Annotated in this window: 59 protein-coding genes and 1 pseudogene (1 of these 60 only partly in view); 40 read left to right on the top strand and 20 right to left on the bottom strand. The window is 54.7% G+C overall.

What is annotated here, in order from left to right:
• The 16 genes from ACY9XZ_RS20535 to ACY9XZ_RS20460 form a co-directional block, all read left to right on the top strand.
• On the top strand, window positions 1–243 hold the final stretch of the coding sequence (locus tag ACY9XZ_RS20535) for a DUF6735 family protein (RefSeq protein ID WP_463458836.1). It extends 420 nt beyond the left edge of the window; only the last 243 of its 663 coding nucleotides appear in the window; its start codon lies off the left edge, out of view; it ends in the stop codon at window positions 241–243.
• A 75-nt stretch (window positions 244–318) separates the two neighbouring features.
• Window positions 319–741, top strand: coding sequence for a hypothetical protein (locus ACY9XZ_RS20530; protein WP_463458835.1), 423 nt, complete (start codon window positions 319–321; stop codon window positions 739–741).
• Between the two features lie 107 nt (window positions 742–848).
• The gene (locus tag ACY9XZ_RS20525; RefSeq protein WP_463458834.1) at window positions 849–1,340 is read left to right on the top strand and encodes a hypothetical protein; all 492 of its coding nucleotides are present in this window, start codon (window positions 849–851) and stop codon (window positions 1,338–1,340) included.
• Between the two features lie 3 nt (window positions 1,341–1,343).
• Window positions 1,344–1,709 carry a DUF7568 family protein gene (locus tag ACY9XZ_RS20520; RefSeq protein ID WP_463458833.1) on the top strand — a complete coding sequence of 122 codons (366 nt, stop codon included), beginning with the start codon at window positions 1,344–1,346 and terminating at the stop codon, window positions 1,707–1,709.
• A gap of 77 nt (window positions 1,710–1,786) precedes the next feature.
• Window positions 1,787–2,182, top strand: coding sequence for a DUF7567 family protein (locus tag ACY9XZ_RS20515; protein WP_463458832.1), 396 nt, complete (start codon window positions 1,787–1,789; stop codon window positions 2,180–2,182).
• Window positions 2,183–2,261: 79 nt separating this feature from the next.
• Window positions 2,262–2,663: a DUF6166 domain-containing protein gene (locus ACY9XZ_RS20510; RefSeq protein ID WP_463458831.1), complete on the top strand. Its 402-nt coding sequence runs from the start codon at window positions 2,262–2,264 to the stop codon at window positions 2,661–2,663.
• Window positions 2,664–2,683: 20 nt separating this feature from the next.
• Window positions 2,684–2,959 (top strand): DUF7389 domain-containing protein, encoded by a 276-nt coding sequence (locus tag ACY9XZ_RS20505; RefSeq protein ID WP_463458830.1) that lies wholly within the window; start codon window positions 2,684–2,686, stop codon window positions 2,957–2,959.
• A gap of 49 nt (window positions 2,960–3,008) precedes the next feature.
• Window positions 3,009–3,230, top strand: coding sequence for a hypothetical protein (locus ACY9XZ_RS20500; RefSeq protein WP_285266084.1), 222 nt, complete (start codon window positions 3,009–3,011; stop codon window positions 3,228–3,230).
• A 53-nt stretch (window positions 3,231–3,283) separates the two neighbouring features.
• On the top strand, window positions 3,284–3,583 hold the full coding sequence (locus ACY9XZ_RS20495; protein ID WP_463458829.1) for a hypothetical protein: 300 nt from the start codon (window positions 3,284–3,286) through the stop codon (window positions 3,581–3,583).
• Between the two features lie 156 nt (window positions 3,584–3,739).
• Window positions 3,740–4,426, top strand: a complete 687-nt coding sequence (locus ACY9XZ_RS20490; RefSeq protein ID WP_463458828.1) for a DUF6166 domain-containing protein — start codon at window positions 3,740–3,742, stop codon at window positions 4,424–4,426.
• Entirely contained in the window at window positions 4,426–4,581 is a 156-nt protein-coding gene (locus tag ACY9XZ_RS20485; protein ID WP_246989490.1) for a hypothetical protein, read from the top strand. The genes ACY9XZ_RS20490 and ACY9XZ_RS20485 overlap by 1 nt, the downstream gene beginning before the upstream one ends.
• Complete coding sequence (locus ACY9XZ_RS20480) at window positions 4,578–5,108, top strand: hypothetical protein (protein WP_463458827.1); 531 nt, start codon at window positions 4,578–4,580, stop codon at window positions 5,106–5,108. Before ACY9XZ_RS20485 ends, ACY9XZ_RS20480 begins: the two co-directional genes overlap by 4 nt.
• An 81-nt stretch (window positions 5,109–5,189) precedes the next feature.
• On the top strand, window positions 5,190–5,579 hold the full coding sequence (locus ACY9XZ_RS20475; RefSeq protein ID WP_463458826.1) for a hypothetical protein: 390 nt from the start codon (window positions 5,190–5,192) through the stop codon (window positions 5,577–5,579).
• Between the two features lie 174 nt (window positions 5,580–5,753).
• A complete protein-coding gene (locus ACY9XZ_RS20470; protein WP_463458825.1) occupies window positions 5,754–6,755 on the top strand; it encodes a DUF6610 family protein in 1,002 nt (333 codons plus the stop codon).
• A 75-nt stretch (window positions 6,756–6,830) separates the two neighbouring features.
• The gene (locus ACY9XZ_RS20465; RefSeq protein ID WP_463458824.1) at window positions 6,831–7,178 is read left to right on the top strand and encodes a hypothetical protein; all 348 of its coding nucleotides are present in this window, start codon (window positions 6,831–6,833) and stop codon (window positions 7,176–7,178) included.
• 411 nt (window positions 7,179–7,589) lie between these two features.
• Window positions 7,590–8,519: an ArdC-like ssDNA-binding domain-containing protein gene (locus tag ACY9XZ_RS20460; RefSeq protein ID WP_463458823.1), complete on the top strand. Its 930-nt coding sequence runs from the start codon at window positions 7,590–7,592 to the stop codon at window positions 8,517–8,519.
• A 126-nt stretch (window positions 8,520–8,645) separates the two neighbouring features.
• Here the strand turns inward: ACY9XZ_RS20460 and ACY9XZ_RS20455 are convergent, their stop codons facing one another.
• Together ACY9XZ_RS20455 and ACY9XZ_RS20450 are read right to left on the bottom strand one after the other, a co-directional pair.
• Window positions 8,646–9,341, bottom strand: coding sequence for a nucleotidyltransferase domain-containing protein (locus ACY9XZ_RS20455; protein ID WP_092893729.1), 696 nt, complete (start codon window positions 9,339–9,341; stop codon window positions 8,646–8,648).
• On the bottom strand, window positions 9,338–10,009 hold the full coding sequence (locus tag ACY9XZ_RS20450; RefSeq protein WP_463458822.1) for a helix-turn-helix domain-containing protein: 672 nt from the start codon (window positions 10,007–10,009) through the stop codon (window positions 9,338–9,340). The genes ACY9XZ_RS20455 and ACY9XZ_RS20450 overlap by 4 nt, the downstream gene beginning before the upstream one ends.
• 228 nt (window positions 10,010–10,237) lie before the next feature.
• On the opposite strand from ACY9XZ_RS20450, the gene ACY9XZ_RS20445 reads away from it, so the two are divergent.
• The 3 genes from ACY9XZ_RS20445 to ACY9XZ_RS20435 all read left to right on the top strand — a co-directional run bounded on the left by ACY9XZ_RS20445 (window position 10,238) and on the right by ACY9XZ_RS20435 (window position 11,820).
• Window positions 10,238–11,059, top strand: a complete 822-nt coding sequence (locus ACY9XZ_RS20445; RefSeq protein ID WP_463458821.1) for a hypothetical protein — start codon at window positions 10,238–10,240, stop codon at window positions 11,057–11,059.
• 74 nt (window positions 11,060–11,133) lie between these two features.
• On the top strand, window positions 11,134–11,385 hold the full coding sequence (locus tag ACY9XZ_RS20440) for an AbrB/MazE/SpoVT family DNA-binding domain-containing protein (RefSeq protein WP_121513350.1): 252 nt from the start codon (window positions 11,134–11,136) through the stop codon (window positions 11,383–11,385).
• Entirely contained in the window at window positions 11,386–11,820 is a 435-nt protein-coding gene (locus tag ACY9XZ_RS20435; protein ID WP_463458820.1) for a PIN domain-containing protein, read from the top strand.
• Window positions 11,821–11,857: 37 nt separating this feature from the next.
• Here ACY9XZ_RS20435 and ACY9XZ_RS20430 read toward each other — a convergent pair whose 3' ends face one another.
• Window positions 11,858–12,781: a helix-turn-helix transcriptional regulator gene (locus ACY9XZ_RS20430; RefSeq protein WP_463458819.1), complete on the bottom strand. Its 924-nt coding sequence runs from the start codon at window positions 12,779–12,781 to the stop codon at window positions 11,858–11,860.
• Between the two features lie 138 nt (window positions 12,782–12,919).
• On the opposite strand from ACY9XZ_RS20430, the gene ACY9XZ_RS20425 reads away from it, so the two are divergent.
• Window positions 12,920–13,246 carry a hypothetical protein gene (locus ACY9XZ_RS20425; protein ID WP_463458818.1) on the top strand — a complete coding sequence of 109 codons (327 nt, stop codon included), beginning with the start codon at window positions 12,920–12,922 and terminating at the stop codon, window positions 13,244–13,246.
• 477 nt (window positions 13,247–13,723) lie between these two features.
• Here ACY9XZ_RS20425 and ACY9XZ_RS20420 read toward each other — a convergent pair whose 3' ends face one another.
• A complete protein-coding gene (locus ACY9XZ_RS20420) occupies window positions 13,724–15,223 on the bottom strand; it encodes a Cdc6/Cdc18 family protein (protein ID WP_463458817.1) in 1,500 nt (499 codons plus the stop codon).
• 884 nt (window positions 15,224–16,107) lie between these two features.
• Window positions 16,108–16,305, bottom strand: a pseudogene (locus ACY9XZ_RS20415) (type B DNA-directed DNA polymerase); the annotation flags it as partial.
• 402 nt (window positions 16,306–16,707) lie between these two features.
• On the opposite strand from ACY9XZ_RS20415, the gene ACY9XZ_RS20410 reads away from it, so the two are divergent.
• From ACY9XZ_RS20410 to ACY9XZ_RS20385, 6 genes are all read left to right on the top strand, one after another.
• Entirely contained in the window at window positions 16,708–17,061 is a 354-nt protein-coding gene (locus ACY9XZ_RS20410) for a hypothetical protein (protein WP_092635745.1), read from the top strand.
• Window positions 17,051–17,734: a hypothetical protein gene (locus tag ACY9XZ_RS20405; RefSeq protein WP_463458816.1), complete on the top strand. Its 684-nt coding sequence runs from the start codon at window positions 17,051–17,053 to the stop codon at window positions 17,732–17,734. Before ACY9XZ_RS20410 ends, ACY9XZ_RS20405 begins: the two co-directional genes overlap by 11 nt.
• Complete coding sequence (locus ACY9XZ_RS20400) at window positions 17,731–18,522, top strand: hypothetical protein (RefSeq protein ID WP_463458815.1); 792 nt, start codon at window positions 17,731–17,733, stop codon at window positions 18,520–18,522. The genes ACY9XZ_RS20405 and ACY9XZ_RS20400 overlap by 4 nt, the downstream gene beginning before the upstream one ends.
• The gene (locus ACY9XZ_RS20395) at window positions 18,512–19,678 is read left to right on the top strand and encodes a hypothetical protein (protein WP_463458814.1); all 1,167 of its coding nucleotides are present in this window, start codon (window positions 18,512–18,514) and stop codon (window positions 19,676–19,678) included. Before ACY9XZ_RS20400 ends, ACY9XZ_RS20395 begins: the two co-directional genes overlap by 11 nt.
• A gap of 104 nt (window positions 19,679–19,782) precedes the next feature.
• Window positions 19,783–20,004, top strand: a complete 222-nt coding sequence (locus tag ACY9XZ_RS20390) for a hypothetical protein (protein WP_225935246.1) — start codon at window positions 19,783–19,785, stop codon at window positions 20,002–20,004.
• Window positions 20,005–20,083: 79 nt separating this feature from the next.
• The gene (locus ACY9XZ_RS20385; protein ID WP_463458813.1) at window positions 20,084–23,890 is read left to right on the top strand and encodes a helicase-related protein; all 3,807 of its coding nucleotides are present in this window, start codon (window positions 20,084–20,086) and stop codon (window positions 23,888–23,890) included.
• 8 nt (window positions 23,891–23,898) lie between these two features.
• Here ACY9XZ_RS20385 and ACY9XZ_RS20380 read toward each other — a convergent pair whose 3' ends face one another.
• On the bottom strand, window positions 23,899–26,205 hold the full coding sequence (locus ACY9XZ_RS20380) for an Eco57I restriction-modification methylase domain-containing protein (protein ID WP_463458812.1): 2,307 nt from the start codon (window positions 26,203–26,205) through the stop codon (window positions 23,899–23,901).
• A gap of 162 nt (window positions 26,206–26,367) precedes the next feature.
• Here ACY9XZ_RS20380 and ACY9XZ_RS20375 point away from each other — a divergent pair, with 162 nt between their 5' ends.
• Complete coding sequence (locus ACY9XZ_RS20375; protein WP_463458811.1) at window positions 26,368–29,991, top strand: Eco57I restriction-modification methylase domain-containing protein; 3,624 nt, start codon at window positions 26,368–26,370, stop codon at window positions 29,989–29,991.
• Between the two features lie 48 nt (window positions 29,992–30,039).
• Here ACY9XZ_RS20375 and ACY9XZ_RS20370 read toward each other — a convergent pair whose 3' ends face one another.
• On the bottom strand, window positions 30,040–30,711 hold the full coding sequence (locus ACY9XZ_RS20370) for a tyrosine-type recombinase/integrase (RefSeq protein ID WP_463458810.1): 672 nt from the start codon (window positions 30,709–30,711) through the stop codon (window positions 30,040–30,042).
• A 131-nt stretch (window positions 30,712–30,842) separates the two neighbouring features.
• On the opposite strand from ACY9XZ_RS20370, the gene ACY9XZ_RS20365 reads away from it, so the two are divergent.
• The 3 genes from ACY9XZ_RS20365 (at window position 30,843) to ACY9XZ_RS20355 (ending at window position 32,331) form a co-directional block, all read left to right on the top strand.
• Window positions 30,843–31,409: a hypothetical protein gene (locus ACY9XZ_RS20365; RefSeq protein WP_463458809.1), complete on the top strand. Its 567-nt coding sequence runs from the start codon at window positions 30,843–30,845 to the stop codon at window positions 31,407–31,409.
• A gap of 57 nt (window positions 31,410–31,466) precedes the next feature.
• Window positions 31,467–31,901: a TRAM domain-containing protein gene (locus ACY9XZ_RS20360; RefSeq protein WP_463458808.1), complete on the top strand. Its 435-nt coding sequence runs from the start codon at window positions 31,467–31,469 to the stop codon at window positions 31,899–31,901.
• A gap of 157 nt (window positions 31,902–32,058) precedes the next feature.
• Window positions 32,059–32,331 carry a hypothetical protein gene (locus tag ACY9XZ_RS20355; protein WP_463458807.1) on the top strand — a complete coding sequence of 91 codons (273 nt, stop codon included), beginning with the start codon at window positions 32,059–32,061 and terminating at the stop codon, window positions 32,329–32,331.
• A gap of 76 nt (window positions 32,332–32,407) precedes the next feature.
• Here the strand turns inward: ACY9XZ_RS20355 and ACY9XZ_RS20350 are convergent, their stop codons facing one another.
• The 3 genes from ACY9XZ_RS20350 to ACY9XZ_RS20340 are packed head-to-tail and all read right to left on the bottom strand — an operon-like array spanning window position 32,408 to window position 35,093.
• Window positions 32,408–33,103, bottom strand: a complete 696-nt coding sequence (locus ACY9XZ_RS20350; protein ID WP_463458806.1) for a hypothetical protein — start codon at window positions 33,101–33,103, stop codon at window positions 32,408–32,410.
• Window positions 33,100–33,774 carry a MarR family transcriptional regulator gene (locus tag ACY9XZ_RS20345; RefSeq protein WP_463458805.1) on the bottom strand — a complete coding sequence of 225 codons (675 nt, stop codon included), beginning with the start codon at window positions 33,772–33,774 and terminating at the stop codon, window positions 33,100–33,102. Before ACY9XZ_RS20345 ends, ACY9XZ_RS20350 begins: the two co-directional genes overlap by 4 nt.
• A gap of 56 nt (window positions 33,775–33,830) precedes the next feature.
• Window positions 33,831–35,093 carry a DUF790 family protein gene (locus ACY9XZ_RS20340; protein ID WP_463458804.1) on the bottom strand — a complete coding sequence of 421 codons (1,263 nt, stop codon included), beginning with the start codon at window positions 35,091–35,093 and terminating at the stop codon, window positions 33,831–33,833.
• A 206-nt stretch (window positions 35,094–35,299) separates the two neighbouring features.
• Here ACY9XZ_RS20340 and ACY9XZ_RS20335 point away from each other — a divergent pair, with 206 nt between their 5' ends.
• Window positions 35,300–35,902: a hypothetical protein gene (locus ACY9XZ_RS20335; RefSeq protein WP_463458803.1), complete on the top strand. Its 603-nt coding sequence runs from the start codon at window positions 35,300–35,302 to the stop codon at window positions 35,900–35,902.
• A gap of 23 nt (window positions 35,903–35,925) precedes the next feature.
• On the opposite strand, the gene ACY9XZ_RS20330 is transcribed toward ACY9XZ_RS20335, so the two are convergent.
• Genes ACY9XZ_RS20330 through ACY9XZ_RS20315 form a run of 4 tightly spaced genes read right to left on the bottom strand, consistent with a single transcriptional unit; the run spans window position 35,926 to window position 38,321 of the window.
• Window positions 35,926–36,396 (bottom strand): TIR domain-containing protein, encoded by a 471-nt coding sequence (locus ACY9XZ_RS20330; protein ID WP_092635532.1) that lies wholly within the window; start codon window positions 36,394–36,396, stop codon window positions 35,926–35,928.
• Window positions 36,397–36,440: 44 nt separating this feature from the next.
• The gene (locus ACY9XZ_RS20325; RefSeq protein ID WP_254861383.1) at window positions 36,441–36,878 is read right to left on the bottom strand and encodes a DUF4231 domain-containing protein; all 438 of its coding nucleotides are present in this window, start codon (window positions 36,876–36,878) and stop codon (window positions 36,441–36,443) included.
• Window positions 36,879–36,894: 16 nt separating this feature from the next.
• Complete coding sequence (locus tag ACY9XZ_RS20320) at window positions 36,895–37,470, bottom strand: hypothetical protein (protein ID WP_254861384.1); 576 nt, start codon at window positions 37,468–37,470, stop codon at window positions 36,895–36,897.
• Window positions 37,467–38,321: a hypothetical protein gene (locus ACY9XZ_RS20315; protein WP_463458802.1), complete on the bottom strand. Its 855-nt coding sequence runs from the start codon at window positions 38,319–38,321 to the stop codon at window positions 37,467–37,469. The genes ACY9XZ_RS20320 and ACY9XZ_RS20315 overlap by 4 nt, the downstream gene beginning before the upstream one ends.
• 153 nt (window positions 38,322–38,474) lie before the next feature.
• On the opposite strand from ACY9XZ_RS20315, the gene ACY9XZ_RS20310 reads away from it, so the two are divergent.
• Together ACY9XZ_RS20310 and ACY9XZ_RS20305 are read left to right on the top strand one after the other, a co-directional pair.
• On the top strand, window positions 38,475–39,491 hold the full coding sequence (locus tag ACY9XZ_RS20310; RefSeq protein WP_463458801.1) for a nucleotide kinase domain-containing protein: 1,017 nt from the start codon (window positions 38,475–38,477) through the stop codon (window positions 39,489–39,491).
• A 45-nt stretch (window positions 39,492–39,536) separates the two neighbouring features.
• Complete coding sequence (locus ACY9XZ_RS20305; RefSeq protein WP_463458800.1) at window positions 39,537–40,220, top strand: hypothetical protein; 684 nt, start codon at window positions 39,537–39,539, stop codon at window positions 40,218–40,220.
• Between the two features lie 196 nt (window positions 40,221–40,416).
• On the opposite strand, the gene ACY9XZ_RS20300 is transcribed toward ACY9XZ_RS20305, so the two are convergent.
• Window positions 40,417–41,085 carry a DUF7509 family protein gene (locus ACY9XZ_RS20300; RefSeq protein ID WP_463458799.1) on the bottom strand — a complete coding sequence of 223 codons (669 nt, stop codon included), beginning with the start codon at window positions 41,083–41,085 and terminating at the stop codon, window positions 40,417–40,419.
• Window positions 41,086–41,197: 112 nt separating this feature from the next.
• Here ACY9XZ_RS20300 and ACY9XZ_RS20295 point away from each other — a divergent pair, with 112 nt between their 5' ends.
• From ACY9XZ_RS20295 to ACY9XZ_RS20275, 5 genes are all read left to right on the top strand, one after another.
• Complete coding sequence (locus ACY9XZ_RS20295; protein ID WP_463458798.1) at window positions 41,198–41,590, top strand: winged helix-turn-helix domain-containing protein; 393 nt, start codon at window positions 41,198–41,200, stop codon at window positions 41,588–41,590.
• A 545-nt stretch (window positions 41,591–42,135) separates the two neighbouring features.
• Entirely contained in the window at window positions 42,136–42,498 is a 363-nt protein-coding gene (locus ACY9XZ_RS20290) for a hypothetical protein (RefSeq protein ID WP_463458797.1), read from the top strand.
• Window positions 42,499–42,501: 3 nt separating this feature from the next.
• A complete protein-coding gene (locus tag ACY9XZ_RS20285; protein WP_092635550.1) occupies window positions 42,502–42,786 on the top strand; it encodes a hypothetical protein in 285 nt (94 codons plus the stop codon).
• A gap of 346 nt (window positions 42,787–43,132) precedes the next feature.
• Window positions 43,133–44,005: a ParA family protein gene (locus ACY9XZ_RS20280; RefSeq protein ID WP_463458796.1), complete on the top strand. Its 873-nt coding sequence runs from the start codon at window positions 43,133–43,135 to the stop codon at window positions 44,003–44,005.
• Window positions 43,998–44,483: a hypothetical protein gene (locus tag ACY9XZ_RS20275; RefSeq protein ID WP_463458795.1), complete on the top strand. Its 486-nt coding sequence runs from the start codon at window positions 43,998–44,000 to the stop codon at window positions 44,481–44,483. Before ACY9XZ_RS20280 ends, ACY9XZ_RS20275 begins: the two co-directional genes overlap by 8 nt.
• 320 nt (window positions 44,484–44,803) lie before the next feature.
• Here ACY9XZ_RS20275 and ACY9XZ_RS20270 read toward each other — a convergent pair whose 3' ends face one another.
• Window positions 44,804–46,522, bottom strand: coding sequence for a transposase (locus tag ACY9XZ_RS20270; protein WP_463458794.1), 1,719 nt, complete (start codon window positions 46,520–46,522; stop codon window positions 44,804–44,806).
• Between the two features lie 216 nt (window positions 46,523–46,738).
• Here ACY9XZ_RS20270 and ACY9XZ_RS20265 point away from each other — a divergent pair, with 216 nt between their 5' ends.
• A complete protein-coding gene (locus ACY9XZ_RS20265) occupies window positions 46,739–47,239 on the top strand; it encodes a hypothetical protein (protein ID WP_463458793.1) in 501 nt (166 codons plus the stop codon).
• Window positions 47,240–47,256: 17 nt separating this feature from the next.
• Here the strand turns inward: ACY9XZ_RS20265 and ACY9XZ_RS20260 are convergent, their stop codons facing one another.
• The 3 genes from ACY9XZ_RS20260 to ACY9XZ_RS20250 form a co-directional block, all read right to left on the bottom strand.
• Window positions 47,257–47,904: a hypothetical protein gene (locus tag ACY9XZ_RS20260; RefSeq protein WP_463458792.1), complete on the bottom strand. Its 648-nt coding sequence runs from the start codon at window positions 47,902–47,904 to the stop codon at window positions 47,257–47,259.
• 158 nt (window positions 47,905–48,062) lie between these two features.
• Window positions 48,063–49,337, bottom strand: coding sequence for a hypothetical protein (locus ACY9XZ_RS20255; RefSeq protein ID WP_463458791.1), 1,275 nt, complete (start codon window positions 49,335–49,337; stop codon window positions 48,063–48,065).
• A 452-nt stretch (window positions 49,338–49,789) separates the two neighbouring features.
• Window positions 49,790–49,963, bottom strand: a complete 174-nt coding sequence (locus ACY9XZ_RS20250) for a hypothetical protein (protein WP_463458790.1) — start codon at window positions 49,961–49,963, stop codon at window positions 49,790–49,792.
• Between the two features lie 192 nt (window positions 49,964–50,155).
• Here ACY9XZ_RS20250 and ACY9XZ_RS20245 point away from each other — a divergent pair, with 192 nt between their 5' ends.
• A complete protein-coding gene (locus ACY9XZ_RS20245) occupies window positions 50,156–53,590 on the top strand; it encodes an Eco57I restriction-modification methylase domain-containing protein (RefSeq protein WP_463458789.1) in 3,435 nt (1,144 codons plus the stop codon).
• 286 nt (window positions 53,591–53,876) lie between these two features.
• Here the strand turns inward: ACY9XZ_RS20245 and ACY9XZ_RS20240 are convergent, their stop codons facing one another.
• Window positions 53,877–54,881 (bottom strand): Cdc6/Cdc18 family protein, encoded by a 1,005-nt coding sequence (locus tag ACY9XZ_RS20240; RefSeq protein WP_463458788.1) that lies wholly within the window; start codon window positions 54,879–54,881, stop codon window positions 53,877–53,879.
• Between the last annotated feature and the right edge of the window lie 241 nt (window positions 54,882–55,122).

Genomic DNA, 55,122 nt, shown 5'->3' with positions numbered 1-55,122 from the left:
AACGGCGCGCTCGCGACCGTTCGGTGGCACGATGGCGAGCCGGTCGGCGACGGCCATCTGAAGGGGCAGTTCCGGGCACTGAAAGACGTCGTTGGCGATATGGTCAACAAGGGTGTGTTCACCCAGTCGACGGCTCGCCAGTACCTCAAGCAGAAGCTCGGCGAGTGGGTCGGGAAACGCCAGGAACTGCGTATCCCGGGCGGTGAAGCACCGTCTCCGGACGCGACACTCAGCCGCTCGTAGGCCGATTTGCGTCGAAGCAGATGGTGGTTTTTCTGGGGCAAAAAGGACTGAGCCCCACCGTAGGCTCGTGATTGGATGCCCGAGAAACCATACGACGACCTATTCCACGATTGCGAGTTAGATCCCGACGCAGTCCTCGGGACACGCACCTTCCACGATGTCCTGTTCACCAACGATACCGAGACGCCGGTAAACGTGCTAACCGGCGAGACGCCCGCACATTCGCAGGCGACCGTCGAGGAAGCGAAGGCGTTCGCTGCGAGTATCGACACGGACACACCACAAATCGCGCTCCCGGCCTCTGTCGAGACGCAGGTCGAGACCCAGAGCAAGCCCTACACCTCAGCTGCGTTCTTCCACTTCAAGGCAACTGGGTCGCTCGAGCGCCACCACGCCTACCACGCCGCGTACGACTCGGATGCGTTCACCGTCGACTTCGAGGCCGACTACGCGTCGGGCGATCTAACCATCACAGTCGGCCGAGCGAACGGGTCCTAAGAATCGACCGCTAGATCAGGGTTTTTCGAGCGCCGGCGATGGGTGCCGGCGCAGTAGGAGCGAGCGAGCAATCATTCCCGGTGCGTCGGCGTTTCGAGGTGTTCGAGATGCACATGGTAATTTACGCTCTGGTAGAAGAGTCGACCCACGACGACGCTCTGGCCACCGGAAAGACGGTGTTCGACCGCCTGGTCGGCGCGGATCCACATGCCGGCGCCGTCTTCGACTACCACGTGACGTTCGACGAGGAGGACACGTCCGTTGCGGGGAAGGCGCGATGGGGAGAGTTGCCGACTGCAGCCCCCATCGACTCCGATGACGGCCAAGACCTGCTTGAGCGTGGCTGGGAGGCGACGAAAGAGGAGTTCGAGCGGAATCTCGAACGGGTGAGGGAAGCACTTGACGAACTCTCCGACGAGGAGATTATGCGCGACGAAGATCTCGCTCGGCACGCCTTCCACCAGGTCGGCGCCTACGACGGGCCAACGATCTTCCTGTACAACGAATATGCGAACGGTATCCGTCACCGTGAGCAGCTGGATCGAGTGCTGGAGGAGAGCGAGGAGCTCTGGATCGTGCCCGCTGACGTCCACTTCTAACAGATGTCCCGGATCACAAATTGGAAGCGCGAGAGTCGGTCGCCCACACTCGCATACCGGAATACCGAGACCGGAGCTCGGGCTGTCTTACACCGAGCACCGGACTCGTACCGCTACAAGTGGCGTGGCGCAATCCTCGTCGACGGCTACCCGGTGTGGTCGCGGGGGTACGAGACGAAGGACGCGAAATCGTTCCGTGACGAGCTCCGTGACCGGCCAGCGCCCGAACTGAGTTGTCCCGAGTGTCCGAACAGCGACGTGGCGATCGGTGGGAAAACGGCTGACGGCGCGAAGATTCAGCGCTGGTTTGAGTGTCGGAGCTGTGGGTACGAAGCATCCTCGAGAATCGTGTACGGCGCCGAGCGCTGATTGATGGGAACGTTTCTGCGGTGACGTTTATTTTGGGCCGGAATGGGTGGCCCGTCTCAATCGGGCCAGATCCACAGATGAGTCTGGAAGTCATCGACCGCCACAGCGAAGCACTGTTCGAGTTCCTCTGGTGTCCCGTCTGCGGGCACGAGGTATTCAGTCACATTCCGTTCGAAGGTGTGTTCTGCAAGAACTGCAACACGCAGGTCGAACTCCAAGAATCCCGAGAGACACGCGGCTACGAGGAGGCCGTGCTCGCCTGCTTCGATACCCACTCAACGTGGAACCTCCACGTCGACGAGAAGCTCCGTCGCGACCTACCCGATGGGTCGGCACGGGTGAAGATCCTCGGCGCACCAGGTGCCTACAAGGTCGACTGGTGGAGTCCAGCACCCGGTGATGACTGGCAGCCGGTCGAACGAGGCGAGTTCGACGATTTCGACGAACCAGCCGAGATCTCCCATTTCGCGTAGGGGAAAGCAGTCCCTGTGGCTGTTTTTCGCCCCCTGAGGGGTGCGGGGGTGCTCGAACGAGTAGCTCCCGAACAGACCGATGAGTAGACCTAGCGACACACACTCGATTGAACAGACACGTCCCGCAAGCGACTGCGACATCGCCTACGTCGGGTATCGGCAGAGCGGGCAGGCTATCGTTGAGAAACGTCCCGGCCAAGAACGGCTCACACCAGAGCGGAGTCTCGCGCTGGTGAATCACAGTCCCTCGGGATTCGAATGGGGATATGGTGGTAGTGGTCCGGCGCAACTCGCGCTCGCACTCCTCCTCGACTACACGGGAGACGAGGCGTTCGCCCTCGACCACTACCAGGCATTCAAAACCGAGGTCGTGAGCCAGCTGGACTGCGCTGGGTCTGGTGAACGCTGGCGACTCACGGGACCCGAGATCGACGCAGTCCTTCACGAAACACCCGGCGAGCCGGTCGCACCGTCCATCTGAACTAATCACCGAGAGTAACCATGTCAGAACACACCCCACCATCTCGTGCAGATGACGAATCGGCTGAATCGAATGAACAGACGACACGAACGGAGTACGTCGAACGCAGTGACGTCGGCGTCTCCCTCACCGTGAAACTCAAACGTGGAACCGGTACCAGGGATCAGGACGAGGTAATCGCGAAAGCGAAAGGCAAGATCCTCGAAGACGCTCGCGAGGACATGGAAACCCTCAGAGAATACATCCACGATCTCGCAGAGGACGCCCGCCAGATCCAACCCGAAGAAGACGGGTAACGGCGAGGGCTGTTTTTTGTCGCCTCAGCAGTGGCGGAGGCGATCATCAGTGAGCAATCCAGACGGTCAAACAACAGACGCAAGCGAGCTTTCACCAGAACAACGGCTCGAACCCCCGAATACACGACTGATCAACGCTGGTATCGTGACGATCAACGATATGGAGACGCTGCGAGCCTGCGTCGCCTACGAGAACGCGAATCAGCAACGGGTCCAAATCCTCCGCCGGCTTGAACAGCGGGCCAGCGAACTCCGCGCACAAGACGATTGACCCAACGCCCGGAGGTATCTGTCGGAGCCTCGGTGGGTGGAGGCTCAATCCAGATGAGCGATCGACCAGAGATCGAGATTCAACGACAGACCGCGTTCGGTGACGATGGCCAACTCGAAGTAACCGAAACGAGCGTCGAGACCTCACTTGAGGATTTCGGCGCTGACGTGGATCATCGCGACCGGGATTCGCGTCTTGATCAGCCCGAGGCGAGTGAGTTCGGCGTCGACGATCGACCCGAAGTTGAGCAATCATCGGAGGGAGATCAGTCGACCCTCTTCGCTGATACGGACGAGGATCAGCAAACCCTCAACGGTGAGGATGCGGCCGCTCGCTGTCTCTTCGATGAATAAACGGCCCCTATTGATTAGTTATCCGTCGAAATGTTATAGTCTGAACTACAATAGTCTGAGTTCTGATTTTGAAGCGAGGCTGAGGGGCTAATAACCGGTGGTAGTTTTTCGACCCCCAGCAGGGGCGCGGGGAATCCGAACGCCCGCATACAACCGATGGAGATGAATTCGACTACCGACCCACGAGCAGTCGTACAGGATGCGAGTGAGCGATGGCAGACGAGTGCAGACTGCGTTGAGTACGTCGGAATGCGTGTCGATGGAACGCCAGTGGTCCTGAACCTCACCGCACACGAACGCCTCTCCCCAAATCGAAGTCTCGATCTCGTGCGGCATAGCCCGGCGGGATTCGACTGGGGCTATACGGGAAGCGGACCGGCACAGCTCGCCTGTGCGCTCCTCCTCGATTACACCGACAACGAAACCGTCGCCCAGCAACACTACATCCAGTTCCGCAACGACGTGGTCAGTCAGCTGGTGTGTGATGGCCCGGCCGACTGCTGGCACCTCACCGGGGAGGATATCGAGGCGGCACTCGCCGAATTCGAAGAGTACCGAGCACTCACGCCAGATGGTGGGGCGCCGTCATCGTCACTGCCGGCGAATTGGAGTGCGGTGAGCCAGACAGATCGGACAGTCTTCCAACGTCGAGATATCGACCACTACGTCGTCCTCGCCGAAGGGAGCGAAGAGTGGTTGATCATACTTTGTGCGCAGGGGGACCGGGCGTATCCCGCCCCGCTTGACCATCGAACACTTCCGGTCGAGAACGACCCTGCCTCAGCTGTTCAGGCACTCGTCGCTGAGAGTAACGACCTCGTCGAGCCAGAGGAGGCCAACTGATGGAGAAATTCCGACTTTCGCGAGCAACGTACCAGCTCATCGAACGCGCTGTCACGGCGCTGGAGTGCATCGGCCGAGAACTCGAGCGATACAACGACCGGCACGAGCGAACAGCTGGGAAAGACACAGACGAGACGAATCCCGGCGAATCATGACTGGCGAAGCGACGCTTGATGACTTCGAGAGCGAGACATCATCCGGAGAGTCCGGCTCGCTCTCACTGGAAGAGCGACTCCTCACCCCAATTTCCCCGTCCATCGGTCTGCGGGTGATTGCCGGGTACGGCGATCCGCTCTATCTCCAAAATCGGGGAACAGAACGGTATCTCTTCCGCGACGATTATGACCGGTGGTTCATCCTTCAACCCTCAGCGAAGGACTCAGAAGACGCGTTCGTCCGGTGGGTGTACCTCCCAGCAGACCGGCCCGAACGGCTGGCGCAGTCGGCACTTCGTCGACGGACTGTGATCGGCTATGATTACGTTCAGCGGTCGGCCGCACCAGATCCAGTTAGGTCGACGGTGACGGCGATGTTCGTCACAGAACGCTGGCCCGAGACCACCTACGAATGTGGGTCGTGCGAGGCGTTGTTCGACACGGCACAAGAGCACGCCCTGCACTGCTGGGACGCTCATCCGTGGGTACCGAATCCTGAACAGGTGCGCCGTAGGCGGAGAGATTGAAGGACAGAAGGGACAATAATCGATGCGGCGATGTTATTTCTTTGCCCTACACCTATGTTGAAAGAGATACGAGTTGGTAATATGGCGACAAGGATGGCCACCCGGCTCGAGAGCTTTTTCGAGCAACGGACTGACGGGAATCTCCGGAGTATCGTGAAATACGAGGAAGACACGTACGAGATCGTCCATCTCAGGGATGATGTCGCTGAGCAATATACGACAGACGAACTCGAATCAGCAATTGACGAGTCCCGAATGGAGTCGTTAACGGCACCAATCTATGAAAACACCTTCTCAGAAGACCACGGACAGCTCACGTGTCTGGTTCAGTGCTTCGAGAACGTTATCGAGATGAATTTCGTTCTCGAAGACGGGATTGGAGCCGCCGTCGCTCTTGATGCGGAAGCAATGTCCGATGCCCACGGACTTGTAGCTGAAGCAAGGCGGATCGTCCTCGAAGAACGAGAGTAGTCGCCGACAATAGGCCATCCAGCTGCATTTTTGAGAGGTTCTTCGTGCCTACCAACGGCCGCTAATTAACCAACAAGTCCCAGATCCAAGAGAGAGTGTTGGTTAGCGTGTGTTGTTTTTGCGCCCGGGGGAGGGGTGCAGGGCGACCGAATTCGCCCTCGCACGGTCGTATTCATGTCGCTCGAAACCAGTCCCAGCAACAGCACTGAACGCGAAATTTCCGCTGCCAGACAAGCCGACGCCGTGGCGTTCCTTCATCGAGCACCGTTCGCTCTGGATGCGTATCGGCTCGGATTCTTGCCCGGGTTCCGAGAAGATTGTGGGTACCAGCAGACCCAGTATCAGAACCTGAACATCCCCGTCGGGATGTTGGATAACGACTTCCGGAATCCCGATTTGGATCGATACGTCGCTCGATTTTTTGAGCATGAACCCAAGGTCGGCGTCATCGGAGATGCGTACGAGGAGGACGACGTCGACGAGTACGTGGCCGTCGCCCGTGAGATTCAGGCGAGCTACCCCGATACGGAACTCGTCATCGTCCCCAAGTGCCGGGAGCTAATCGACGCGATCCCGAACGATCTCGTGCTCGGTTACTCGCGGGGATACGCCGACCGGTTGGCGCACGAGTTCGCCGAGCCGACCGACTGGCGTGGCCGTCGTGTTCACATCTTGGGGGGCAGTCCACCGAAACAGTGGGACGTCATCCAGCAGCTGACCCGACCGACACTCACAGGCGAGCCACCGGCCGACATCGTCGGCCTCGATTGGAACGGACTCCATCGCGGCGCACAGTTCGGGGAGTTCTGGACAGCTGACGGGTGGGATGATAGCGGACGTGACGCCTCCCACGTCACAGTTCGGAAGACAGTCCGACACAGTCTCGCCCGCATCAAGGCCTTCTGGCAGTCTCACGGTGTCTGGCCTGACTCGACACCACATAACGATATCCTCGAAATCGAGTACGAGGGCCCGTCACCAACCGATCTCGATAGTGCTGTGTGTACCGAATGCGAAGCGAACGTCTGGACGACTCGGCGCGGTCCCTTCATCGCTGAGTATGATACCGGCGTGCTCTGTGGCTACTGCAGCTACGAGTGCTACTTCTCACATCGCCATCGGAACAACCTAGAGGAGATCGCCGGCGAGCAGAGCGTGTACATTCCACCGGCGTGACGCTACGAGTAGTTTTTCGCGCCCCGGAGGGGGCGAGGGCTCGATCCAAAAAGTCCTCTGAGAAGGTGATTTTCCGTGAGTCAACAACAGCGTCCGAACGACGTCTCGATCGACGACATTCCAGTCGACGTATCGAACACCCAATCAGGCGAAGTCGACCCCGCTGAAGTACCCGAGGAAATCCGGTCGATCACTCGTGGACTCGCAAGCGAGCAACCGCCGACGAATCCGCTCGTCGTCCTGAAGGCCGCTCGCTGGTGGTATATACATGGCAAGGGTGGGACCGATCCCGCGTTCCAGTGGGCCATCGAGTGGGTGCGACACCTTGCGACGGACACACCCAGCGATGTCAACCAGTTCGATGCGTTCCTCGAATATCTCGTCACGACCGGGTTCGCTGACGAGAAGGCAGCGCTTCGATAACCGGTCCCCCATTCACACTACGGGGTGTTTGACCGGGCACTATCTCGAACAGAAATGGGGCTGACCGCAACTTGTCCAGATAGGAGGACGTGTACTTAGAACCGGTAGCATGCAACGTCTTCTCCACCACAGGTCGGACACGTTTCAGCGTCCTCGGAAAGGGTCGTTCCGCAGTGTCGGCACTCATACAGGGTGGAGATCGTGGATATACGAGTCCCAACGACCCCGCGGAGCGTTTCGACGAGACCCATCCTCCCTGTGCTTGTGTCGCACTGGTTGTTAATCCTAGCCTCCGATAGCAGCCCCGATCTAAACCCCCCGAAGTTGCGCCGATGTTTATCGTGCGCCCCCGAGGGGCGCGGCGCGTCCTGACTTCTCGGAGACGTCGTCGTACTCGATGTGATGCCATCCATGATGACTGCTAGTGAATCGGAGGTCTCGTTCGAGGAGACCGACACCCGACACGACGAGATGCACAGTACCATCGAAGACTGGATCGACGAGCTCGTCGCAGACGTCGACGAGGCCAAAGTCAGCCAGCAGTTCCAGGAGTGGCTCGATGTCCAGTCCCGATTCCACGACTACTCCCATCGCAACACCCTCTTGATCAAGCTCCAGTGTCCCGAGGCAACCCGCGTGGCGGGCTACAATACGTGGAGGTCGGAGTTCGACAGACACGTCCAAGAGGGCGAACAGGCGATCTGGATCTGGGCACCCATTATTACGAAGCAGTGCCCAGAGTGCGAGAACTCACCGAGCTACCACGAGCAAAGCGACTGTGAATACGACGAGACACCGGCCGAGGAGTGGTCCAAAGGACTGGTTGGATTCAAACCAACAGCAGTCTTCGATGTGTCTCAAACCGAGGGCGAACCGCTCCCCGAGTTGGAAACCGAGGCCACAGGTAACGCCGATGACCTGGTGCCAGCGCTCCTTGATGCGGCAGCTACTCTCGATGTCGACGTCCGTGTCGTCGACGCTGCTGAGTGGGAGCATGGCGACGCGAAAGGCGTCTGCAAACACCGGAATCTCCACGAGTGCCAACCCGTCGTCGAAGCGAAAGCCCGCTCGAATCAAGCCGATCTCGCCGTGACGCTGATTCACGAGTACGCCCACGCGCTGCTTCATTTCGATGGCGACGACGAGCCCGAGCGCGCAAAACGCGAGGTCGAAGCCGAAGCCGTTGCGTACATCGTCGGGCGGTATTTCAACCTGGATACGAGCGGGTCAGCGTTCTATCTTGCCGCGTGGCAGGACGACGATGCGGAGAGCATTCAGGAACGTCTCGGCCGGATCAGTTCGACCGCTCAGGAGATCATCGGGACGGTCGCCGAGGGCTGAACACGCATTCCTGAGCTGTTAACCAACATCTGGGGGGATACTATCCCACTCTGTTGGTTAATTCGTTCGGCGTCCCGACCCCGTGTGTTTCGATCGGTCCCGAGACATACCCATCGACAGTCGATGTTATCGTTCAGAATCGATTCGGCGCTGCTGGTCACGAAGGAACTCAACGACGGCATCGATATCCTGTTCGGGAACCGTTTGCTGTTCGAAGACTCCTTTGAATGCATCTGCGAAATCCTCCGACGTGAGGCGGTTGAGGACAGTCTCGATGCGACCAGCGAGCTTCTCGGACTCTCCGCGATGCAGATGAGTCGCGATCCGGTCGAAATCCGCGCCAGCAGCCAGCACCACCAGATCCCGAGAGTCTGCCTTGCGGCCACTGTGGAGTTTCACCGCGAACAGCAACTCCCGTTCCGGAATCCTGGCTGTTACCGGGCGCCCGGTTCGCAGTTCCTCGGTGACAGAGTGCTGGGCCAGATAGCGATACGACCATTCAGCTTCCGTCTGGCGACAGCCCAGCGCGTCCACCATCGCGTCGAACTGAACCGGATTCCCGATATCTTTCGTAAACCGGATAGTCCGGCCCTCGTAGAGTTCGTTTCGCTCGACATCGGCCGTTTTCTCGTAGCCGCGGTCGGTGAGAAGGTCCGTGTAGTCGTCGACCGCTTGGGCCGGAATGACGACGTCGACGTCCGTGGTGAAGCGTTGATTGAACGCCGCGATCGCCCACCCACCGACGAGCACGTACGGCAGGTCAGCGTCAATGACTGCCTCCAGCGTATCCAGTAGTTCGTCTTCGCGTTCACCGAGGCTCATACATTGAGACGCGGATCCTCGTGGGACGCGTCGATATCGCGGTCGTACTCGTCGGCGATCATCTCCAACGCCGGCTCGTAGTTCACCCGGTACTCCAACATGTGCTCGATCGTCTCGTCCAACGGAATAACCGGATTGCCGTCGACCCACTCGCGAGTGATCTCCCCACTCGTCGGGAACAACACGTACGAGACGGCCGCGTCGGAGTCGGTCGCATCCGGCCGCTCTTCGATCCGGCTCGGAATCCCGAACTCGTCGAAGAACGCCGTCCACCGTTCGACGTCCTGGTCGGCGACCTGGATGAAGATCGGGTAGTCGTCGTGGCCGCGGGCGATCTGATAGCCGCCGTGGGTCCAGACGTAGACGCCGTCGATTTTCGTGTACGCAAAGGGCATCGCGGCGAAGTGCGGAATGACGTAGCCGTCGTCGATCGAAGGGGGAACAGCGCGAGAGATGGCCGCGACGAGATCGTAGTAGCGATCCCTGACAGCGTAATTCTCGATGTAGATGCCGTCCTCACGCCGGATGAAGCCTGCGTCCTCCAACCTCTCGATCCAGTCGTAGACCCACGAGTAGGAGCCGTCGATCTTCTGGGCGATTCGCCGGATCGAGTCACCCGGCTGGGCCGCGACCATGATCTTCGCCGCGGTCTCGTCGACGTACTCCATCATCGCTAGTTATCGGTATCGTATCTAACTGTATTAGTCTTGTCCCCCGTATTCCCTATAGAGTTATCTCTATACAGATATACAATTCTTGGCTCCGGTAGTCCGATCCGGCGCAGCATTCGAGCAGAGAGAAATTAACCAACAAAGGATACGAATGATCGCTATTCGTTGGTTAAGTTTTTCTGCGCCCGCGGAGGGGCGGAGGCGCACTCCCGTCTCCACCGACCCATGACCGACCGATATCTAACGACCGTTCTCGATGAGGCAGAGCGAGTCGCAGAGCATCACGAGCAGGTCGCCCAATCATCAGACAATCCGAATCACGGGTATCTCCGGTACGCCGTGCTTCGGCTGCTCGAAGGCAAGGCTGACGAGACATCGGTGAAGGTACCGCAGGTCGACAGCGTGACCGTCGGCTACGGGGAGGACAAGGCGATGTACGAGAGCTGGGACCCCGACGTCGAGTGGTGGAAGACGGTTCCGCCGCAGGCGGAGTGTACTCGCTTCCGGATGTTCTACCCCGACGAGTACGAGGCTGTTCCGCGAGTCATCGTCGACGTGATGACCGCGCTCGGTGCCTGGCGCGTCTGGACTGGGAGCGCAGCCGCGTGCGGCTCCTATGACCATCGCGAGCGCCGCGAGGTCCATTACCTCTGGCCGGAAGGCCATCCGGTGGAGGAAGTGCTCCACGAGCGGCTTAGTGGCCCTGCGGAAGCCGTCGCTCCCGACGGTGGCCGAACGGGCGACGTTCGCGACCGACTGGTCGTCGACGAGAACGAACAGTCACGGGACGATCTCGAGCCCCGCACGAAGCGTGCCGTCGCCGAAGCGATGGACGTCTCACTCCTCTCGAAAGGTGGCCGCTACGAAGTACAGTCCGCATCTGGGAACCGGTACGAAGTTGACGTCGTCGACGAGTCGTGTTCCTGTCCCGACTGGCAGCAACGCTCACCCGAAGGCGGCTGCAAGCATCTGCGTCGCGTCGATCACGAGATCAAACAGGGTCGTGTTCCACGTCCGGATGGGCGCCTTCCAGCACCCTCGAACTAGAACGATATCTTCTGGAGTGCGTGGTAGTGTGGCGGCACACTAGACTTTTCACGGCCGGTCACCTACCGGGAGGTATGAGCAGCGACAGAATCGACGCCGAAAGCAAGGTGTCTGGAAACCAGGCAAACATCCCCGCCCGGATTCGGCGTGAACTCAATATCGATGATGGCGATCAGCTCCGTTGGCAGCTCGAGGACGACGGGAGCATTCGGGTCCACGTGATCCAACAGCAAACGGGCACGTTCGCCGACTTCGACGGCTACGCTGGTGAGGAGCCGACCGATGTCACGAGCGATCACGACGCCTGGGGCGTCGACGTCGAGTAAATGCCCCGTACACTGATCGATACGACAGTCCTCTTTGCCGCCGCATACCGGCGGGATGGATCCCACGATGCCGCGCTTCCCGTGCTCCACGGCATTGACAATGGAGCGCTCCCGGAGGCAGTCGTCCTCGACTACGTGCTCGCGGAAACGCTCAACGGCCTCACGACCCACGCCGGCCACGACGCAGCCGTCGATCTCCTCGATCGAATCGAAGAAAACGCCCGCTTCCACATCGATTCCCTCACCACCGACGCCCTCGCGACAGGGAAGGCCCTCTTTCGCCAACACGAACCGCTCTCCTTCGTCGATGCCTGTATTGTCGCGTATATGCAAACCGAGGGGCTCGGGTACCTGTATGCGTTTGACGACGATTTTGACGCCATCGAGGATGTCTATCGGCTCGAGACAGCAACGAATCCCTACGATCCGAACTGACGCCGGCTGACGCTACGGCTGGTGACGATGTTCGGTCTCAGGATAGTGGCACCTCGTAGTCAGCCGCCAGCTTTTGGAACTCGTCCCACTCCGGGAGCCGGTCGTCGTCGACCTCGCCGTGCGTCTCGAGGTAGCGCAGCAAGGCGTCGATTTCGTCTTCGAGGCCATACTTCGCCGCCTGCTCTCGGAGGTCCTCCTCGTCGACGTCGACGTGGCTGAGCAAGAGGAGACAGTACGAGCGGTGGCGGCTGCCGTCGTCGATGAGCAGCGTGTGACAACACAGCTCCGCCGGCGAGACTGCGTCGAGATCCTCGGAGTAGACGTAGTAGCGATGGCCGGTGAGCAGAAACTGGAGGTCGAAGGCCGCGAACCGAGCGAGTCCAGTTTCATGGAACGCCGCCGCGTCGATCTCCGTCTCGGCCTGGGCGAGGAATTCGTCGTAGTCCTCCCAGAGAATCGTGCCCTTCGGGGCCACGGCTTCGAGGCGTTGGCGATACAGATGGTGTGCGAGTTCCCGGGCGAACTCGTGGAGGCGGTCGAAGTCGGCGTTGAACTCGTAGTGGCCGTCGGCCGTCCCGACGAGCCCACGGTCGCGAAGTCGCTTGAGGACGCGGTTGACCGTATTGCGGTAGTTGTCGCTCCGGTCGGCAATCTCGGAGACGGTTCGCGGCTGGTCGAGGTAGTACAGCACCTCGAGTGCCTTCCCGGTCAGCAGTTCAGGGAACTCGATGTGGGAGTGCTGGCGGACGAGGTCCTGATAGAGCTCGACGGCGCGAGCATCCGACGGGACGACGCGTTTTCGCCGCCCGTCGCGTTCCGTGTAGACGAGCCCCTTCTCGACGAGGTCAGCGACGGCACGGGAGAGGTAACTCTCGCTGTGGTCGAGCTTCGTCGCGAGTTCGGAGATCGTGTCGCCGCGGTCGACCGTGGCGAGGACCTCGAGTTCGATGCGCCGGCGCACGGTGTAACATAGTACGAAACTTGTATATAAAGAAGTTTCGAATAGTGTTACAGCTAGCAATCGCGAGAACCGTCCCCATCGTCTTAACCAACAAAACTATGGGGTCACGGGTAGTGTTGGTTAACACGAAAGCAGCCGATGTCCTACGAACCCCCGATCCCACCGGCGAACCTCCCGACGGAGATCGTCAACACTCTCAACGAAGCCTCATCGGAGCATCTTCGGGACGTTGCCAGCTACGCCGAGGCGTTGGCCGAATACAAGGAGCGTGAAGCTCGTCTCGAGGAGGAAGAGGCGGACGACGCCGACATCGAGGAGCGCCCCGATGACCTCCCGGACGACGTGCCAGCGAAGGCGACGATCACTATCAAGGAGATCAACGACAACCGCTACTACTACTGGCAGTGGCGGGAAGGAGATTCGGTGACGTCGAAGTACAAGGGGCCGGTGAATCCCGACGAGTAGATGAGATCGAACTGTAGTCCGATGTTCTTTTCAGTACCATTAGAGACGTCGCAGACGACACCCCCCAGAGTGTGAATGGGTCCGGTCAACCCGGACTGAAACTCGAAGGGAGAGGACATCCACCCCACGTTTCCGTCGTAACAGGATGTGTGTGGAGGGGGTGACGCTGATTTTGAAGGGACCACACCCTCGTATTTCCGTCGTTTCTCCACCGTCTCCGCATCATCGATGGTACCGACGACAAAGAAATCGTAGGACACACCCCCCCGTTTTCGAGTTGTAAATGGGAGAGGGAAAGGGGAAAACACAGTACACCGACCGGCACGTCAAATCTCTTGGCTCACACACCCCCCGTTTTCGAGTAGTAACGAGACATCCCGACGAATGACACCCCCCATTTTCGAGTTGTAACGCATCGCGCGGGATACGAACACCCCCCGTTTTCGAGAAGTAAGTGCGCGGAGAATACGGGCGAGATTAGTTTTTACTCCGGAACTGCTTCAGCCGTTCGCGGACAACCGTGCTGATAGTCGCCTCTTCGTGAGCTAGATCTTCGAACCGGGAATCCTCACGGATCGTCTCCATGATCGTTTCCGGATCCTCGGAGAGAGAGAAATACATATGCACTCCTCTGCCTCGCCCCTTGCCCCGACGCTCGAAGTCCAGTACACCGTACGTACTCTGCTCTGTGACGTGATTGACGAACGTCTCGCGGCTGTACTGGTCCGCATCCATCGTATCGGCAATGAATTGATACGTCTTGAACGCAGGTCCAGCAGGGATCCACTCAGGATGTTCTCTTGCGTAGTGGGCAGTGGCCGCCACAGCGTAGATGGAGAGTTTCTTTTGAGTCGAAATGCCACTGATATGGCGGAGCTTGCGGTTTTCGGTGTATTTTTCCTGAGCATCACGGACATCAGTCTCGATAACCGTGTCAGCCCCACGCCGCTCGGCTAATTCACCAGCCCATCTGAGGAGGTCAATCGCTTTCCGCGCATCCCCGTGCGTTTGGGAGCCGAACGCAGCAACAAGCGGAACAACGTCATCTGCAAGTGAGTCTGGCTTGAAGGCGTCCCGTCGGTTGCGGAGAATACTACGGAGTTGGTTCGCATCGTAATCGTCGAAGAAAATGTCGTCAGGGTTGTAAGAACTCTGTGCGCGGCTGTTGAGGTCCTTCATAAAGTCGGCGTAGTTCGTGATCGTCGTGAGCGAGATGGGACCATCAAAGTCGGCGAGTTTGCGAGCCCGTGAAAGCTGGTAGATGAGAGAATTGTACTCTGCTTCCTGATACGGCCCCTCGAGCATATCGATCTCATCAAGAATGAAGATGACACCGTCATAATACTCTCGCATGAGTTCGTACAGTCGCTCCAGCTTCTGATCCGTTGAGACACCGGTTTGGGGAACACCAGGATCAACGCCGAGGTCGTCGGCAGCAGCTTTGACTAACCGATAGACAGCCCGATCTGCAGTCTTCGGCCCCTCGCAGTTGATTGAAATGACCCCAAAGGTCTTGCCCTGGGATTCACACAGTTCGACGATCTGTTTGCAGACTGCATGAATGATGAGCGATTTCCCCGTTCCAGATGGCCCGCTCAGGAGCATATCGGGGATCCCTTCATTCTGGAGAACCGGTTTTAGATTGTCGACGACACGGCCTAGCTGGTCGTCACGACCGACGATACGGTCCTCGTCGATGATGGTATCTGACCGGACGAGGTCTTTGTTCGCGAAAACGCCACCGGACGACTCGGTTTGGAGTCGATCACGAATTGAGATGCCACCACCGTCGCCATTAGTTGCTTCTTGAGCCGAATCAGCGGGATCTGATCCGTTTTCGAAGGTCGATTGTGACGTGCCAGGAGACGCCACCTCCTCATCCGTCGATGCAGGAGTTTCAGGATCAGCAGCAGATGATTCACGATCCTCCTCACCTTCCGGATTATTCGATCCTGCTCTACGTCCCTCTCGTCCCATTATGAACCCCCTCGAACTCTGGGTATAAAAATATGGACCCTTGTGGAGTTGTAACCGGGCGAAAACAGGCTATCTAACGACTACAGCCCCGTATCTTCTGGATGAGCCAGATACCGTCTTCGGAATCTATCACCCTCCGTTGTCGAGTTGTAACGGTTCGACGAAACTCGCTGTCGTCGATCTTCCTCGATGACCCGGACCCCCCGTTTTCGAGTTGTAAGATGTGGGGCGGTAATACACCTGGTTCGATACTCCCACCCTCACGTTATAAGGAGAAGTGAGTCTCGGAGCAAAATCCACATAATCTGGATTTTGTAAATGATGCTCTGGGTGATACGGACTTACTCACACTCCCCGTTTTCGAGTAGTAAGCGCCAGAATAGCTGCGAAAGAACGACGCTCGTAGAATCCATTCACGAGTGAGAGGAATACCGGGTTTCGGACATGATTGCTGGTGAAGCCGCTTCGGTGATCTCGAATGTTTCACCCCCTCCCCCCTTTTTCGAGTTGTAAGTCGATGGGAACAGGCCACATCAGACGCCATGTAACAAGCGTTGAGTTAACAGAAGTTGGCGTAGAGGCGATGAGACGTGATAGTACACGAGATCAGAACCATGGACGAGATGAAGAGGCCATCTACTCTAGAAATCTCAATCGTCTAGCCGGAGCTAGACGATTTGTTTTCTTTGTCTCTAGTACGGTTATGGTAAGGTAACGTATAACATAAACTTTCGCATTTCTAGCCCTAAGTTAGAAGATGAGGTGCTCACCTTCTCTATCGTGCATATTCTCCACTATCGGCTGCTTTGCAGTTCCTCTTGCTGTTCACCCCCTCCCCGAGGCCACGAGTTTACAACTCGAAAAAGGGGGGAGGGGGTTCGCCAAGTCCAGTCCGTAATACCGACTACACGTGTTCCGTTGAGCTCTCGTCGGATATCGTTCCGATCCCAGTCAAGAGGTGCCAGTATGCTTTCGACAGCTCGAACCAGCTGCGTCTCGTAGTACAAGGGATTGTCTGACTTGATCTCCTTGTGGGCCAACGTGACCCGTTCTCGCGATGTCTTCTGGTCGTCGACCATCACACCCTACTACAACTTCGGAAGGATACGCCTTGCAAAAAGCGGCCGACTTCTCGAAGCAGAGAACGGGTACTGCCCTGTAGTCATTGCGACGTCCTTCTCTATAATCAGGGCATCCGGGACAAGCACCTCGGCCTCTGGCGTAACAACCGCTCCCGAACCTACTACCGCGAAATGACCACCCTTGCCCACCAACTCTACGACCATGTCCTCCAACTCGCCCGGGTACCGAGTATTTTTACGAGTGTATCTGCGACAGCGAAGTGATAGAGACCCGGGTAGTGGGTGTTTCTGGGCAATGACCGTGTTCGTAGAATTGTAGAGAGTACTACTTCAGATACGGATTGATGATTTTGTTTGGACAGAGACACAACATTTTATGTCAGTGGCTTAATTCTCCGGGGTATGGATGATTCATCGGAGGATATTGATCCGATTAAGCGTTCGCCGCTCTGGGAGTTTGTGAAGGCACATGAGGAGGAAATGCAGGTTGGTGGGGATTCTCTTGATTATCTAAATGCGCAGCTTGAGGAGACGACTCGTATTGTGTGGCAGTTAGCTGCAGAGAACGCACGGGATAGGAATGCCAAAACGATTCAGGAGGACGATGTCCGGGAGGCCTTTCGAGAACTCGTTCACCCTCATATGATGCTGCTGGACGTGACCGAGATGTTAGATCGCTACAAGGGAGAGTTCGAATCCTTGGCGGAGGCTGATCCAGTCTTGCCGTCGGACGGAGGTGAAAGTGATGGCGGATAATACCTACATTTTCCGGGAAGACTACCGGACAGAGGATATGATTAGCCGTATCCGAGTCGAACACTTCCGGTCAGAGGAAGAGGAACTTGTGCAAGACGTTTTGGAGGAAGCAGATCTAGGGCGGGCTTACCTGCTGGAACACGAGAAGCAAGATTTTCTTGGTGAAATCAAAGACCGGGTAGGAGACGAACGATATGACGAGTTTATTGAAGCGATGTTTGAACAATATGGAGAGAAAGGTGACCAGTTCAATATCCAGTTCTATGTGGTTGATGATATCGTCTATGACGACCTCGTAACGCGTGCTGAAGAGTTAGGTGGAGAAGAACTCAGACAGGTCGAGAGCGAGGAGTTTCGACGTCCTACGACCTTAACTAAGGTCCAGGCGAATGATGAGGCCCGTATCGTTGATTTACAGTTTGAGGTTGTCGATCATCCCGAGAATATCGATGCAGAGGGGCTGGAAACGGCATATACAGCTGAAGGAGAGGTTATTGATTTGAGCGAGACTGAGTTAGAAGAGGCAGAGCGTTTGATTCGGGAAAATCGGTACATGATGGAGGTGCGCGCCTATGCGGACGATGGTATCGTCACCGTATCCAATTCGGTGGGCCGGAATCCGATCCGAAAGGAAATGAAGAACGCGGTGAAGCGATGGGGGGTACAATCATGAGCCAAGCTGAGTTATCGCTCCGGGAAACCGAGTTGCTCCTGTTGCAGAACTTGATGCGGGGTGACAACTCTGGACTCGATTACGAGGAATTCCGCGACTCGAATGTCAATACAGCTCGGTATCGAGGTGACCGTGCTGAATCACTGTATGGGTCTCCTATCCTGGAACCAGCACGGGAGGAAGGCCGCATCACACAGGTCCGGTTCTATGTCGATTATAATGATGGGACTATCGAGAAACCAGTGCAGGTGCGGGCCTATAGCGACGGTCATATTAGCACCACGAAACCGACGCAGGAGGATTTCCTCAATGAGCTTGAGCAGCATTTAGCAGCCATTCGGGAGCACCGAGAGTTCCTTGATCCGTTGGATGATCTAATTGACGAGTATGTGTATCAAGCATTTCGAGGATCGTTCGCTTCGCCGGAAGATATCCATCGAGAACGGGTGAACCGGGCCTTCAGGAATCTCGTCAGTGACTATTTTGACGAGGATGACTACCAAGATGAAGAGCGGCATATCTTCGAGTCAATCATCGCGTGTCTTGGTATCGAACTGTCCCGACTCGATCTGACTGCTGATACCTACCCCGATGTGGATGAGGATGAAATGATGCCACGTCATGAGGGATATATTGAGGATTTTTTCGAGAATTATGCAGTAACGGCAGACGGGATGACGCGTCCCGACTTTGAACTCCTTTCAAGCCATCTACACCACATGTTAGGCCAGCGCTGGGAATCACCACTTGAAATTATTGAGTACGCGATCGAAGAGTATGCTCTCTGATGAGGATGCGAGGTTCCTCAACCGGTGTCTCAGTGAGGTACCATCGCATGGTGCTGTCACTGATTATCAGTTCTTCGAGCCGGAAATGGAGGAATTTCTCTATCAAGCCGGTGTTGATGAGACCGATCTGAGCTCTGGGTGGCACGCCTTCTTCACTGCCGAGGCACGAGACGTATGCGCTTCTTGCCGGTCAAGTGTAGCCGAGTGTAGTTGCACCGACCCGAATCATGTCGATACAATATATTTCATCGATCCAGATTATGTGTTTCAGGAATGGGCAGAACGGATAGACCAGCATGAGTGGTTTAGTGAGACAACGACGGAGTCCATCGACGACCTCAACAAGCGTTTAGTCGCTGAATCAGATAGCGTCGGAGAGGTTGTATTCCGGGTATTTTTTGATGGGCAGCGGTTGGAAAACCACTCAGCCGATCCATTGAAAAAGCGGTTCCCTGTCGGATTTGTTAACGCCGTACACTGCCAAGATGAGGAATACGCCTTTTTCTGGACCGAACTCCTTGAACACCGATTCTGGAGTAGTTTACATGGCGACATTGTTCAATTACAGAACCCACTGTCGCTCCGTCTCTGCCGGCTTAACACCGACGCAGTGAGCATCAGTACGGAAGAAATCGAAGACGAACTACAGGCGCACTTCGACACCCAGGGCTGGGATATCTCAGAACATCCACAGCTTGTCTGTCCCGACGTAAATGAGTATATCAACATTGATCAGGTTGACTTTGTAGCGACTGCCGCAGAAGAGGCTCACGCATTACTGTGCAAATGTGATTCAGATCCAGATCACTGGCACTTCCATTACTTCGATGATGGGCGACTAACTGACGTCACCACTTCAGATGAAGTCACCGAAGCACGGGATGGAATGCGTACAAACATCACCAGGTACAATAATCTTTCAGACAGTCGCCAAGACCTAGGACCGTTTGTCCGGTTCTTCGCTATCATACTCGGCATCATCAATCTCGGTCCACTCGTCCAGTTCCTTCAGGTGATGGACGTCAGTCTCACTCCACAGCAAACTGTACTAACATTCGTCGCTACATTAGGTCTCAACCTGATCCTCACGCTCGCCCTTGTGTACTTAGCACTCTGGCCCGTCTATAAGCTCAGGACGTTTGATTGGTCTATATAAATCGATTCTCTACCGTCTCCGACGACAGTCGGGCTAATAATCGGTGCAACCGTTATGGCTGGTTCGATAGGGCTATTCTGGATGCGGAGCTGATGACACCTACTATGAAACGATTCGATATTGGAGACACGGTCCGAATCGATATCCCGGACGAGACAGATCCAGATCACGAGCGCCTCCATGGACGTCGAGGAACAGTCGTTGAGATCATCTCAGACGATGCGGGAGCTGTGACTGATGATCAACGAGAGGGCTATCTTTTTCGGGTCGAAATCGCTAATGGTGACACCGTTGACGTCCGCTGGCGGGATCTTCGACCAGTTTGATTGACTATTGTCTGGTGCCACCTCTGTAGGGAGGTCACTAAACACTAAGTTCGCGTACTGAATACATCTCGGCATTACGATGCTCTCACTTCCTCCGCTTGTCGATAACGCTAACAGAACACTAGAAGACGCTTACAAGCGGATCATTCCTCAGATCGAGGAAGGCCGTATCGCAACTGGCTACTTTTATCTCTCAGGATTTGACCTCTACCGGGAAGACCTTGAAAACCTGGCTGACTCCGATGAGCTCGGCCACGCTCCGCTTCGGATTTTGATGGGCCGTCAGACGAATAGGGGAACTGCTGACGAAATCGGTGAGGGACAGAATCTCAAAGAGGAACTCAAAAGAGAGGTGAGAGAAAGCATCTCGGAGCTGAATAACGCTCAGATCGGCCGACTGGACCGGCTACGAGACTTTATCGCCGAAGGCGAGGTGAGCGTCCGTGTGCGAAATCCTGAAAATGGTTACTTCCACGCAAAGGGTGCATCATTTCGAGCGCCACTCGAAGATGACGAAGATTGGGGACACGACGGGGATGAAGACACCCGCCCATGTGCTACAGTTGTCGGCTCCTCGAACTTCACCAAGAGCGGCCACCAGAACAACATCGAGCTGAACCTCACGAGTCAGGATCGACACAAGGCCGAAGCGTTCGAGGAGTGGTACGACAACCAGTGGGCCAACGCCGAGGAGTTCAGTGAGGAGATCATCCGAATCATCGAGAACAGCGAGGAGTACCAGGACTGGAAGGAACAGCAGGAGGACGAGTCCGACCAGGAGACGTCATCCGAGGAGCTGGGCACGTATCTCGAACCGTTCGAGCTCTACAAGCTGCTCGCCTACGACGAACTGAGTGGGAACGTCAACATCCGTGACAGCCCACTGTACTACTTCCAGAAGCTCGGGTACGAGAGTGCAAAGGAGAAGCTCTCCCAGTTCAACGGGTGCATAGTCTCCGACTCGGTCGGCCTGGGAAAATCATTTATTGGCGGTGAACTCCTCCACGACTACCGCCAACGTGGCGACCACTGTCTCCTCATTGTCCCGGCAAACCTGACTGATCAGTGGGAAGACCTACTCCAGAACGACACTGACGAAGACGGTAATCCGTACTTCGGGTTAGAGGTAGACGGCACGCACCTTGACGTGATGAGTATCAGCAAGTTCCAGAATCTCTCCTACGACGAGGTGCAGGACCTCAAAGACGAGTTCGACGTCCTGCTTATCGACGAGGCTCACCGGTTCCGGAACTACGGGAAATGGCGACCGAATCCGGACCACGATGATGACTACAAGGGGACGCGACGACACGCGAATCTCAGGCAACTCCGCGGAAAGACGATGATTATGCTGACCGCGACCCCGATTAATAACAGCGCTACCGACCTAAAGAACCTCATCAGCTTGTTCACCAGCCCGGAGGAACTTCGGAACAAGGCGTCACTCGACTTTGATGCGTTCGACGAATATATCGAACTCTCGGAGACGCGAAAACGCATCGCATCCGGGAAAGAGGAGGTCGGCGACGACGAACAGCAAGAAATCACCGAGCAGCTCCAGCGACACTCCTCTGAGATTTCGAATATCCTGAACGAAGTGATGGTTCTCCGGACGCGCAAGCACGTCAAAGATCAGATTCAGGACAGCGAAGACTTCGAGATGAGCTTCAAGCCGCCGAAACTCAACAAGCAACAGTACTCCCTGCCGGCGGCCTACCAGCCAATATATCGGATGCTTCCCGGCGTGATGGACGCCCTCCACCTTCCCCACATCACAGTCAAAAATCCGAAAGCAGGGAGCACGCTGAAAGCCCTCTACAAGCTGAACCTCCTCAAACGGCTCGAGTCCTCAACGTACGCGTTCGTCCAGTCGATCGAGACGCTGCATCAGAGCGAACGCCAGCTTCTCGGCCTTCTTGGTGAACTCCCTGAGGACGAAGATATCGATATGCTCCGAACTGTTCGGGAGGGAGATGACTCTGAACTCGGTGACTTTGTCGAAGGAGCCGACGCTGCTGAAGATCTCGAACAAACACTCGAAGAATTTGGTTTCGATACCACCGCTATTCAATCGGAAGAAGGAGCTGATACCGAGGGAGATGAACTGGCAGACGCCACCATCGGTGAGGTGAAGACGTACATCAGGGAGGACCTCACCCTTCTCTCGTATTTCCTCTCGCAGTTCATCGGTGATGTCGCCCGTGATGCGGGTGATGTGAGCGATCATGCGGTTTCCACGCGGCAATGGCTCGCTGACCACGACGCTGGTGTCCTCCCAGATATTCCTGAAGAAGAGATGAATCCGATTCTCTACCCGAATAGTGACCTGAGTGAAGTTGACCCTGCCACACGCGACTTTTACGAGGCCGTCTTTTCGCTCCGCGAGTTCCGCGACCCGAAGATCGACCGACTTGCAGATGTCCTCACTAATCACGATCAGAAGGTGCTCATCTTCACGCAGTATCGGGCAACTGCAGACTACGTCTATAGAACCCTTTGTGACAACGAGGATTCCCCACTCACAGAGGCGAACAGTGCCGTCGTCAAGGGTGGCGACGAAAATAAACAGGACATCATTCAACGCTTTGCCCCCGAGGCGTCAGGCTATCAGCAAACGCTCGCCGAGTCGGGGGACTCAGAGCTACAGTACGTAGTGGCCACTGACACGCTGAGTGAAGGGGTTAATCTTCAAGACGTTCATGTGGTGGTCAATTACGACCTGCCGTGGAACCCGATGCGGATTGTCCAGCGTGTCGGGCGAGTCGACCGGATCGGGAGTACCGCCGAGAAACACGTCCACAACTTCTACCCGGACGGCGACATCGAGGCGGCGATCAAGCTCCTGAAACGCCTGCAGGCAAAGATCAACGATATCGCGCTCATCGTCGGAAAGGAGAACAACATTCTCGATCCGAACGAAGACCAGATTCTCGAAAAGACAGGTGTAGACACGGAGAAGACTATCGGGGAATTACAGGTGGACGAGATCGAGGACTCCCTCCAGAAGTCCCGGGAAATTGACGACGTGAATGAACTCGACGACACGAGCAAGAATCCGCTCCTCCGCAATGCTGGGAGTAATGAACATGCTGCGTTCGAGCGGTACCTTCTGAAGCGAGAACTGAACGAGGATTACGACCTGACTGCGGAAGACTTCGAGTACGCTGAGGACTTCTTCGATGACCCGCCCGAAGAACGAGAATTCCTCTACACGAATGTAACTGACCACGATGCCGGCCCCCGTCCGGGCGTGTTCGCCCTTGCCCACCTCTGGTTCGACGATGATGACCACGAGTCCCCGCTTGGTCGCGTCCGTCGTGCTTTCTACTACAAACCCTTCGCCGACGAGGTCAAAGAGCGGCCCGTGAGCACGCTCAACATTGACCCTTCAGTTGACGGCGAACCGATCACCGGAAATCCAGATACGGTGTTGTCGAACCGTGAGGAGATTCAAGCAGTGCTTGACGAGCGTCTGGAGGTGATTCGAGAAGGCCAGGTTGAGGGAGCCTTCAAACAGGGAGAGGCCTTCTCGAAGGAACAGGAGACGATCCTCGATTTCATCAGTCACTACGTTCAGCCGAATCACGGCGATGAGCCGGCGCCTGTCGAAGAGTTCGAAACGCTAGGAGAATGGGCTACCGACATCGAAGAGCGGCTGCAGGAGGTAAAGCTGGCGAACACAGATGAAGACCGAATTCTACGGGAGATCTTTCGCCAGAACGAGCAGTACGACTCCTTCCCAGAGTGGCCGACTGTGGAGTTCCTCAGTCAGCTTGAGGAGTTCTTGGAAGAGAACGTCGAAGCCTCTACTGAATACCAGACAAAACTGATGGGAGAGAGTGATGTACAAGCGAAGCTCGTATGCTGGGGGGTTGTCGGACAGTGATTCGGGAGCTACGGTAGGGGCCCCTTCAGATCCAGTAAATCATATTTTTCCAAAACCAGGTCGAAGTACATCTCGTCCATCAGCTTCGGACTCTCAACGCGATGGAAGTCGTCGAGGACAAACTTCACGTCACGACGTTCCAGGCCATACGCGTGGAATGCGGCCGCGTCGATTTCAGCCTGTAATTCTCTGCGTTCTTGATCTTCTACCGCTGCCTCGATTCCGCCGAGTCGCTCACGCATTTCTTTGAATTCTTCCCCGTAACAGTTCAACCGGGCAGCTCGTTCAGCGATATAATGGAACCAGTCATCTCCGTCGGTGAGGCGTGGTAGCTGGGATTCCAGTAGCTCACGCTTGATGATGTGCGTCTCGACCTTGGTCCGCATCAGGAAATCGAACGCAATGCTATTCAGGAGTCCAGTCGCCACGAAGAGTTCCCGATCCGTGAATCGCCGGATGTAGGGTGACCGAAGCGGAGACTCTGAGAGGTGTCCCTCTTTGGGCCTAATATCGAACGGTTTGAACGTGTTAATCGTATGGAGGCAGATGATGTCTTTCGGGAGTACAGTGGCGATTATCGTCCGCTCATTTGTGGAGTTCGTAACGTCTCGAATTCCGACGCGATACTCGTCACAATCAAGGAGTACATCTTCTTCTTCTAATCCGTGGCCACGATGTTCCTTGAGGAGTTCGTCCACGAATTGTACTTGTGACTTGCTGGTTTCTGGCCCACCGAATGCCTCGTAGATTGCTCGTTTCAGGTGGCCTCTATTGAACTTCTTTTCCCGGACACGATATTGTGCACTATTCGGCGGATCCTGGAGTCCCTTACTCCAGTACTCAGGACCCGCTAAGTCACTATTGAGGCTATTATCGTGCTGGAATTGATGGATATTTTTACCCCCGTAAACTGGGTAGTCAGCACCTTCAGGTGTATTCTGTAATCGGTCCTTGTCAGTCGATTCTACAAATTCCTTCGTCAGCATATCTACTGTCCAGGCCCCCTCCACCCCTTCTCCCAAAGACGGTTGGTCAACCACTTTCTCTAAGACGCTTGCTTCCATCTGTGAGGTGATTGAAGGGAATATCCGCCCCTCAGGCGAGTAGCTAAGAAGCACCTCTCGTGGGATAGTAACTGCTTCCTCCTCGATTCGATATACGATGTCTATGTTATGCTGGTTGAAGATGCCGCGAAGTACTGACGTCCTCCCTCCGTATTTAAACGTCAGTACAGCAAATCGATAGCGATCGTCAATCGCCTCAAAGATGCCCTTATTTTCGAATCCAATGAGATTCTCTACGTCTGTGTGATCCAGTAGATGTGTCCGGAGGTCTTTCCCCATCACTCCACCGAAGATAGTTCCCGGGAGGAGCAGACTCACCCTCACGCCGTCTCGAGAGAGTCTGAAGACCCGCTCTAGAAAGAGAGCAGACAGTTCATTTTTTGTCGGCATCGTCCGACCGCCCACCACCGGAGATTGGAGCTTGTAGATGTCTCCCTGCGTGAAGAAGTCTGCCTGAGCTTCCATCGAGCCCTTGTAGTCCTCCCATTCCCACGCAACTTCTGGGCTTGAGAGGAGGTCTTCCATCACACCGTCTTTTTCCTCCGACGGATAGGTACGGAACTGCTCATCGTAGCGGATGAAGAAGTCGTCGCGATTCGCGTAGAGCATGTCCCATGGTGGGTTCCCGATGAACACGTCGAATCCACCTTTCTCGAAGACGTCGGCGAACTCCAACGGCCAGTGGAAGGGGGACCACTCCCGAATTTCCTCGATCGTTATGTCGTCAAAGCCAGCGTCTTGGAATTCTCGCCGAAGGATTTTGTCAAATTTGTCCCGGTGTTCCTCTATTCTGTCTTCTGCCTCCTTCCGCCATTCTTGAGCTTCAACACTGGTCTCCGCTTTCTTGTGCTTCTTGATGGCCTCTTTCACGTCCTCAAAACGAGTTTTCACCTCCCAAGAATCGAGATCGCTGTCTCCGTCTTCGTTACTCTCGATGTCCGTATCGAGTTGACCGATTAGGCTGTTGCCCTGTCGTACGTTGAAATCGATGTTGGGGAGCGGCTCCACCTCGCTCGGTTCATCCTCGATATCAGCGACCATCGACAACCAGAGTCTGAGCTTGCAAATCTCAACGGCACCTTCGTCGAGATCGACTCCGTACAAATTGTTGAGGATGGCCGTCCGCTTTGCGTACAGTGATGAGGAGCCTTTTCCAGACTCGATTTCTTCTATCTCCTCTCGGGTTCTAGATTCCAGCTCCCAGCCTTGCCCTTCAGCCTCGAGCCGCTGAAAATACTCAATACATTGCATCAACTGAGCGTCTCGCTATTGGCTGTTTTCGACTTTATCTACGAATACTAGTAAAATACGAGTTGCTTCTTACACTCTATTCGACAAGTGTATTGACCAGTTCAGCCGAAAGTCACCCTTGTACCCACCATTTTCATATGAGTAAAGCAACTTTCAGGTAGTATGACTCTCCAGCAGATCACCGCATCCGATATCGCGGGCTGGGACTCTTTACAGGATATAGCGACCTCCTTTGAAAAACGCGGGCTCAAACCCCGCCCGAAACTAGGGGGCGATAACGAACTCGTAGTTCAGCTTGATGATGACGAATTCATCGTTATTGTCAATGCTGGTCCCGGTGAGACTGCCGCGGGCTTCAAACCAGAAAACCGCTCCCGGCACACCAATCTCGTTGCTACCAACGATTTCGAGACCTTCACCTTCATTACGCGAGTCCGAAGCTGGGAGGGGCAGCAGCACGGTCGAATTAAGCATCAAAAGATTTCGTTCTCGAAGGAACAGTTCGCGCGGGACAGCGGGGAGAAGAACACTATTCTCCAGAAGCTGAACTCGATCGAGTACGGTTCCTCTGCTGCGATATACGATACGCTCTACGATACGCAACAGGTCGTCAAGGAGTTCTATGAACAGTTCGAGGAACTCCGGACTGATCTCATTCAAGAGGTTACAGGCATCCCTGATGATCGTGGTGATGCGAAGCAACGATATGTGCAGGTCATTCTTGACCGGATGATCTTCCTATACTTCATCCAGGAAAAACGCCTTCTTGATCGGAACCCGAATTACCTTCACGAACAGCCGAATGAAGTCGTCGACGAGGGGGGAGACCACTACGAAGAGTTCTACGAACCGCTCTTCTTCGAATACCTCGCAGAAGACAAACAGAACCCTGACTTCGGTAGTCTTCCGTACCTGAACGGTGGCTTGTTCGCAAGGAATCCTGTCGAAGAGGAGTTTGAGGACGCGAAATTAGGTGGCTCTGCCGAGGAAACGAACGGGCTCTTCGATGATATCCTCGACTTCCTCTCCGACTGGAATTGGAACGTCGACGAACGACTCGACATCGTCGATCCCAAGAACCTCTCCCCGGCGATCTTGGGCCACATCTTCGAGCAAACGGTCAATCAGAAGGAGATGGGGGCGTACTACACACCAGAAGAGATCACGGGGTTCATGGCCCGGCGGACGATCCATCCGTATCTGCTCGATCAACTCAACGAGGCTGTGGACGCGGACTACGACGAGATCGACAATGTGTTCGGATTCCCCGTGCCTGAGGCAGATACTAGCACAGAAGCTGTTGCCGATGGCGGAACCATAACTCAGCAAGTTCCAACGGAAAACGTCCAGACCAGCCATGTGGAGACTCTCTACCACGACATTCTGAAGGAAGCACACATTCTCGATCCCGCCGTAGGAAGTGGCGCCTTCCTGCTCGCCGCACAGGAGGTGCTGATGGACCTATACATGCAATGTATTGAGTATTTTCAGCGGCTCGAGGCTGAAGGGCAAGGCTGGGAGCTGGAGACTCGTAGTCGTGAGGAATTAGAAAGTATCGAGGGTGGGCATGGTGGGGAGTCACTATACGCCAAACGCTCGATTATTCTGGATAACCTCTACGGGGTGGATATCGACGAAGGCGCTGTGGAGATCTGTAAACTTCGGTTGTGGCTCTCGATGGTTGCGGATATCGAAGACGAGCCAGGGGAGGTCGAACCGCTCCCGAATATTGATTTCAACATCCGGCAGGGGAACAGTCTAATTGGATTTACAGACCTCATCGAAACTGTCAACGAAGAGGGTGATACCTCACTCACAAATTATGGCATCGGTGAAGAAACACCGGTCAGCGAGTATTACGAGGACGTGATCCACGCTCAGCGGAAACACAAAAGGGCAAATTCCTCGAAAGAAGCAACCAACGCCCGTCGTCAGGCAGAGTCGCTCATCACCAGCTACAGTCAGAATCTGGACAACAAGGTGCTAGATGAGTTCCATAATGCCGGCGCTGAAATCACTCTGGATCAAGTTCAAGAATTCCACCCCTTTCATTGGATTCTTGAATTCGCGCTAGTCTACGACCAGGGAGGTTTTGATCTTATTATCGGAAATCCGCCTTGGGACCAGCTTCGAGCGAGTCGCGATGATTATTTCGTCAAGTTTGATGAGCAGTTCCGGTCCCGGATGCCTTCGGATAAGGACGAGATGCAAGAACAGTTACTAGAAGACGAAGAGATTGCCGAGGGATGGGAGAAGTACCAAGATCAGATAGAGAAGCAAATGCGGTATTTCACCGACGGTTCTGAATATACTCTCCAGAAACCGGTTATAGACGGCCGCAAGGACCCGAACGAAAACAACCTTGCTGCTCTCTTCTTTGAGAGGCTATTTGACCTCGTGAGCAAACAAGGGTACGTAGCGCAAGTTCTCCCTGGAGTTATCTTCAGTGGATCCTTCTCGAAGGATCTCAGATTAAAATTACTTGATGACGCAGAGATCAAGACGTTAGTGGGCTTCGAAAATCATGGAATCTTTGAGGAGATCGACAATCGATACCAATTCGCCATTCTCTCTTTCAAGAATAGTGGTAAAACGGACCAGATAGAGGGTGTATTTGATCAGCGTGATGTTTCTGTCCTCCGCCATTTTGATGAGATGGCAATTACTATTCCTCGAGAAGTGCTTTCGCAATATTCACTGAAAGCACGGATATTTCCTAATATCACTCATCCTGAGGAAGTGGGTATTTTGGAGAGTATTGTCTCGCACCCACCGTTGGGAGAAGAAATTGAAGAGAAGTGGAACGTCACTCCGCACCGTGAACTGGATCGGTCACGGGCGTCTGACCGTTTCGTCGAAGAGGAAAATGAAGGTGATTACCCTGTGTATGGTGGAGCAAACATTCACCAGTTCCAGCACGACAATACGTTCGATTCGAGTCTTGATTCCCCTTCACTATGGAGTGTCGATGAAGATCAGCCTGATCTGAGCGCTAAATACCGTGTTCGGGAACGGGCGTACAACGGTGGAACGCCGAAAAAGGACATTTACGAAGCGTTTGGTGGACCAAAGACCAGCAAATCACAGAAGGGATTCGTCAACGATCTTCTTCAGGAACACCGTGGACAGGATCTCTGTATGGATGATCTCCTTCCAGACTTCACGGAATACCGGATTATCTACCGGGATATCGCCCGACCTACCGATGAACGGACAATGATTTCGACTGTGTTACCCAAAGGGCTCGTTTGTGTTCACACACTCCAGACATTTTCGCCATATGAAGTCAATCCGGACCAGGAAGACCTCTCAGAGTATCCCCTGCGTTCAATCTATGAACGTGCCTACGATGACGAGGAACTGTTCGTCATCACCGGTCTACTGAACAGCATTCCGTTCGATTATCTAATGCGGACGAAGGTCGATTCACACATTGTCCGGTTCAAACTGGAAGAATCACAGGTCCCGCGTCTCACAGAAGGCGACAACTGGTTCCACTATATTTCTGACCGGGCGGCCCGACTCAACTGCTACGGCGAGGAGTTCGAGGAGATGCGGGAACGGCTTGGCGGAATTGACCCCGCTAACGAGGAATCAGAGCGTCGGCGACTTCAGGCCGAAATTGATGCAGCTTCTTTCCACGCCTACGGACTTGATAGGGAGGAAATGCAGTTCGTTCTTGATGACTTTCATCGAGTGTCAAATCCTCGAATTATGACGGAAGCCTACATCGATAGGGTCGCTGAGAAATACACTCATCTTGGAGACGTAGGGCCAATGGAGTAACTTCTGAGCTAACACTACGCCGGTTCTTGAATTTTAGTCCATTCAGGCTTACTGATGAATGCTGTCCAGTGCTCGTCGGGTCATAGCTCCATCGACATTTAGATATTGACGGGCGGTCGTGATGTCCTCCCACCCGAACATTGCTCGGAGTGCGGGAAGATCCAAGCCTCTTCCGGCGTGATAAGACGCTGCTGTTGCACGTAATCCATGTAATGAGGTTGCGTCGTTAGACAATTCTGGCGACAATTTCAGGGCCGTTTCTAGACGTCGCTGTAAGGTCGAGAACGAATACGGCCAGCCACTATGTTCGTCGAGTAACAATTCAACCGCGACTCGAACCCGATACGAAAAGTGGTACGGAACTGTTCGAGATGCGGCTTCTGTTTTCGGGAGCCAATAACGCTCAGCAAAGCTCTGAAAATCCGTATTGGGATTGTGATCTAGCCGTTGTTTCACCGCCTGCCGGCAGTATCCACAAATGCCGCCATCCCGTCCCTTCGTACAGTTCTCCTGTGCGGGAATCTGGATCATCTGCCGCTCTAGGTCAACCCACGATTTCGACAAGTGCGTTGTTTCTCCTGGTCTAAGTCCAAGACGGCCTCCAAGGAGAATGGCCGCTCGTGTTTCGAGCCTCTGTTGTGTATCATCTATTCGCCCAGCACCTTCTAACAGTAGTTCGAACTCGCGTTCGCTAAGGGCCCTCTCTCGTGTTGCTACCATATCCATCGCTATCTGTCGATACAAAGATAATCCGCTTCTTCTTCGAGTGGCAAGGTGAATCGGTTCACAGCCGCTAGAATTGCCGTCTGATATGACAGGAAGTACTTATGGGTCCCCTCCGGACGAAGCGTATGGGACTCTTTGAGACCTTATTTAGCTCATCCACTGGGGATACTGTCCCTCAGGCACAGCAACCGAGTCAGCACGAAATCTTCCCCGAGGACAAGTACAATGTCGCATACGCTGTAGCCGCTCGGCGTGAAGAAATTCGGGCGTTAGAACACCTTCTAGAAGCGGATCAGACCTCACCTACCGCCCTGGAGGCTGAGCCTTTCCTTCAGGATATAATCGAAGATATGGAGCAGGATCAGGAATACTCCCTCCGCCTTCGCACCTCTGGGGAGGAGCTCGTCGACGATATCCGTGAACTCATAGAGCATTGGGATAATCAGGTAGATGAGCAGATAGGGACGATTTGGTGGCCTCTCGGAGCAGATACGACGTTCAGGTTGTACCTCCATTATCTGGAACTCCGTGCTGACGCGGAGGATGACCAATTTTCGTTCCCGGAGTCTGCTGGACAGGTTCACACTCTCGTCCAGCGTGGTCTTAGTGCAATGGAAGATGATGACGACTCGAAGCTCGCTGTAGTCCACAAGCGAGACATTCCTTGGGAAGAACCAGCTGAGGACAGCTGATCCAGTTCGCTCCTTCTCAAAGAGACCGATTAATTGTATCCAGTATCAAACCCAGTTATGGTAGAAATCTCAGACTCCCTGTGTTCGCTTTTCACTGCGAAAATTAAGGAGGAGGATGGCACTTTCGTCATCGAGATTCCTCCGAGTGAGATCAAGCACGGGGCGCTGACCGGTGATGAAACGTATCGCATCGCTCTCCTTGATTCCTCCTCCGAAGCTGAATCAACATCCCCACAGGCCCCACGGCATCCCGCCTCTCAGGGGAGCACGAGCCATGATTCATCTGGTCCTCCTGTTGATGAGGGAGAAGTCCGTGACGTGACAATCGAAACCGTCGGCGATCAGGGCGACGGTATTGCGAAAGTCGAACGGGGGTACGTCGTGATCGTTCCCGGCGCTCAGCCCGGCGACGAGCCAACAGTCGAAATCGAACAAGTTCAGGAGAACGTCGCGTTTGCGAGCATTGTCGATAACGATCCGCGAGCACTCTAACCTGTTGTCCCTTCTGTGGATCGGTCTTCTTCTCGGTAAACCATCGGTGTGAGAAGGCTCCGTTCGCGTTTGTCTGATGGAGGTGGTTCTGAAAGTCACGCCACGTTTTCTTCACGCGCTCGCGATGGTACAACCTTCCAAAGCCGAAATACAATCTATGACAAAGGAACCGATTGAGGTACTCGACGACCTGGCCAACCAGGTCGCCGATGAGTTTGAGGCGTATAGACAGCCGGACGAACTCAAGGATGTCTCGCTCGTGATTGAGAACAGCGACGAGGAACATCCGACGCTGATCGTCCACGTTGATAGAGAGGACGCGGAGTCCCTTGCCGACCGTATTGATGAGTTCCTCCGCGAGCACGGTGCTCGTACTGAACGGGAACGACACTCAGCTACGGATGTCCGTGTGTTAGCGACGGTCGACTGACACCGCCCCTCCAATTTTTGATTGACTCCAAGCACCGCTGAAGGGCCTTATCTTCACTTCCGATCAAGGGGGAGCTTCAGCTCAGGTGGTCAATCTGTGCATCCAGATACTCTTGAAGAGCGGTGACCGTCTCTTCTGAGACAGCTGAAGCCCCGAAGTCACTCCGAAATCCGTGTTTGAGTTCGTCGCTCTCCAAGATCTCCAAACCACGCTCAAGTTGCTCCCGGAGCGCATCGTCGTCCCCTCGCTGCAGGTGGGGCGTGACAGCGTTGAGATCGATCTCTTCTGCGACCGCTAGGACATCCCGAAGATCTGTTTCGCGACCACTGTGGAGCTTTGCCGCGACGAAGACTGCCCCATCGATCACTCTGGCCGTCGTCGTCACTGTACCCCCGCTCACCTCCTGTTGGTGGCTGTAATCGTACAGGTAGTCGAACGACCACTGTGCCTCCGTCTGGCGACACCCGAGTCCGTTCACCAAGAGGTCGAAGCCGATCGGCTGTTGCGGCGTGAGCCGCTTTTCGTACTCGATCACCTCTGTATCGTAGAACCACTCCTTGGCATGGTTGTCCGTTTCCTCGAAGTTCCGACGTTCGAGGAATTCGACGAAGTCAGCTTTGGAGTCCAGCGCGACGACGATATCGAGATCCGTGGAGAAGCGAGCATTGAACGCTGAGACAGCGTACCCGCCGACGAGAACGTACTCGTGGCCCTCTTGGGTGAGCTCCTCGAGCAGTTCTATGAGCGCGTCACTTCGGTTGTTGAAGCTCATGGCTGTGCCCGTTCGGTCTCTCGATACGTGACGCCGAGGTCGAGGTCCTCGTACATCCGGTCGAGCATCGCGAGCGCCGACTGGAACTGGGCGTAGTTCTCACGCATATACTCGATCGTCTCTGCTCTCGGTATTACCGGGTAGCCCTCGACGTGCTCGATGTCGAGGGACGGCCCTGGCTCGAGGACGATCTGTAGCGCTCCGTCCAGCTCGTGACGGGGCTGTCGTTCGAATGCGGTCGGGAGGTCGAACGACTCGAAAAACGCCTCCCAAGCGTCGGCGTCCTCCTCACGGACGGCCAGAAACAGTGGATAGTCGTTGGGCTCGCGACCGACCTGGTAGCCGCCCTGGGTCCACACGTAGACGGCGTCGATCCGTGTGAATGCGAACGGCCAGTCACCGAACTGCGGGATGACGTAGGCCTCCTCGATGGATGGTGGACTGACGCCGGCGCTGGCAGCGACGAGCTCTCGTGCTGCGTCCCTCACGCGCTCGTCGACGACTGAGAGGCCGTCGTCATAGCGGACGTAGCCTGCGTCTTCGAGTCGGTTGACGGCCTGTCTCACCGTCTCGTACGGCGTGTGGAGGTGTTGGGCGACACGACGGATGGAGTCACCACTCTCGATGGTGAGGATGACCTGCGCCGCGGTGTCGTCGAGCACCTCATACATCTGGTGGTTACCAATAATCCGGTAACAGTTAAAAGCCTTACTGGACCCACTATCTTTCAAGCCTGCTCTTCACTCTGGGGCATCTCTGTCGCGTATTGTTCAGCTAAATCGACTACGTCGTAGACGTGAATTCCAGTTTTGAACCACAGCACTCGATCGGCGGCGCTCCCGAACTCCTCGCTCGCACAATCCAGTTGCTCCGAGACAGCCAGTACGAAATTGTCGGCCTCTACCTTTCGAATCTTCTCCAGCTTTGCGTCCAGATACTCGGGTGTCCAGAAGCCGACGATCTCGAGGATCGCTCGCCTGCCATCGGGATGTTCGATTGCGAAGTCGGGGATCATCACCTCGGCACCCAGATCGAAGACATCGTCTTCCCGCACCAACTCCCAATCCGTATTCGCTCGCTCCCACTTCCGGGTGAGTGTCCGCTCGACATCGCTATCGAACTGGTCGCCGGCACTGTAGTGTGAATCGAGGTCCTCCGTGTGGTCGAGCGCGAACTGTCGCGTCGCGCCGGTCGTCTCGTCGACGAGGATCTCGGCAACCATCTCCCAGCGGTCACAGAGGGGCAACGCCGGCAGGAAGTTCGCCATGCGAATCCCGTACTTTTGTGATTTCGAGAACAGCGACGACGGGCCGTCCAGTACTGCCTCATAGCCGGCGGCCTGATCCGTACTCGGGACACGCTCGCCATCGGCGTCGATCGGATAGATGCGATGCATTAACCCGAACAGCTTCACGTAGCTGAATACCGTCCCAAAGTGGTCCCAGACCCGAATCCGCATTTCCGTCGCATCGTAGAGCACCGCCTGGGCGAGCGCGAGGTTGTAGCGGGTCAACAACCAGTCCACGGTGAGATCCGTGTGTTCGTACTCCGCATCGCTGCTGCCGGTCAGATTGGTCGTCGACGTCGACGTATCGTCATCACTGGCGTACTGGGCGGCCGTCCGCGTGCCGATTCGGACGAGTCGTTTGTTGTCTTCGAGATCGGCGTACATCCCTCGATAGCACTCCTCGAGCGACACCCCGAGGTCGTCAGCGACCGCGCTGTACACCTCCAGTTTCTGTGTGTCTTCGCCGAGCGTCGGCTGTCGGACGATCGGATAGCGCTCGTTGGCTTTCTCGAAGAGTCGCCGGCGAATCTCCCGTGGGTCGACGGAGGCGACGACCTCGAACTCACACTCGTCTTTGAGGAGCTTCGCGAGTCCCTGGACGATCTTGTAGTCGGTATCCGCGACGGTGAGCTCGTCAATCGCGTCTTCGAGATCGCCTTTCGGCTCGCCAAGGTGGTTCGCCGCGCAGTTCGGGCGAACCACCGGTACTCGAAGGCACTAATCCGTATGAGTTGTGCGAGCAGATGGACGCGGACGGCAGGGGAGCGTGTCGCAAAATCAAAGAACTCTACAACGGATTATCCAGAAACGCGACTTCCACGGCATAACTTCGTTTATCTGAGCTTGAGTCCCGATCCAAGTCTGTGGCAGTACCTTCACGTATCGGCCGGCCATCATCTGGAGATACTATGGTAACAATCGAGGATATATCCGTGACAACGGCTATCTCTGATAGCGAACAGGCACTCACCATCCGTGCGGATGTCGACGACGGCCCCACTGAGAACCTCCATTATCTCCGTCCGCTTGGCACGAACACATGGTTCACGCTCGTCGGTACGGGACGAGTTGACGGACCGGTAAATAGGGACGCCGATGGTGTCCCCCAGTTTATTCATGAGGTTGAGGAAGAACTGGTCGATCGCGGATATCCGATCAGGCCGCTCCAGCAGGGATCGAACTACCCCGACCCGGGAAGCGTGGAGGTTCGAACTGGCCCGACATCCGAGCGTTACCCTCTCTTCTCCCACCCGAGCACCGTTGTCGTCTCCAAGGCCGGAACCACGGACGACGACATCTCGGAAGACGCCCGCGTGCAGGTGACGTACTCCGATCAGACGGATGATGAGTTCGAATACGACATCCATGTGATCGACGGGGATTTGCCATCCGACTGGGTGCTAGAGGATCTGGTGATTTGGGCAGAGGGGCTGGTCTGGGGCCGAACGAATCGCGCCCATGACCGCCGTGACAGGCCTGAAGATATCGACATTCTCTACCGGAACGCCTGAGTGAAGGCGGCAGAGACCAGGTGTCAGGAACGGCCACAGCCGGTTCCTGCCCGGCCGCGGACCGTAGACTCGCCGACTTTGCTCCGCTGGCTCGCCGCTCGTTCAATCGCGTCGTCGAACTCGTCTGGATCCCAGTCGACGATCTCAGCGCCGTTCTCTTTCAACTTATCAGGGATATCCTCGTCGGAGATATCGTCATCAACCTTGATCGCGACCAAGCCGTTGCCTTCCTTGAGCGAGCGCTCAACCTCGTAATCGACCCAGTCGCTGTCTTTCGTGTTCTCGCCGACCATGACGACGGTGACCGAGGTACCTTTCATTTCGTCCCGGATGCAGCTACGGATGTAGTCGTCGTTTGTGCTGTCTACAGGATCGAGGAGGTGTCGGTCGTGGAAGGAGACATCGACGTTGTTGTTCCAGCGGAGCAGCCGGAAGCCTTTCGCTTTCATGCGGTCGCTTCCTTCGTAACTGATGAAGACGCGGCGGGTCGGCATTGGTGATGGCGGCCTGGAAAGCCGTGCTTATTGATAAAACGTGGCTAGGCCTCTTGTGCCTTTCGCGTAGTAATCTCCCAGTACCGGTTTTCCTGGCTGGTGAGCGCCAGCACCCGATCGACGAACACCTGCTCAGGGTCGTCTACACCCTCGTACTCATCCGTCCGCGTCTTGAACATCTGCTCTTCCCGCCGCAGGCCTTCGGCGGTGGTTCGGTAGTTCATCCACTTCTTCTGATAGTTGAGATAGGATTCGAGTGCCTCCAAGATGATAAGCAGGACCGCAGCGATGATGATTGTGTTCTTCCAGACCGTGCTGCTCGTCACAGGGAACAGCGACACGGCGACAGGTAGGATGGCGGCCAGCACGATCTGTGCGCCCTTCATTAACCGATGCATCCATTTGTTACGAACCGCCTTGTCGTCATACCACTCGAACTGTCCTTCGTAGAACTCGTAGAATTCGTCGAAATTATCTACCATCGGTAAGGCTCCACGGTCACAGAATCGACTCTTCCTCAATCTTCGTCCACCGGTCGTCCAGCAGTGCTTCGAGGTCGACGTCCAGATTCTCCGCGGCGATGAGCAGATCCGAGACGATCTCGACGGTCTCCTCTTCGAGCAGTTCCCGGGTGTTCATCGGCTCCATGTGGTCGAGGGATTCCATCGCATTCGACATGCTGCCGGCGGGCGCGGCCATCCGCTGGAACAGCCAGTCCTGGACCTCCTCCGAATCCATCGGGTCGTCAGCTGGATCCAGCTGTTCCGCCCATTCTGCGACGCCCTCGGCTTCGATCCCGAACATCTCCTCCAGCTGCGCCTGCAGGTCCAGGTTGAGCGTGTTCGCCGCCGCGAGGGCGACGATGAAGCTGTCCGCCAGCGTCTTTTCGAGTTGTTCCATCCGCGTCTCCTCGTCAGCGTAGTCTCGGGAGAGGCGGCCAACATATTTCGAGAAGTGCAGGACGTAGTGGTTCATCCTGTCGGGATACGGAAGCGTGTAGACATCCCGGTGATGTCCTTCGTCGTGCTCCTGCTGCCGTTTCTGCAGGTCAAGGAGGTCTGTGGAGTCGGTCATGCGTTGATCGCTCGGTCGGGAATAACCCCGCCTCCATTATCACAGTTAGGGCACAGTTTCAGCGGGGCCTCGTTCTCGAACTCATGCTCGCAGAGCAGGCAGAACCAGTCGGACACGCCTCTAGAGGTGATAAGATCGAGATCGACGTCGAACTCGTCGACCTTCTGCTCTAGGATTTCCTTATTGCCGTCATCCTCCTCCGTGGTCGCCATCTCGACGTAGTTCTCCACGGACTCCCAGTCGAAACTGTCCTCCCGCTCCCAGGTCGGGTACCGGTACTCGTGGTACCGCTTGTTGATCCGTTCCAGCCGGCGGATCTCCTCAATGTACCGCTCAGAATAATCCTCGCGGTCGTGGAGGAGGGCGAGGAGGTCGGCGGTCCGGTCGGGACCGACCAGCTTCTTCCGGAACCCGCTCTGGATCCCGTCGAATCCTGTCTCCTCGGCGACGGTCTCGAAACTGATCGGTGGATAGACCCAGTGCATCTCGTCGGCCACCAGTCGATAATCATCCTGAATGCTACCGTCCCGGTAGTTGGTGAGCAGTGGCCAGCCCAAGGAGTGCCAGCCGATGTGGTAGTATCCGGCGAGGTGGCGGTCGCCGTGGTAGTTGGTGCAGAAGAAGAGATAGGGGCGGTCGTTCTTGACCAGGCCGGAGCGGATGTCCCGGGTGCAGGTAGAGCAGAGGCCGTAACTCATCGTTTCGAGGTTCGGATCGCTCTTGTTGTCGTTGACCTTGGTGACCTCTCGGACCGGATACTTGCTGATGTCGTCCTCGCAGTAGTAGAGCGTCAGATAGCTCTTGGCGTCCTCCGATGCATTATGCTCCTCCCACGGATCGTTGGGGGGCATAAAGTCGCGTGCAGCATCGGAATCATATCTCATACTACGTAGAGATGCGATCCTCCGGCCGCCTAAAGGTTTCTCCGCATGAATGTTCGCTCGGTAAAACGGGTTCCCGTAAGATTCAATGAGTCAACGGCTGGTTTTCACAGCATACGAGTAATGTCTCAATCCTTAACGAAGCCCGACGAGATCAGGGATAGTCTCGACGAAGATACGCTTGACCTGTTCTGGCGGTTCATCACCGAACGTCAGCAGGTGTGGTATCGTCGGGTGGTCGAGGGGCAGCAGTCGCCGTGGACGGACGACGATATTCTCCAAGAATACCGGTTCACGAACGTTTATCGCGAGCTCGATCCCGGGACGCAGTACGTCATCCAGTACATCCTCGAGGTCGATGCGTCCCGGCAGGACAAGATCTTCAATGTGATGCTGTACCGGTTGATCGGCCGGCTGGAGACGCACGACTATCTCGGGTTCCAGTCGCTCGACGACTTCGACGCGGCCGAGTTTGAGGCCCAGTTGAAACATCGGCGCGACGAGCTGGACGAGACAGTGTTCACCGGGGCGTACATGGTCAGCGGCTACAACCACATGGGGTCATCCGACAAAGTCGAGAACGTGGCTGCGCTCTTCGACGAGCTCACCGCGGACCCCAACTTCTTCGACCAGGTGCTCGCAGCCGACTCGCTGGAGGATGCCTACGACCTGATCCGGGCGCAACCTGGGTTCGGGAACTTTCTCTCCTACCAGACCCTTGTGGACCTCCTGTATCCCGTCGATTCCTACGACGGTGATAGCGTACTCTCGTTCTCACCTGACGACTGGTCGTCACCGGGACCGGGCGCGCAGAAGGGATTGAAGCAACTTGTCACCGAGTTCAACGGATTCGACCGGCTTGCCGTAATGCGGTGGCTACGCCAGCACCAGCAAGAGGAGTTCGACCGGCTTGATTTGGATTTTCCCTTCCTGGAAACGGAGGCGGGCGACCCGCTGGAACTGTCGCTGGCGAACATCCAGAACTGTCTCTGCGAGTTCTACAAGTACCACAAGATCCTGCACTCGAACGGCCGTGCCCGCCGATGCTTCCGGGACTCCGAGGCCCGGTCCGGAAACGAGCTGCGGAGCATCTACGAAACGGCACCACACATCCGGGTTCCGGAACGGAGCAAGATATAAATCCGGCAGTCCGTAAGCGGAGGTAAGTGGTGTCTATCATGGCACGTGACGAAGTTCAGCTTGGAGATCGTCGCTAAAGACGACAAAGTAAAGATCAATCTCCCGGGTGATCGGACGTTCGGTATCACTTCCACTTCTAGTGGGGCTGCGTTCATCCCGGACTGGAACGATCGCCATTTGACTTGGGCGGCCGACGAGGATACGGGTGCGCCGTTCCAGCACGTCACCGACGAGACGCGAGAGGAGCCAGTCGCGAAGGTCGAGTACGGGTCCGAGGACGAGTACCTGTACGAGATGTACAGCGCCTACGGCGCGTTCGGTCAGTTGAAGCCAGCGAACTGGGTGAACGCCGATTATCTCTGGGAACTCGACGTGGATGCCTACGGTGAGGTCCTCGAGGAAGCCGGCGTCATGGAGCGTAGCGACACCCGGTTGTGGTTCAGCTTTACCCGCCTGAAAGAGTTCATCGAGGACCTGGCCGACGACAAGGAGGCGTTCGTCGAGTTCTTCGATCGTGTCTACGACAAGGTCGGGCGGTGCGAAGCGTGGGAGAGCGATTCACGCCTCTTTTTCACGCCCGGCCTAGAGAGTCTGGTCCTGCAGCGACCGGACGGGTACGTGATGGAGCTGTCGATGGCGGACCCAGTCAATGTGTTCGACCGGATGCGGAGCGCCCGTTCTGTCGATGTAATGTACCAGATGTTCAAGGATCCGCCTCTTTCGGCCTGATACGCGAGTCAACAAAGGACGATCCGACAGTTACAGGTCGCGCGGCTGGACGCCTACCTGATGGACCTATAAGAGGTGGACGAGACGCCGGAGGAGATGATAACGGGAGGAACACGCCGATAACAGCGTCCACGCTAAAATTAGGGTTGAGTGTCAACGAGGCCCTGGCCTCATCAGTCCACGGTTGACAGCCCACTCAGTCCAGACGGTCGAGCGAGCCATAGAGCTCCTCGTTCTGAATGTGGGTACAGAACTGTGCGCAGAGCCGACAGCAGTCCGCGGCATCGGTGAACGTCCGGACACTGGCGTCCCAGCGCGCGTGGACGGCGCCAAGCATCGCACTTCGAACCGATGGTTCGGTCGCGACCATCACCCGTCGCGCACGCCTTGGTGGCGTTGCATCGGCTGCCGGCCCCTGCATTCCAGCTGTCGACAGAATCTCCTCGAGGACGCTCCCGATCTCGATCCCGACACCGAGATTGTCGCCGACCTGTGGAGCGATGAAGATTGTTGCATTACTCGCTTGCGCAAAGGCGATACTCTGTGTGGCGGCATCCATCTCGTCGAGCGGAATCCCGACATCGATTGCGAGAAAAGCATTAAATCCGCGGTCGCGGAGGCAGTCCCGCGTCTCCTGCAGGAGCCGCAACACCTCGTCTTCGGCGTACTCGCCGCTGGTCTCGTCCCACGTCGCAAATGACGGGGCAGCGGTTTCGACATCGGCGTCCGCCGGCAGCAGCGCGTCGACGTCGAATGTCCGGTATGGGCCCATCAGATAGACGAGAAACTGTTCCCGCCGGACTGGAGCGAGCGCATCTGAATCACCAGCGGCACGGGGGAGATTATCGATAATCCGTTGCCGCATTCGACTCGTCGATTCGGAACGGTAGTATATAAATATCGGTGTTCTCAGGAATATTCTAGTCGAGAACGACTAAGTATGTGGCGTCCCAACGTAGGACCCGAGGCACCCCCAAATGTCCGAAACCGATCGCCAGCCAACAGAGGAGGTTCGTCAGCCGGAACCGCCGCTTCCCGAGGATAGCGGGCTGACGCTTGAGGAGTATCTCGCGATGCAACAGGCGATCGGCCACCCGACGCGGTTCCGGATCCTCCGCACGCTCGTCGCCAACGACGAACTGAGTGCTGCCGATCTCAAGACCGCGGTCGAGGTCGAATCCCACAATTTCCACTACCATCTCGACGAACTGGTCGACGTCGGGCTTGTCGACAAGCGCCAGCGACGGACCGCTGACAGCCAGGGTTTTTACACGTACTATCGGCCGACGGCAATGGGGCGGGGTATTCTTGAGCACGGTGTCGAAGAGCTGATGCGCCGTGAACGGGAGTTCAACGACGCCTATTCGTAAGCTGTCGTAGGGTTCTCTGTCTGTGTCGTTCCCAACGCTCATCGGAACTTTTGCCGGGTTTCAGCACATCATATCGCCAACCAACAAACACGGTTTGCTGAATCGGATTGATCTCTTCCGCAACCATCAGAACGTCTCTGCAATCCGTCTCGTGGCTGCCGTGGAGCTTCACTACCACGAGTACTGATCCATCGATTACTCAGGCGGTCGTCGTCACTGTTCTACTGGTCACCTCCCGTTCCTGTCTGGGGTCGTGTAGATAGTCGAACGACCACGGTGCCTCGGTCTGGCGGGAATCCGAGGCAGTCTACCACCCCGGTTTCTCATATCGGAATGGCTGGACAATGTCGATATCGCACCCATTAGGATAATGTGAATAATGTGGATAATGTAGATTCTGTACATTGCATTCCTTGGCGCTCGAAGGTTGTAGTGATAATTGTGATGAATGTGTGCGGAATGTAGAGCCAAAAAATAGCTAGGAATGTGTTTCACTTCCACCCCGCTTACTCAGCCTTTATGTTACTTAGTTGCTAGAATTAGATATGGTCAGTTCACCATCTGAGGACAGCGGTTACGCCTATTCTTGGGCAGAGGCAAAACGGTTAGCACGCGAGCAAGGGTACGGAGTGAAAATCACCGTTCCGAAGACTGCCGAACTTACGCTCCCTCCGGGATTCGAGCGTTCGTATTGGTCGATTGAAGCTGGTGCAGAGGCGGTGTACCGGGATCAGCGAGAGACGGATAGCTTCCAGATCCGGGAGTACGAGGATGAATGGACAATCGAATTAGACCGCCACAACCCAGAGACCGGCAATGCGATCGCCCACGGGATCTATGATGCACCGAAGTATACCCTGGCCGCTGTCGGAATTGCAGGTGCAGCCGTTAGCAGCTTTAGTTCTTAATACATGACGGTTTACGAGATCAGTTACGATTTACACGAACCGGGACAGGACTACGAAGAGATCCACGAGGCGATCGAGTCCCTAGGTCCGACATTTGATGCTCTTGAGTCCACCTGGTTGGTTGACGTTTCAAACAAAGGCGCGGGTGATATCGCCGATGAGCTGACTGGTGTCACCGACACGAATGACTCAATCGTCGTAACCCAAATCCCAAAGAGTGGTGGAGGAAGGTGGGCGTATCGTAATGTCTCAGGTGGTCTTGGAGATTGGTTTGATGAGCACCTGTAGCATTTAGACCGATCTCTCTTACAAAAAGTAGAGGTGTGCTCTTACCGATGAGAGTTTGCCAATCTGACTCTACCTAGATAATGTAGATTGCGTAGATTATATTTAAATGGTAGAGATCGGGGAAGTTGGGATTGTGCCCAAAATATGAATAATGTACAAAATGTAGATTGTGTAGATAGCACGCCCAATTTGTCTGACGCAGAATTAAGGTGGGTGAACTTCATTAGCCGCGTATGAGCAAGGCAAAACTCACATTATCAACGAAACGAGCGCAACCTCCAAAATCTACACAATGTAGATTGTCTACAAAATGTACAAAATCCACCCATTGCGGGGGTGCTGACTCATGAGTGCTGACGAGTTTGAAGGACTTCCTGGAGCAGCTGTCTCGTTGCTCAAGGGGGGTGTAGGAAAATCCACGATCGCGCTCAACATCGCTGATCGACTCGCTGACCGCGGCCATGAGACGGTACTACTGGATCTGGATAAGGACGGGCACATGACGACCCAGCTTGGGTACGACGATGCGTACGACCGCGATGCGAACCTCGGTGACGCCCTTATCGATGGTGAGGACCCCGAAGACCTGCTTATCGAGACGGACTTCGGCGTTCACCTACTCCCGTCGAGTAACGAGCTCGAGAACGTCGAGACGAGGCTGAAGGACGAACGGTTCGCAGACGTGAAGCTTCGACGGAACGTTGTCGATCCGCTCATTCAAAACGGATACGACTACGTGATAATTGATGCCGCAGGTGGCCGTGGGAAACTCTCCGACAACGCCCTCATCGCCGTCCAGCGCGTCATAATCCCGCTAATCCCGCGTGCTGGCTCGATCAACGGCCTCAATAAGATGATTGAACGCCAGATCTCCCCAATCCGGCAGAATATCGGGTTGGATATCCTCGCAGTCACTCCGAATATGATTCGCGAAACAATGGGACAACGCAACGAGCATCGGACTCTCGTTGAAAATCTCAACCGGGAGTTCGGTTCATTCGTCCCCGAGTACGCTCGTGTGGACCCGGAGATCTTCGATGCCCTCGATGATTCGGGACGCACCATCGATAGTATTCCGAAGCCAGGGATTCGCGAACGGACCGCGATTTCTCGCGCGTTCAAGCAAGGAATGCCGGTCTCGGAGTTCGATGAAGATTGCGACCAGATCCCGAATTTCGACCACTTAGCGGACCTCGTGGAGGAACACAGCCATGCCTAATGAGGACGACCGTTTCGGGGACGTCGCTGAACAGCTCAAACAAACGGAGGAAGGAGCCGAATCGGATGACGACGAACGTACTGACACCCAGGATGAACCGCAACCGGATGAAGAGATAACTACTGAGGACACAGAGTCGGAGACTGAGTCCATTCCTGAGCAGGATGAGGAGGATGTGGACGAATCCACCGGTGGACCGGCCTTCTCCTTTGATGAGACCGATATGCACGGCTTCTATGTCCGGGAGGACACGTGGGTTGGCGTCACCCGGATGCGATCATCGGTAACTGCTGCGTGCTCTATGTTTGATGTTCCCGAATTTGAGGGAAGAGAGTTTCAAGATGCGTGTCTCCGGGTAATTGCGGACCACGGTGATGAGGTCGCCCTCCAGATCCTCCGGGAGCGTGGTATCGAAGCCGATGAGGAACGTCTTCAGGAAGTTGTGGAGATGCTGAGCGAGCAAGCTACGAACGACTAACATTGGATTTGGGTGATTTCCCTCATCATTCAGATTTCGTGCGCATTGTACATTATGCAGATTGTGTAGCAAGCCATCTGCTTGCAGTCTCGCGATTATTCTCGGAACCGGGTCCGAACCACATTTCTCGTAGATAAGGGAGCTACAAACGAGAATAGCGACTTGTCCCAATTAGTCAGATGGTTTTAGTCCAGAAATAAAAACGGATACAGAAACTCACCAGATGGTGTTAGCAGATTAACTTTTTCTTTAGGAAAATAACGGAAAACCGCGACAGCTGCCGCTCAAGATTCTGCAAGCCGAAGAATCAGATCTACGGACTACCCAATCTCGCGGAGGTACGAACCCAACGCTCTGACGAAGGTTCGGAAGCCGACCTCTGGCGGTGAGCGAATCTCTCTATCTTTCCCCACCTTGATGAGATAGTCCGTCAGCCGCCAGAGGTTGTAGAGTAGCGCCGTCAGCACGAAGTTAGTGAAGCGAACCCGATAGTCCATCGAGGAGGTTCGGGGCAGCAGTGCCTCGATTGACTTGTACTGGTTCTCGATGTCCCATCGGCGGCTGTATTGATTCACGACGGCATTGATCTCATCCGGCGCGACATGATCTCGGTTTGTGACGTAAACGCCGTAATTACCGTCGGCATCGTCATCATCGACTGGCGCGTAAATGAATTCTGCCGTGTGGTGAACCTCACCGTCTAACCCCATCGGAACATCGTGTTTGACGCCAGCGTCGACACCGTCAGTCGTCTTGATATCCTCGATGGACTCCAGTTCATCCGTATATTTTGGAACCGGCGAAAGGTACGTCAGACCTCGGTCTTCGACAGCGGCATAGACCTCTTTGCTGTAGAAGCCCCGGTCGAACATCACTGCGTCGAGGTCCACATACTGCTGTGCGCTATCCAACAGCCGTGAAACAAGGCTTGCTTTCGAATAAGATGGGGCATCGTCTTTCTCCCAATTGGAATTTTCTTTGACTGGCTCAATACCGAGGATGATCGGAGTCATATCACCCACCAGCGTGATTGTGGCGTACTTGAAGCCACGTTTGTATTCGTCATCTTTCTTGTAGCCACTCGCCATTCGTGGGAAGGTCGTGTTGACTATCTCCCGTTCTCTGTCCTCCCACGGTGAGGTCCAGATTCGCTCATACGTGATATCGATGGCAGCGACCTTCTCACGGTCATCAAAGGGGGTATCTCCACGGATCGAGTTGATGATATTCTCTGTTGCACTATCGAACGCGCTCATCAACTCGTCACGGATTCGGTCGATGGCTGGCATTCGATCATCGTCGAGAAGTTCGTCAATCGTGAGCTGTGCATCTTCGTCTGCGGGTGTTGCGAACTGCTTGAGAACGCGGAGGATCGTCGACCCATCGGCAGTCAGCTCATCATCGGTGAGCCAGCCGTATTCGCCCTCGGAATGGGCACTCCCCTTGTGTTCACAGATACGTGCGACCATATCGAGAATTGCCTCATCGTCGTAGGTCCTGTTCAGTGCCCGCCCACTCTCAAATTCAGGGAAGGCGTGTTTTCGGGCGAGTCGAATCGTCCTGGTGGCCTTCTGTTTCGTATATTCGGCCTCACTCTCGTCTTCGCTGGCCTCCTCTTCTGGGTCACTTGGAACAAGCGCATCGGGAATAATCCCCTGTTTATTGGCTTCGAGCGCGATTCCGGTTGCGGCAGATTTTATGATTTGCCGTGTATCTGGGCTGAACTTCTCCCAGATGTTCGAGATAGTCTGTTGTCGCGGTGGGATTTCAAGACCGAATCCTTTGAGAAGCGAGGGGCGATTTGCCAATCGGTCAGCTAACTCATTTTGCGACAATTCTCGGATTTCCTTGTAGAGAAACGCTCGGGCCATGGCTTCCGTCGTGAAATTTGAGCGGCCCTGTTCGCGGTGGTCTGTAAGTATAGATGTAGGAATTGAGACGTGTTTCAAGACTCCCCAGAGATGATTTGCTGCCTCACAGACGGCACTCGCGCTCATCACAATTGCTTGTGACGCCGCCGGAGAGTCCCTGGAAGTCATGTATTCAATCACCCAATTTTACTTTAGTTCGAACCAAATATCTCGGAGTGTGATTTCCGAATTCTTTGACTGAACAGAAGAGAAGTGAGATTATAAGGGGTATAGCATCAGATGATGTACCAATAGATTTAGTAAGAGAATAGGTCTATTTGCGGAATTGGTTTGAATTAAGAATAGGTTGGGACTATAACTCACCTCGTCAGCTACTCCGATACAATGGGATTTGACAAGATAGACGATTTTCTTCAAAAGAAGGGTGCTGTTGAGGTTATTGTGGAGATCGGATCTGGGAGTGCTACCTACCAGAACATCAACGAAGCGGTGTTGGCGAGTTCATCAACAGTGTCGAACCGCTTGAACGAAGCAGTTGAAAATGAATTGATAGAAGTAACACATCGACCGACAGATTACGGAACGCAAAAGCGATATACTCTGACCAACTCCGGGAAACGCATCTACGATTGGGTTTTAGATATAGACCTCGAAAAGAAAATCCGTGAACTTCGTCGGGTTCAACGTGACCGTGATAACAAAATGGATCAGCTACTCGATTACGTCAATAGAGATTCGGTTCTGTTGGAAGCGTATTCTGAACCAGAGCGACGCCTGCCCGACGAGGAGCTAAAACGGATGTCAGATGAGTGGTGGGAAAAACACCGCCATGACACTCTCCATAGTTCTCTTATCCGCCGAGATAAAGACGAAGATGGTTCCTAGTTAAGTCTGACCAATCACTACCTGTCTGGTGGATTTAGATTCTTCATTCGGAAATCTGATTGAGCAACGTATTCACCCGCTAGTAGCGCAATCTCGCGCGTCCGTCGAATATCTGCAAGATTGTGACAGAGCAGCGCCTCCCAGTCCCTGCCCTCAAAGGCGTCAACGGCCTCGCTACTCTTGTCGAACGGGTCGCATGTCTCTCCACCGATGAGTTGATTGTAGACACCGACGAGGTCGCAGACATCGTCGGTATTGAATCGGTCAACAATATCGAACATATCTGCGTAGGCCATGTCGGGGAACGGCCACGCAACGTCGTTGCTCACACACGCAGTCCGAAGGAATGGGAGGTCAAAGCCGCCTTTCCATGTCTCTCCATTGAACGCTGTGAGGTAGTGCCTATCCCCGTCGAGATGGCTGTCGCCTATCTCACGAAGTGTCTCCAAGAGGTCCTGTTCACTATGACAGACAGCCAAATCGAGATGTTGTCCTGAGTGGGCCTCCATCGCTCGGTTTAGTTCGGTGTGATCGACATGTTGCCCGTTTGTATTCACAATCAGGAACTCACCGAGTTGATGTGCCAGACCAGCGACGGTGATGACTGAGTCCGAGTCAAACCCATTCGTTTCGATGTCGAATGCTACTGGTTTCAAATCGCCCATGGTTGTAGGTATTCTATCGGGAGTATAGGATTGAGCGGGTAGTTTCCGAAATATATGATGACATATTTTCAGTGTCCCGCTCACTGAATGGCTGCTTAATATGCCTGCGAACTGCGAAGTTGTGGTGCCTCGGCCGTCACCACTGAACGCGGTTCTTCTTACGTGATATCTGTCCCTAACACGTCGAAACTCGGTGGTAACTCCGAGTACGGGTCAAGGTGTTTGATTGAAATCGCCGGGTTCCGAATCGCTTCAGCACCCGATTCGTTCCGTTGTTTCAAATGCAAGGATACTGTGACGGCTGTCACTCGACGGGTCGATGCGAGCTGCCGGCCAACTTCGGTACGAATGTCGTCAACGAGCTCCTCGGCGACGTCAGCCCCGAACGGCGCGTCAATATGCAGGATATTAGGGTGTTCCTTACCGAATTTCCGACGCGCCTTATCTACTTGCCCGGCTAAGCGAGACACCCGGTTTCTCTCGAAACGCGACGGCACACAAGAGAATTTTAAGCCCGTGAAAAAAGTCCGGGCAGGCATGTCAATTAAATCTGCGTTGAAACACGATTCGACATCATTCAAACCGAGATCGTCCCCGGCGGCCATCTTCACGAGTGGTTGCAGGTACGTTTCATACACCTCATCATGCTTCGCAAGCGCATCCTGCCCAGTATCAATCACCCACACCCCTTCCTCGTGCCGTTTTTTGACGTTAAACACCGTCACGGTTCCGAATGGCAACGATACTGATACCGGCCCGTTCCGTACACGCTCCGGGAGATTGTCAGTTACACCGGTGAGATCGCTCATCTCCGGCTCAGACGAGTACTCGTAGACGGCCGCGTGACCCGGATCTAAGTGCTGGATGGTCCGGTTGTTGAGTTTATTAGCGATGCTTTTCGCTTTCTCAACTGATTCGCTAACAGCATCAACACGTTTGCATTCAACGAAAACTTTGAACGGTGTTCTAAGTAGGATATCCGGCGTTTTCGAATTGGAGCGGTCCTCGGCGAGGAACTGCACGGTGTGCCCGCGGCGGTCGTAGAAGTACCCGGTTCGGAGCTCGTACAGTGTGTGTTCGTAGTGCCTTGAGTTCCGAATCCCGTCTCTGAATTGCTCTGCGAGAGTAACGTCAATTGGTTCGAACGTGGCCGGATCGACGACGGTTGCATCGGACTCGGTTAACTGTATGACGCACCGACCGAGGTCGAGGAATTCCAACGTCGGCATGGATAACTCCGGGAAATGCGATTCGAATTCATCTTCGACGTACCCGAGTTCTTTCTGGGCGCGTCGATAATTCTGCACGAGTTGAGGGGCTGTTTTGTGCGAATCGGCGTCCCGGTACTTTTCGACTTGCTCCTCAAGCCAACGTTCGCCGATGAATTCGGCGGCTTTGTCAAAGCAGTCGTCTTGGGGTAATCGCTCAGGCATTAATTATAGTGTGATTGTTCTGATTATCTGTTTCGTTCATATGTTTCAGAGTTACCCTGTCGGTGTAGTGGTTTTGGAGGTGTGTCCGATGTCTTCCCATTCTTGCCCAGAATGGAGTCAAGTCGGTGTCTCACGATGCCCGTCACCTACAGTTTGTCATGATTTCTTGGCCGGGAAGTGAGGTTAACGTAGACAGCATACTACATAATAGCGTTGAGTACGAAGCTAGAATCTAGTGACGACTTGCTTTACATTTCGCAAGTCGAGGTGGGTTCACTAAACCCTCTGTATTTATCAATGTCACTGCGTTCGCTTCACCACGATTTGACTGACTAACTATTCAGTAGGCGTGCAGAGTTAGCGATGAGACTCGACTTTGATGATTGGATAGCCCATTTCGTCGGCAATTATGGTAACAGTGGTTGTATCAGCTTCAAACTGAAGCGTCATTTTCAGTTGGTGATCTTGGAAAAGACCGTCAAGCGCATCTGTGTTAATATCTTCACTGATGCGCCATTTTGTTCAATCACATCCTCGTCGTGAGCCTCTGCTACTGCCGTTACGACAGATGTGCTCAGCTCTTCGTCCCCGGATGGCTCGTAGTAGAAGTTCTGTTCAGCATCCATATAAGACAATGAAGTTAACAACTGAAAATGGTTATTTCCACTATATATCTTGGTAGTCATCTCTTCAAGAAGTTATGAAAAGATTGTAAACATCAGGGCGATATCCTATCAGCATTCGGATTACCAGCCGTTCATCAGCTAAGATTTCGATGAAAGCGGTTAAGACGCAGGCAGGCAACGGACCGATTATCAATGCCTGGCCCAGATGAAATCCGTTCTATACTTGAGGATTTCGTCGACGATCTTGATACAGAGCTGGATCCTCAACGCCTGGAAGAAGTCCTTATAGGGCAAGACACTCCGACCTCTGCCGAACTCGGAAGTCAGCCTGAGCCCTGGGTTCGCCGCCACCTGATTCGACCACTGCTCGATGAAACAGATCTCTACTGGGAGAACGAGATTCACGGTGGCGGGGAAGGCTACCCTGATTTCGGGATCACAAACCTCGATGTCAAGGTAATCGGTGAAGACAAGAAACTCAACGGCTCCGAAGATGCCGTCAACGACATCAAAGAATACCTGAATAACCGGGCTGCCAGTCAGGGAGCAGAGTACGGCATCGCTACAGACGGCATCACCTGGACACTTATCCGGATTGAACTCGGCGGCGACTACCTGGACTACGACCAAATCGATCCAACTCCAATCAACTTCCGACAGGAGCTCCTGAAGATCGCTTCAGAAAGAACCTCTATCTCCTACTCAGCAGTTTCCGAAGTCGATATAGATGAGAAAGCCGCCGAGTTCTACGATACCTTCACCCGAGACAGTTTTAACCAACTTCTGACCCAGGAAGCACCGAAACGAATCCGGAAAAAGAAACAAGCCGGGATTGAAGAATTCTACAATCTTTATGTTCAGATCTTGTTCGGGGAGGGATCTGGAAGCTTCGACTACGACACCACTCTCATAGATAGTATCGAAGGCCCAGATTCCGCCTCCGAAGCTGATAAGCGGAAGTTCGCTATCAGACTAGTGAACCGGCTGCTGTTCGTGAAGTTTCTTGAGGACAATGAGGTGCTGCCAGAACAGTTCCTAACTGAACGAGTTGAGAAGTACCAGGAGGCTCAGGAGGTCGATCAGTTAACCGGCGGTCTGTACAAGACTCAGCTTCAACCGATTTTCTATTCGTTATTCAACACCGAGAAGGATGACCGGATCTCGAAGCACAAAGGGGGCTGGTTCGACGATGTCGAGTATCTGAACGGCAGCTTGTTCGCTCCGGAGGAGCAAGAGCGAGAGTACGATGTCGACGACCCGATGCTTATCACAGTCGTCCGAGACCTTATCGAAGGCTCCGAATTGGAAGAAGACAACGGTAGCCTCGACCCATCTGTTCTTGGCCAAGTCTTCGAGATGACCATCAACCACATCAACAGTGGTCAAAGCCAGAAGGACGAGGGAGCTTACTACACTCCGAGCGACGTAATCCAGTTAATCAACAAGGAGACGGTGGACCCGAAGGCATACGAGATCCTGGTTGAATCCTACAGCACTCGTCTCTCTGATGCCTCCAATATGGACGAGGAGACAGCTCGTGAACTGGTCAGCGACTACGAACTCGGAGAGATGCTGCGGGAGATTGAGGAGAGGGAAGGATATTTCAGAGATCCTGAAGCCCTCAGAGAGGCATACAATCGGCTGGGCGAGCTGAAAGTTGTTGATCCGGCGTGCGGCTCCGGACACTTCCTGACTGGGGTAATGGATGAGATACACCGTATCCGGATGTCGCTGCTTCGAGGTCTACACGGAGACGACCTAACGGATGCTGATATTTATCAGTCGAAGAAGGAACTGGTTTTGAACGCTATCTATGGTGTTGATATCAACCCGATTGCCATCGAGATTGCGAAGCTACGTGTGTGGCTGAAAATGGTTGAGGAAGGATGGGAGAGAGATTACGGCGAACTACCAAACATCGATATCAATATTGTCGCGGGAAACTCCCTGATCGGTCTTCCGCCACGGAGCGAAGGTCAGTCTGACTTGACTTCGTTCGAACTTGATCTTTCCAGCTTCCGTGAGGTCCGTGGGCGTTACCGTGAGGGTGAGATTTCACGCCGGGAACTTGACCGGCAAATTGACGATCTCCGTCCCGAGTTGAACAGCCACTTCCTCGACCAGATGAATCACTACATAAAAGACGAGGTTGAATCCGAGTCAAAGTGGGAACAACTGGTTGAGGATCTCAATACTCTCTACCCTTCTATCCAGAAGGTCACTGTCCGCCGATATGACAACGAAGAGTTTTCTGAGGAAAAAAAGCAGGAGTTAGCTGATGCCGGGTTCAACGTTGAGCCGAGGTATGGTAAGAGTGCGAAACTGGTTGAAAGCAACCTGAATTCAGCGGATTCGATTTCGAATTTTGTAGGTGGCGACTACTTCTTCGAGGTAGAGCGTCAGCTGCTTCGGACAGACGTGGAAAAGCTGGATTCGATGGCTCTGGAACCGGATAACCCGAATCTGGCATATGGAACGTTCCATTGGCCGGTGCAGTTCCCGGAGGCTACCCGTGAGAAAGAGAACGGGAGCGGCTATGAGGTTGAATTCGATCTCGTGGTCGGGAATCCGCCTTATGGCGATGTTCAAAGCGATTTGGAGAAGCGGTTCACAGAGGGATACAAGACCGGTACCGTGAACGACGTAGTTGCCCCATTCATTGAGCGGCAAACTCAGATAATGAAGGAGGGCGGTTACTTCGGTAATATAGCTGCTCTGGTGTTTGCATATCAAAGTAACGCGTCATCAGTTCGAAAAGTTCTACGGGAGAGCCTTGGAGACTCAAGAGTTGCTTGCTTCACTCGTCGCCCCTCTCAAGTCTTTGCAGGCTCGCAGGCACGGACAGGTATAATAACCGCTCAAAAAATTGATGACGGTGAGGGCTCTTTCAAGACCAGTAAATTCATCAGGTTTACTGAAGACAACAGGAGAGAGGCTTTCAGCGGCATCAATTATCAACCCACTGAAGGCTTAATTCTCGGTGACAGAATAAACGACGATAAGGACAAGAGCTTACCTAAGATTGGAGATAGAGAGCTTCGGAATATTCTTGAGAAGCTCAGGGATTGCTCCGACAACGTAATTGAAGATATCTCTCAGCGTTCTAATGAAACAGGACACGTTGTCTGGAGATCTCGCCACCCTGCATACTTCATCAATCCGTGCCTGGAGAATCTGTACCCTGATGACGAGGTGCCGCAAGACTTCGATCCATTCTACTTCGACAATGAATTGGAGCGTAGGTCGGGTTTCCTGTTGCTCCAGTCTTCTCTATTCTATATGTACTGGATGGTTTACGAAAACGAGAGAGACGTGAACTGGAAATCAATTGATTCTTTCCCGGTGCCGACTATGGAAAAGTTAGAAGGAAAAGAAGAGAAAATAATCGAACTTTCTGATGTTCTCTGGGATGAGATGAATGACCGTTTCCTCGGAGGAAGTCGAGAGATGATTCAGCAGGCGGGTGCGTTAAAACCGATTGCTGACAAGGCCGACGAACTGTTCGGTCCGATGTACGGACTTACCGAGGAAGAAATAGAATATGTCAAGTCGTACGATGAGCAGTACCGGCTGAGCGACGTGAATCAGACTCAGCTGGTCGAGGTGGACTTCGAGTTAGAGGATTAGAGGTAGTCAGAGAGTTCTGAATTGCCGTCAGTGTGGCAAAAGCGATTTCGAACTTTATCTAGCTTCTGGTGCCAGATCTCGGTTTAGATTTGATATACTGAACGTTACCTCACTAAGCAAACCGACCAGTTTGAGATACGCGCGCTGTATTCAGCAGGTGTATTCTGATAGTTTTGATAGAGGTTGACCTTCTGATTGATATGGACTTGGCCTGTATTGACCGCATGTGAGTGATGAGGTTATAAATGAGCAACTGCCCTGCTTCAATAAGAAAGCAAGCGTTCAATCAGGTTTGAGGGCTATAGGACCGCCCTTTTGTATTTCCTGATGCGACGACGAGATTGTATTGTTCAAGCTTAGAAAGATAGTTCCTCATAGTTCGCCGCGTTTTGGCAGAGTCGACTTCAGTACAGTACTGTTCGTAGAGGTCGCCGCCACTGATTTTCCCACTGTCGGTGATGATATCGTAGAGAATCTGCTGGTGGTCGGTGAGCTTTTCTGTCGTCTTCTGTCGAAGTTCCGAATTCGCTTCCGGAACTGCCTCCCGAATTAGTTCAGCTGTGATTTGTTCATAATCTCGCTGGGAAGCCATCCTGGTCGCGTTGCGAAGGATACCGATAGCAGCACGGGCATCGCCGGCAGCGTGGTCCGCAATCAGTTCCATCTCGTTCTGTGCGAGTGCGTCTGGCCTGAGTCCCCACCGCGCTCGATCCTCGATAATCGACACCAACTCCGCCAAGTCGTAGTTGTTGAATCGAATGCGGGGGCAGTTCTGGAGACGGCTATACAGCCGTTCATCAAGCAAACTGAACACGTCTTCCTCGCGGTTCGCAATGAGAATCATTGTGAGATGAGGAATCCGATGGAGGTCGTAGAGAATTTTCTTATCTTGGAGCTGGTCAACCTCGTCAAGAATCACTACGTAGTGTGCGCCGTCATACTCGCGTAGCCGCTCTAGCAGCTCGTCTTTCGGGGTTGACTGACGGTGGATGTCCAACGTCTCGTTGATGCCGTCGAGAATCCGGTAGAGCGTCTTGAATCGGCTGTAATCCTCCCAGCAGTTCACGTACTGGTAGTTCAGGTCGACCACGTTCTCGCGGAGTTGCTTGACAGTGTACTTAGCGATGCATGTCTTCCCAGCCCCAGACGGCCCGTACAGGAACGATGGCTCCGGGCGTCCCTCGGTCATAATCGGACGCAGTGTGTCGGAGAGGTGGCTTACCTCAGCGGATCGGTGTTTCACCTCCCGAGGAATGAACTCGGGTTGTAACACGCGAGCGTTGGTAATCATACGTAGTAATTCGGAAACCATTCGGATAAACGGAAGGGTGTAGTTTCCGAATCTTCCGAGAATCGTACTCTACCGTCACCTCAGCAGCCTCGGAGCACACTTATCAGGAACCTTTTGATTTGTAGAAATTCATCTACTAGAGCTCTGTCCGAACGGCGGCCGCGCAGTAGTTGAGACTGGCAATCTCAATGCATATGCTCGAACCGATCAGTTTCATGAACAGGATTGTTGGCAGAATCCT

Source organism: Haloarcula sp. HT12, from assembly GCF_055271655.1.
This window is presented reverse-complemented; position numbering and strand designations above follow the sequence as displayed.

Bases quoted from the DNA above. Each gene is read 5' to 3' on its own strand.
- ACY9XZ_RS20530 (WP_463458835.1), top strand. From the start codon at position 319: ATGCCCGAGAAACCATACGACGACCTATTCCACGATTGCGAGTTAGAT.
- ACY9XZ_RS20525 (WP_463458834.1), top strand. From the start codon at position 849: ATGCACATGGTAATTTACGCTCTGGTAGAAGAGTCGACCCACGACGAC.
- ACY9XZ_RS20520 (WP_463458833.1), top strand. From the start codon at position 1,344: ATGTCCCGGATCACAAATTGGAAGCGCGAGAGTCGGTCGCCCACACTC.
- ACY9XZ_RS20515 (WP_463458832.1), top strand. From the start codon at position 1,787: ATGAGTCTGGAAGTCATCGACCGCCACAGCGAAGCACTGTTCGAGTTC.
- ACY9XZ_RS20510 (WP_463458831.1), top strand. From the start codon at position 2,262: ATGAGTAGACCTAGCGACACACACTCGATTGAACAGACACGTCCCGCA.
- ACY9XZ_RS20505 (WP_463458830.1), top strand. From the start codon at position 2,684: ATGTCAGAACACACCCCACCATCTCGTGCAGATGACGAATCGGCTGAA.
- ACY9XZ_RS20495 (WP_463458829.1), top strand. From the start codon at position 3,284: ATGAGCGATCGACCAGAGATCGAGATTCAACGACAGACCGCGTTCGGT.
- ACY9XZ_RS20490 (WP_463458828.1), top strand. From the start codon at position 3,740: ATGGAGATGAATTCGACTACCGACCCACGAGCAGTCGTACAGGATGCG.
- ACY9XZ_RS20485 (WP_246989490.1), top strand. From the start codon at position 4,426: ATGGAGAAATTCCGACTTTCGCGAGCAACGTACCAGCTCATCGAACGC.
- ACY9XZ_RS20480 (WP_463458827.1), top strand. From the start codon at position 4,578: ATGACTGGCGAAGCGACGCTTGATGACTTCGAGAGCGAGACATCATCC.
- ACY9XZ_RS20475 (WP_463458826.1), top strand. From the start codon at position 5,190: ATGGCGACAAGGATGGCCACCCGGCTCGAGAGCTTTTTCGAGCAACGG.
- ACY9XZ_RS20470 (WP_463458825.1), top strand. From the start codon at position 5,754: ATGTCGCTCGAAACCAGTCCCAGCAACAGCACTGAACGCGAAATTTCC.
- ACY9XZ_RS20460 (WP_463458823.1), top strand. From the start codon at position 7,590: ATGATGACTGCTAGTGAATCGGAGGTCTCGTTCGAGGAGACCGACACC.
- ACY9XZ_RS20455 (WP_092893729.1), bottom strand. From the start codon at position 9,341: ATGAGCCTCGGTGAACGCGAAGACGAACTACTGGATACGCTGGAGGCA.
- ACY9XZ_RS20450 (WP_463458822.1), bottom strand. From the start codon at position 10,009: ATGGAGTACGTCGACGAGACCGCGGCGAAGATCATGGTCGCGGCCCAG.
- ACY9XZ_RS20445 (WP_463458821.1), top strand. From the start codon at position 10,238: ATGACCGACCGATATCTAACGACCGTTCTCGATGAGGCAGAGCGAGTC.
- ACY9XZ_RS20440 (WP_121513350.1), top strand. From the start codon at position 11,134: ATGAGCAGCGACAGAATCGACGCCGAAAGCAAGGTGTCTGGAAACCAG.
- ACY9XZ_RS20435 (WP_463458820.1), top strand. From the start codon at position 11,386: ATGCCCCGTACACTGATCGATACGACAGTCCTCTTTGCCGCCGCATAC.
- ACY9XZ_RS20425 (WP_463458818.1), top strand. From the start codon at position 12,920: ATGTCCTACGAACCCCCGATCCCACCGGCGAACCTCCCGACGGAGATC.
- ACY9XZ_RS20420 (WP_463458817.1), bottom strand. From the start codon at position 15,223: ATGGGACGAGAGGGACGTAGAGCAGGATCGAATAATCCGGAAGGTGAG.
- ACY9XZ_RS20410 (WP_092635745.1), top strand. From the start codon at position 16,708: ATGGATGATTCATCGGAGGATATTGATCCGATTAAGCGTTCGCCGCTC.
- ACY9XZ_RS20405 (WP_463458816.1), top strand. From the start codon at position 17,051: ATGGCGGATAATACCTACATTTTCCGGGAAGACTACCGGACAGAGGAT.
- ACY9XZ_RS20400 (WP_463458815.1), top strand. From the start codon at position 17,731: ATGAGCCAAGCTGAGTTATCGCTCCGGGAAACCGAGTTGCTCCTGTTG.
- ACY9XZ_RS20395 (WP_463458814.1), top strand. From the start codon at position 18,512: ATGCTCTCTGATGAGGATGCGAGGTTCCTCAACCGGTGTCTCAGTGAG.
- ACY9XZ_RS20390 (WP_225935246.1), top strand. From the start codon at position 19,783: ATGAAACGATTCGATATTGGAGACACGGTCCGAATCGATATCCCGGAC.
- ACY9XZ_RS20385 (WP_463458813.1), top strand. From the start codon at position 20,084: ATGCTCTCACTTCCTCCGCTTGTCGATAACGCTAACAGAACACTAGAA.
- ACY9XZ_RS20380 (WP_463458812.1), bottom strand. From the start codon at position 26,205: ATGCAATGTATTGAGTATTTTCAGCGGCTCGAGGCTGAAGGGCAAGGC.
- ACY9XZ_RS20375 (WP_463458811.1), top strand. From the start codon at position 26,368: ATGACTCTCCAGCAGATCACCGCATCCGATATCGCGGGCTGGGACTCT.
- ACY9XZ_RS20370 (WP_463458810.1), bottom strand. From the start codon at position 30,711: ATGGTAGCAACACGAGAGAGGGCCCTTAGCGAACGCGAGTTCGAACTA.
- ACY9XZ_RS20365 (WP_463458809.1), top strand. From the start codon at position 30,843: ATGGGACTCTTTGAGACCTTATTTAGCTCATCCACTGGGGATACTGTC.
- ACY9XZ_RS20360 (WP_463458808.1), top strand. From the start codon at position 31,467: ATGGTAGAAATCTCAGACTCCCTGTGTTCGCTTTTCACTGCGAAAATT.
- ACY9XZ_RS20355 (WP_463458807.1), top strand. From the start codon at position 32,059: ATGACAAAGGAACCGATTGAGGTACTCGACGACCTGGCCAACCAGGTC.
- ACY9XZ_RS20350 (WP_463458806.1), bottom strand. From the start codon at position 33,103: ATGAGCTTCAACAACCGAAGTGACGCGCTCATAGAACTGCTCGAGGAG.
- ACY9XZ_RS20345 (WP_463458805.1), bottom strand. From the start codon at position 33,774: ATGTATGAGGTGCTCGACGACACCGCGGCGCAGGTCATCCTCACCATC.
- ACY9XZ_RS20335 (WP_463458803.1), top strand. From the start codon at position 35,300: ATGGTAACAATCGAGGATATATCCGTGACAACGGCTATCTCTGATAGC.
- ACY9XZ_RS20330 (WP_092635532.1), bottom strand. From the start codon at position 36,396: ATGCCGACCCGCCGCGTCTTCATCAGTTACGAAGGAAGCGACCGCATG.
- ACY9XZ_RS20325 (WP_254861383.1), bottom strand. From the start codon at position 36,878: ATGGTAGATAATTTCGACGAATTCTACGAGTTCTACGAAGGACAGTTC.
- ACY9XZ_RS20320 (WP_254861384.1), bottom strand. From the start codon at position 37,470: ATGACCGACTCCACAGACCTCCTTGACCTGCAGAAACGGCAGCAGGAG.
- ACY9XZ_RS20315 (WP_463458802.1), bottom strand. From the start codon at position 38,321: ATGCCCCCCAACGATCCGTGGGAGGAGCATAATGCATCGGAGGACGCC.
- ACY9XZ_RS20310 (WP_463458801.1), top strand. From the start codon at position 38,475: ATGTCTCAATCCTTAACGAAGCCCGACGAGATCAGGGATAGTCTCGAC.
- ACY9XZ_RS20300 (WP_463458799.1), bottom strand. From the start codon at position 41,085: ATGCGGCAACGGATTATCGATAATCTCCCCCGTGCCGCTGGTGATTCA.
- ACY9XZ_RS20295 (WP_463458798.1), top strand. From the start codon at position 41,198: ATGTCCGAAACCGATCGCCAGCCAACAGAGGAGGTTCGTCAGCCGGAA.
- ACY9XZ_RS20290 (WP_463458797.1), top strand. From the start codon at position 42,136: ATGGTCAGTTCACCATCTGAGGACAGCGGTTACGCCTATTCTTGGGCA.
- ACY9XZ_RS20285 (WP_092635550.1), top strand. From the start codon at position 42,502: ATGACGGTTTACGAGATCAGTTACGATTTACACGAACCGGGACAGGAC.
- ACY9XZ_RS20280 (WP_463458796.1), top strand. From the start codon at position 43,133: ATGAGTGCTGACGAGTTTGAAGGACTTCCTGGAGCAGCTGTCTCGTTG.
- ACY9XZ_RS20275 (WP_463458795.1), top strand. From the start codon at position 43,998: ATGCCTAATGAGGACGACCGTTTCGGGGACGTCGCTGAACAGCTCAAA.
- ACY9XZ_RS20270 (WP_463458794.1), bottom strand. From the start codon at position 46,522: ATGACTTCCAGGGACTCTCCGGCGGCGTCACAAGCAATTGTGATGAGC.
- ACY9XZ_RS20265 (WP_463458793.1), top strand. From the start codon at position 46,739: ATGGGATTTGACAAGATAGACGATTTTCTTCAAAAGAAGGGTGCTGTT.
- ACY9XZ_RS20260 (WP_463458792.1), bottom strand. From the start codon at position 47,904: ATGGGCGATTTGAAACCAGTAGCATTCGACATCGAAACGAATGGGTTT.
- ACY9XZ_RS20255 (WP_463458791.1), bottom strand. From the start codon at position 49,337: ATGCCTGAGCGATTACCCCAAGACGACTGCTTTGACAAAGCCGCCGAA.
- ACY9XZ_RS20250 (WP_463458790.1), bottom strand. From the start codon at position 49,963: ATGGATGCTGAACAGAACTTCTACTACGAGCCATCCGGGGACGAAGAG.
- ACY9XZ_RS20245 (WP_463458789.1), top strand. From the start codon at position 50,156: ATGCCTGGCCCAGATGAAATCCGTTCTATACTTGAGGATTTCGTCGAC.
- ACY9XZ_RS20240 (WP_463458788.1), bottom strand. From the start codon at position 54,881: ATGATTACCAACGCTCGCGTGTTACAACCCGAGTTCATTCCTCGGGAG.